The organism is Aeromonas sp. QDB17, assembly GCF_027705305.1.
GTDB lineage: Bacteria > Pseudomonadota > Gammaproteobacteria > Enterobacterales > Aeromonadaceae > Aeromonas > Aeromonas caviae.
In genome coordinates this window covers 112635-168315 of sequence record NZ_JAPDBP010000007.1, presented here as the reverse complement: position 1 = coordinate 168315, position 55681 = coordinate 112635, and the positions used below count along the sequence as shown (strand labels likewise).

At 61.4% G+C, this 55681-nt stretch carries 48 protein-coding genes, 2 tRNA genes and 1 other annotated feature (1 of these 51 running past the window's edge); of the genes, 25 read left to right on the top strand and 25 right to left on the bottom strand.

Going from position 1 to position 55681, the window contains the following annotated elements:
* Positions 1-87: 87 nt before the first annotated feature.
* Positions 88-1551 carry an NAD-dependent succinate-semialdehyde dehydrogenase gene (locus OKC41_RS08440; RefSeq protein ID WP_160837898.1) on the bottom strand — a complete coding sequence of 488 codons (1464 nt, stop codon included), beginning with the start codon at positions 1549-1551 and terminating at the stop codon, positions 88-90.
* A gap of 309 nt (positions 1552-1860) precedes the next feature.
* Here OKC41_RS08440 and puuR point away from each other — a divergent pair, with 309 nt between their 5' ends.
* Together puuR and OKC41_RS08430 are read left to right on the top strand one after the other, a co-directional pair.
* On the top strand, positions 1861-2469 hold the full coding sequence (gene puuR / locus OKC41_RS08435; protein ID WP_270671885.1) for an HTH-type transcriptional regulator PuuR: 609 nt from the start codon (positions 1861-1863) through the stop codon (positions 2467-2469).
* Between the two features lie 49 nt (positions 2470-2518).
* Positions 2519-3796 (top strand): FAD-binding oxidoreductase, encoded by a 1278-nt coding sequence (locus OKC41_RS08430; protein WP_113977858.1) that lies wholly within the window; start codon positions 2519-2521, stop codon positions 3794-3796.
* A 100-nt stretch (positions 3797-3896) separates the two neighbouring features.
* Here OKC41_RS08430 and OKC41_RS08425 read toward each other — a convergent pair whose 3' ends face one another.
* The 5 genes from OKC41_RS08425 to OKC41_RS08405 form a co-directional block, all read right to left on the bottom strand.
* Complete coding sequence (locus OKC41_RS08425; RefSeq protein WP_270671884.1) at positions 3897-5105, bottom strand: transporter; 1209 nt, start codon at positions 5103-5105, stop codon at positions 3897-3899.
* A gap of 63 nt (positions 5106-5168) precedes the next feature.
* Positions 5169-5828: a hypothetical protein gene (locus tag OKC41_RS08420; RefSeq protein ID WP_270671883.1), complete on the bottom strand. Its 660-nt coding sequence runs from the start codon at positions 5826-5828 to the stop codon at positions 5169-5171.
* 7 nt (positions 5829-5835) lie between these two features.
* Positions 5836-6513, bottom strand: coding sequence for a C39 family peptidase (locus OKC41_RS08415; protein WP_270671882.1), 678 nt, complete (start codon positions 6511-6513; stop codon positions 5836-5838).
* Between the two features lie 53 nt (positions 6514-6566).
* Positions 6567-7553 carry a hypothetical protein gene (locus OKC41_RS08410; RefSeq protein ID WP_270671881.1) on the bottom strand — a complete coding sequence of 329 codons (987 nt, stop codon included), beginning with the start codon at positions 7551-7553 and terminating at the stop codon, positions 6567-6569.
* A gap of 192 nt (positions 7554-7745) precedes the next feature.
* Entirely contained in the window at positions 7746-8324 is a 579-nt protein-coding gene (locus OKC41_RS08405; protein WP_270671880.1) for a hypothetical protein, read from the bottom strand.
* 368 nt (positions 8325-8692) lie between these two features.
* Between OKC41_RS08405 and OKC41_RS08400 the strand changes: the two genes are divergently transcribed.
* The gene (locus OKC41_RS08400; protein WP_219595994.1) at positions 8693-9994 is read left to right on the top strand and encodes a sigma-54 dependent transcriptional regulator; all 1302 of its coding nucleotides are present in this window, start codon (positions 8693-8695) and stop codon (positions 9992-9994) included.
* A gap of 98 nt (positions 9995-10092) precedes the next feature.
* Here OKC41_RS08400 and ybaL read toward each other — a convergent pair whose 3' ends face one another.
* Both ybaL and ggt read right to left on the bottom strand, forming a co-directional pair.
* On the bottom strand, positions 10093-11724 hold the full coding sequence (gene ybaL / locus OKC41_RS08395; RefSeq protein WP_139737264.1) for a YbaL family putative K(+) efflux transporter: 1632 nt from the start codon (positions 11722-11724) through the stop codon (positions 10093-10095).
* 373 nt (positions 11725-12097) lie between these two features.
* Positions 12098-13879, bottom strand: a complete 1782-nt coding sequence (ggt, locus tag OKC41_RS08390; RefSeq protein ID WP_219595993.1) for a gamma-glutamyltransferase — start codon at positions 13877-13879, stop codon at positions 12098-12100.
* A gap of 112 nt (positions 13880-13991) precedes the next feature.
* On the opposite strand from ggt, the gene OKC41_RS08385 reads away from it, so the two are divergent.
* Positions 13992-14609: a GDSL-type esterase/lipase family protein gene (locus tag OKC41_RS08385; RefSeq protein ID WP_201893454.1), complete on the top strand. Its 618-nt coding sequence runs from the start codon at positions 13992-13994 to the stop codon at positions 14607-14609.
* 179 nt (positions 14610-14788) lie between these two features.
* Here the strand turns inward: OKC41_RS08385 and rdgC are convergent, their stop codons facing one another.
* Positions 14789-15700, bottom strand: a complete 912-nt coding sequence (gene rdgC, locus OKC41_RS08380; RefSeq protein WP_010673564.1) for a recombination-associated protein RdgC — start codon at positions 15698-15700, stop codon at positions 14789-14791.
* Positions 15701-15879: 179 nt separating this feature from the next.
* On the opposite strand from rdgC, the gene OKC41_RS08375 reads away from it, so the two are divergent.
* The 3 genes from OKC41_RS08375 (at position 15880) to OKC41_RS08365 (ending at position 21397) form a co-directional block, all read left to right on the top strand.
* Positions 15880-16308 carry a GNAT family N-acetyltransferase gene (locus tag OKC41_RS08375; protein ID WP_010673565.1) on the top strand — a complete coding sequence of 143 codons (429 nt, stop codon included), beginning with the start codon at positions 15880-15882 and terminating at the stop codon, positions 16306-16308.
* Positions 16309-16418: 110 nt separating this feature from the next.
* A complete protein-coding gene (locus OKC41_RS08370) occupies positions 16419-17645 on the top strand; it encodes an exonuclease SbcCD subunit D C-terminal domain-containing protein (RefSeq protein ID WP_270671879.1) in 1227 nt (408 codons plus the stop codon).
* Positions 17642-21397 carry an AAA family ATPase gene (locus tag OKC41_RS08365; RefSeq protein ID WP_270671878.1) on the top strand — a complete coding sequence of 1252 codons (3756 nt, stop codon included), beginning with the start codon at positions 17642-17644 and terminating at the stop codon, positions 21395-21397. Before OKC41_RS08370 ends, OKC41_RS08365 begins: the two co-directional genes overlap by 4 nt.
* A gap of 81 nt (positions 21398-21478) precedes the next feature.
* On the opposite strand, the gene OKC41_RS08360 is transcribed toward OKC41_RS08365, so the two are convergent.
* The 5 genes from OKC41_RS08360 to cysK form a co-directional block, all read right to left on the bottom strand.
* The gene (locus tag OKC41_RS08360) at positions 21479-22024 is read right to left on the bottom strand and encodes a cytochrome b (protein WP_042015896.1); all 546 of its coding nucleotides are present in this window, start codon (positions 22022-22024) and stop codon (positions 21479-21481) included.
* Between the two features lie 254 nt (positions 22025-22278).
* A complete protein-coding gene (crr, locus tag OKC41_RS08355) occupies positions 22279-22788 on the bottom strand; it encodes a PTS glucose transporter subunit IIA (protein WP_010673569.1) in 510 nt (169 codons plus the stop codon).
* A gap of 43 nt (positions 22789-22831) precedes the next feature.
* The gene (gene ptsI / locus OKC41_RS08350; RefSeq protein WP_041213301.1) at positions 22832-24559 is read right to left on the bottom strand and encodes a phosphoenolpyruvate-protein phosphotransferase PtsI; all 1728 of its coding nucleotides are present in this window, start codon (positions 24557-24559) and stop codon (positions 22832-22834) included.
* A gap of 44 nt (positions 24560-24603) precedes the next feature.
* Complete coding sequence (locus OKC41_RS08345; RefSeq protein ID WP_005303128.1) at positions 24604-24861, bottom strand: HPr family phosphocarrier protein; 258 nt, start codon at positions 24859-24861, stop codon at positions 24604-24606.
* Positions 24862-25304: 443 nt separating this feature from the next.
* Entirely contained in the window at positions 25305-26273 is a 969-nt protein-coding gene (gene cysK, locus OKC41_RS08340; protein ID WP_041213300.1) for a cysteine synthase A, read from the bottom strand.
* A 163-nt stretch (positions 26274-26436) separates the two neighbouring features.
* Between cysK and OKC41_RS08335 the strand changes: the two genes are divergently transcribed.
* From OKC41_RS08335 to OKC41_RS08325, 3 genes are read left to right on the top strand one after another with little or no spacing between them, the layout of a single operon-like run.
* Positions 26437-27279 carry a MoxR family ATPase gene (locus OKC41_RS08335; RefSeq protein ID WP_270671877.1) on the top strand — a complete coding sequence of 281 codons (843 nt, stop codon included), beginning with the start codon at positions 26437-26439 and terminating at the stop codon, positions 27277-27279.
* Positions 27280-28443, top strand: coding sequence for a VWA domain-containing protein (locus OKC41_RS08330; protein WP_201893459.1), 1164 nt, complete (start codon positions 27280-27282; stop codon positions 28441-28443).
* 55 nt (positions 28444-28498) lie between these two features.
* Positions 28499-29620 (top strand): beta-ketoacyl-ACP synthase III, encoded by a 1122-nt coding sequence (locus tag OKC41_RS08325; protein ID WP_039039348.1) that lies wholly within the window; start codon positions 28499-28501, stop codon positions 29618-29620.
* Positions 29621-29692: 72 nt separating this feature from the next.
* Here OKC41_RS08325 and tsaA read toward each other — a convergent pair whose 3' ends face one another.
* Entirely contained in the window at positions 29693-30397 is a 705-nt protein-coding gene (gene tsaA / locus OKC41_RS08320) for a tRNA (N6-threonylcarbamoyladenosine(37)-N6)-methyltransferase TrmO (RefSeq protein ID WP_270671876.1), read from the bottom strand.
* Positions 30398-30713: 316 nt separating this feature from the next.
* Between tsaA and OKC41_RS08315 the strand changes: the two genes are divergently transcribed.
* Complete coding sequence (locus OKC41_RS08315) at positions 30714-31709, top strand: NAD-dependent epimerase/dehydratase family protein (RefSeq protein WP_270671875.1); 996 nt, start codon at positions 30714-30716, stop codon at positions 31707-31709.
* 71 nt (positions 31710-31780) lie between these two features.
* On the opposite strand, the gene OKC41_RS08310 is transcribed toward OKC41_RS08315, so the two are convergent.
* The 4 genes from OKC41_RS08310 to cydD form a co-directional block, all read right to left on the bottom strand.
* Positions 31781-32167: a DUF488 domain-containing protein gene (locus tag OKC41_RS08310; protein WP_039039351.1), complete on the bottom strand. Its 387-nt coding sequence runs from the start codon at positions 32165-32167 to the stop codon at positions 31781-31783.
* 8 nt (positions 32168-32175) lie between these two features.
* Entirely contained in the window at positions 32176-32547 is a 372-nt protein-coding gene (rcsF, locus tag OKC41_RS08305) for an Rcs stress response system protein RcsF (protein ID WP_010673578.1), read from the bottom strand.
* Positions 32548-32655: 108 nt separating this feature from the next.
* Complete coding sequence (cydC, locus tag OKC41_RS08300; protein ID WP_160837424.1) at positions 32656-34401, bottom strand: cysteine/glutathione ABC transporter ATP-binding protein/permease CydC; 1746 nt, start codon at positions 34399-34401, stop codon at positions 32656-32658.
* Positions 34394-36169: a cysteine/glutathione ABC transporter permease/ATP-binding protein CydD gene (cydD, locus tag OKC41_RS08295; RefSeq protein WP_139700937.1), complete on the bottom strand. Its 1776-nt coding sequence runs from the start codon at positions 36167-36169 to the stop codon at positions 34394-34396. Before cydD ends, cydC begins: the two co-directional genes overlap by 8 nt.
* A 201-nt stretch (positions 36170-36370) precedes the next feature.
* Here cydD and OKC41_RS08290 point away from each other — a divergent pair.
* Positions 36371-36444, top strand: a tRNA-Gly gene (locus OKC41_RS08290).
* Positions 36445-36538: 94 nt separating this feature from the next.
* Positions 36539-36613 (top strand) — tRNA-Gly (locus tag OKC41_RS08285).
* Between the two features lie 136 nt (positions 36614-36749).
* On the opposite strand, the gene arcA is transcribed toward OKC41_RS08285, so the two are convergent.
* Entirely contained in the window at positions 36750-37469 is a 720-nt protein-coding gene (gene arcA / locus OKC41_RS08280) for a two-component system response regulator ArcA (protein WP_010673581.1), read from the bottom strand.
* Positions 37470-37854: 385 nt separating this feature from the next.
* Here arcA and OKC41_RS08275 point away from each other — a divergent pair, with 385 nt between their 5' ends.
* Both OKC41_RS08275 and OKC41_RS08270 read left to right on the top strand, forming a co-directional pair.
* Positions 37855-38253 (top strand): DUF3293 domain-containing protein, encoded by a 399-nt coding sequence (locus OKC41_RS08275; RefSeq protein WP_201893465.1) that lies wholly within the window; start codon positions 37855-37857, stop codon positions 38251-38253.
* 107 nt (positions 38254-38360) lie between these two features.
* Entirely contained in the window at positions 38361-38840 is a 480-nt protein-coding gene (locus tag OKC41_RS08270) for a putative 4-hydroxy-4-methyl-2-oxoglutarate aldolase (RefSeq protein WP_113977884.1), read from the top strand.
* A gap of 3 nt (positions 38841-38843) precedes the next feature.
* Here OKC41_RS08270 and OKC41_RS08265 read toward each other — a convergent pair whose 3' ends face one another.
* Entirely contained in the window at positions 38844-39320 is a 477-nt protein-coding gene (locus OKC41_RS08265) for a hypothetical protein (protein ID WP_134997490.1), read from the bottom strand.
* 166 nt (positions 39321-39486) lie between these two features.
* Between OKC41_RS08265 and OKC41_RS08260 the strand changes: the two genes are divergently transcribed.
* Positions 39487-39876 carry an META domain-containing protein gene (locus OKC41_RS08260; RefSeq protein WP_039039356.1) on the top strand — a complete coding sequence of 130 codons (390 nt, stop codon included), beginning with the start codon at positions 39487-39489 and terminating at the stop codon, positions 39874-39876.
* A 102-nt stretch (positions 39877-39978) separates the two neighbouring features.
* On the opposite strand, the gene aceK is transcribed toward OKC41_RS08260, so the two are convergent.
* Positions 39979-41706, bottom strand: a complete 1728-nt coding sequence (gene aceK / locus OKC41_RS08255; protein WP_139700941.1) for a bifunctional isocitrate dehydrogenase kinase/phosphatase — start codon at positions 41704-41706, stop codon at positions 39979-39981.
* A gap of 195 nt (positions 41707-41901) precedes the next feature.
* Between aceK and OKC41_RS08250 the strand changes: the two genes are divergently transcribed.
* From OKC41_RS08250 to OKC41_RS08225, 6 genes are all read left to right on the top strand, one after another.
* Complete coding sequence (locus OKC41_RS08250) at positions 41902-42609, top strand: tRNA/rRNA methyltransferase (RefSeq protein ID WP_039039357.1); 708 nt, start codon at positions 41902-41904, stop codon at positions 42607-42609.
* A 72-nt stretch (positions 42610-42681) separates the two neighbouring features.
* Positions 42682-42812: a sequence feature (Thr leader region), on the top strand.
* A 57-nt stretch (positions 42813-42869) separates the two neighbouring features.
* Complete coding sequence (gene thrA / locus OKC41_RS08245) at positions 42870-45329, top strand: bifunctional aspartate kinase/homoserine dehydrogenase I (protein WP_201893466.1); 2460 nt, start codon at positions 42870-42872, stop codon at positions 45327-45329.
* 1 nt (position 45330) lies between these two features.
* The gene (gene thrB, locus OKC41_RS08240; protein ID WP_270671874.1) at positions 45331-46323 is read left to right on the top strand and encodes a homoserine kinase; all 993 of its coding nucleotides are present in this window, start codon (positions 45331-45333) and stop codon (positions 46321-46323) included.
* A complete protein-coding gene (gene thrC / locus OKC41_RS08235) occupies positions 46320-47594 on the top strand; it encodes a threonine synthase (protein WP_041214769.1) in 1275 nt (424 codons plus the stop codon). Before thrB ends, thrC begins: the two co-directional genes overlap by 4 nt.
* A 125-nt stretch (positions 47595-47719) precedes the next feature.
* On the top strand, positions 47720-48142 hold the full coding sequence (locus tag OKC41_RS08230) for a DUF4440 domain-containing protein (protein ID WP_270671873.1): 423 nt from the start codon (positions 47720-47722) through the stop codon (positions 48140-48142).
* 493 nt (positions 48143-48635) lie between these two features.
* The gene (locus OKC41_RS08225; protein ID WP_041214771.1) at positions 48636-48902 is read left to right on the top strand and encodes a hypothetical protein; all 267 of its coding nucleotides are present in this window, start codon (positions 48636-48638) and stop codon (positions 48900-48902) included.
* 260 nt (positions 48903-49162) lie between these two features.
* Here OKC41_RS08225 and OKC41_RS08220 read toward each other — a convergent pair whose 3' ends face one another.
* A complete protein-coding gene (locus OKC41_RS08220; protein ID WP_270671872.1) occupies positions 49163-49813 on the bottom strand; it encodes a hypothetical protein in 651 nt (216 codons plus the stop codon).
* A 1-nt stretch (position 49814) separates the two neighbouring features.
* Positions 49815-51194, bottom strand: a complete 1380-nt coding sequence (locus tag OKC41_RS08215; RefSeq protein ID WP_270671871.1) for an AAA family ATPase — start codon at positions 51192-51194, stop codon at positions 49815-49817.
* 512 nt (positions 51195-51706) lie between these two features.
* Here OKC41_RS08215 and OKC41_RS08210 point away from each other — a divergent pair.
* Complete coding sequence (locus tag OKC41_RS08210; RefSeq protein WP_134997486.1) at positions 51707-52087, top strand: hypothetical protein; 381 nt, start codon at positions 51707-51709, stop codon at positions 52085-52087.
* Positions 52088-52248: 161 nt separating this feature from the next.
* On the opposite strand, the gene OKC41_RS08205 is transcribed toward OKC41_RS08210, so the two are convergent.
* On the bottom strand, positions 52249-54273 hold the full coding sequence (locus OKC41_RS08205; RefSeq protein WP_010673594.1) for a BCCT family transporter: 2025 nt from the start codon (positions 54271-54273) through the stop codon (positions 52249-52251).
* Positions 54274-54572: 299 nt separating this feature from the next.
* On the opposite strand from OKC41_RS08205, the gene OKC41_RS08200 reads away from it, so the two are divergent.
* Entirely contained in the window at positions 54573-54836 is a 264-nt protein-coding gene (locus OKC41_RS08200) for a DUF2282 domain-containing protein (RefSeq protein WP_010673595.1), read from the top strand.
* Between the two features lie 59 nt (positions 54837-54895).
* Positions 54896-55681, top strand: the 5' portion of a protein-coding gene (locus OKC41_RS08195; protein ID WP_041214773.1) for a DUF692 domain-containing protein. Its footprint extends 57 nt past the window's final position; 786 of the gene's 843 nt are visible here — the first part of the coding sequence; its start codon is at positions 54896-54898; the stop codon falls past the right edge of the window.

The following is a 55681-nucleotide window of genomic DNA, read 5'->3' as shown; positions in this document are numbered from 1 at the left end:
CCGGCGACCCCCTCTTTCTATCTGTAAAAACGATGGTCTGTGTCATAACGCATCTGTTTTAACGATGCTATTGCCCTTTCATCTCCCTCAGCGAATGCCGCCAAAGCAGAGGTATTTGGTCTCCAGGTACTCCTCCAGCCCTTCGGCCGCCCCTTCCCGGCCCAGCCCCGACTCCTTGATCCCGCCAAAGGGGGCCAGCTCGGTGGAGATGATCCCCTCGTTGATCCCCACCATGCCGTATTCGAGCCCCTCGGCCACTCGCCACACCCGGGCGATGTCGCGGCCATAGAAGTAGGCGGCCAGGCCATAGGGGGTGTCGTTGGCAAGCGCAATGGCCTCGGCTTCCGTCTCGAAGCGCACCAGAGGCGCGACGGGCCCGAAGATCTCCTCGTCCAGAATGGGGTTGCCCCGGGTGACCCCGGTCAGGATGGTGGGGTGATAGAAGAGGGGACCGGCGGGGTGGGCGTCGCCCCCCACCAGCACCCGGGCACCGGCGGCGACCGATTGCTGCACCAGCTCGGCCACCTTGCTGGCGGCGGCCGGGTTGATGAGGGGCCCGATCTGGACGCCCTCGCCCATGCCGTCTCCCACCTTGAAGGCCTTGACCGCGGCGGCGAGCTTCTCGGCGAAGGCGTCATAGACGCTGGCCTGCACCAGGATGCGGTTGGCGCAGACGCAGGTCTGGCCGGCGTTGCGGTATTTGGACGCCAGGGCCCCGGCCACGGCGGCGTCGAGGTCGGCGTCGTCAAAGACGATGAAGGGGGCGTTGCCGCCAAGCTCCAGGGAGAGGCGCTTCATGGTGTCGGCGCACTGGCGCATCAGCAGTTTGCCGATGCGGGTGGAGCCGGTGAAGGAGAGCTTGCGCACCACGGGGTTGCTGCACAGCTCGTTGCCCACTGCGCTCGCCTGATGGGAGGTGACGATGTTGATGACCCCGGCGGGAATGCCCGCCTGCTCAGCCAGTACCGCCAGCGCCAGGGCGCAGAGGGGCGTTTCGGCGGCGGGCTTGATGACGATGGTGCAACCGGCGGCCAGCGCCGGACCCGCCTTGCGGGTGATCATGGCGATGGGGAAGTTCCAGGGAGTGATGGCGGCCACGACCCCCACCGGCTGCTTGATGGTGGCCAGGCGCCGATCGGCGGAGAAGCCGGGGATGGTGCGGCCATAAGCACGCTTGCCCTCTTCCGCGAACCACTGGATGAAGCTGGCGCCGTAGGCCACCTCTCCTTTGGCTTCCGCCAGCGGCTTGCCCTGCTCGCAGGTCATGATGCGGGCGAGCTCCTCCTGGTTGGCCATGATGCGCTCGAACCAGGCGTAGAGTTTGCTGCTGCGCTCCTTGGCGGTGAGGGCCGCCCAGGCGGGTTGCGCCGCGTGGGCGGCCGCGATGGCGAGGCGGGTGTCCTCCCCGTCCATGTCGGGCACCTGGGTGATGACCTGGCCGGTGGCCGGGTTCAGGACCTCGAACCGGCGCCCGCCCAGGGACTCGCACCAGCGGCCGTCGACATAGGCCAGGGATTTGATCAGGGAGAGAGCAGATTGTGATGCTGACATAAGTAAGGGGCCTCGATAGTGGGTCTGGGTGGCGCGTCTATGTGGGCACCGCCGTATAGAATAATAAGCACATAACGACCATAAAATGAGCCGAAATGTTTTTCAAGTGTTAAATATATTTGAGTGAACTGGGCGTCACATGCTAGAAATGGGGCTGTGAGCGCGATTGTAGCGGTTTTCATTGCGCAGGGTGTGCAAAATAATGAACGCTCTGGGTTGTGCAGGATAGTGAGCGGGGCTGACGTGCCTGACTCACTATATTGACCAGTTGGCCCCAGGTATTCGAATGACCATGGAAGGAGGTGGGCGATGGAGCAATCCCGTGGCGAGGTCCGGTGGCGGACCATGACGGACAACCCTCTGGCGGAGCACGAGAGAAACATGGGGGAGCGGCTCGCCCGGATCCGCAGGGAGCTCGGGCTCTCCCAGCGCCGGGTGGCGGAGCTGAGCGGCCTGACCCACGGCGCCATCTGCATGATAGAGCAGAACAAGGTGAGCCCCTCGGTGGCCTCCCTGCAAAAGCTGCTGAGCGTCTACGAGCTGCCGTTGTCGCGCTTCTTCGCCGAAGAGGAGGTGGCGAGCACGCCCAGCGTGGTGATCAAGGCGGAGCAGCTCATCGAGCTCGGCAGCCAGGGGGTCTCCATGAAGCTGGTGCACAACGGCAACAATCGGCGCCAGCTCGGCTTCATGCTGGAGACCTATGCCCCCGGCACCGACACCGGCGGCGTGGTGAAGCATAAGGGGGAGGAGGTGGGCACCGTGCTGGAAGGGTCGGTGCTGCTGACCCTGGCCGGCCAGACCTATGAACTGTGCGCCGGGGACAGCTATGTCATCGACACCGGCGAGCCCCACAGTTTCAGTAATCCCTCGGGGCAGGTCTGCCGCATCGTCAGCGCCCACACCCCGGCCAGCTTTTAATGTGAACAACCCGTTGTGTTGGAAACGAACCGGTAAGGAAACAGGGATCATGACCGAACATGTAAAGAGTTACTACGCAGCCAGTGCCAACAAACACGCGCCCTATCCCACGCTCACCGAGCAGCTGGAGTGCGACGTCTGCGTCATCGGCGCAGGCTACACCGGCCTCTCCAGTGCGCTGCATCTGGTGGAGAAGGGGTACAAGGTGGTGGTGCTGGAGGCCGCGCGAGTCGGCTTTGGCGCCAGCGGCCGCAACGGCGGCCAGATCGTCAACTCCTACAGCCGCGACATTGACACCATCGAAGCGAACTGCCCGCCGGATCAGGCTAGGCTGCTCGGCTCCATGTTGTTTGAGGGGGGCCAGATCATCCGCGAGCGGATCAAACGCTACAACATCCAGTGCGATCTGCAGGAGGGCGGGGTGTTCGCCGCCGAGACCGAGAAGCAGCTTCACGAACTCAAGGCGCAGAAGGCGCGCTGGGAGAAGTGGGGCAACGACCAGCTGGAGCTGCTCGATGCCAAGGGGGTGCGCGAGGTGGTCGCGAGCGATCGTTACGTCGGCGCCCTGCTGGACAAGAGCGGCGGCCATATCCATCCCCTCAACCTGGCGCTGGGGGAGGCGGAAGCCATCCGCATGCAGGGGGGGCTTATCTTCGAGCAGTCCGCCGTCACCAGCATCACGCCGGGTCAACCCGCCCTGGTCAAGACCGCCAAGGGGGCGGTGAAGGCGCGCTTCGTGGTGGTGGCGGGCAACGCCTATCTCGGCAACCTGGTGCCCGAGCTCGCCGGCAAGAGCATGCCCTGCGGCACCCAGGTGATCGCCACCGAGGTGCTGGGGGAGGAGCGGGCCCGTTCACTCTTGCCACAGAACTACTGTCTGGAGGATTGCAACTACCTGCTCGACTACTACCGCACCTCCGGCGATCACCGGCTGATTTATGGCGGCGGCGTGGTCTATGGCGCGCGGGATCCGGCGGACATCGAGCGGCTGATCATCCCCAAGATGCTCAAGACCTTCCCGCAGCTGGCCGACGTCAAGGTGGAGTACACCTGGACCGGCAACTTCCTGCTCACCCTGTCGCGCCTGCCGCAGTTTGGCCGCATCGGTCACAACATCTACTACATGCAGGGCTACAGCGGTCACGGCGTCACCTGTACCCATCTGGCGGGCAAGCTGCTCTCCGAGGTGCTGAGCGGTCAGGCGGAGCGCTTCGATGCGTTCGCCAGGCTGCCGCACTACCCCTTCCCGGGTGGCCGCCTGCTGCGCATCCCCTTCACCGCCGCCGGCGCCGCCTGGTACACCCTGCGCGATCGCCTGGGGGTGTGATGTCACCGATGGCCCGCCAGGCAGGCTGGCGTCAACAAGAAGAGGGAGGCGTTATGCCTCCCTCGTTTTTTGTCGTCAACCTGCCCGGGCCCTGACGGGGCTAGAAGCGGTAGGGGAAGCGGATCCCGATGGTGTAGTCCGGTGCGTCCGTGGTGAGCCCGGCAGACCAGTTGACCGCCATGGAGAGGTTGTCGGTAATGGCCCAGGTCGACCCCATGCCAAAGCTGGCGGCGTTGGCATCGGAGCCGGTGACCTTCTCCATGGCAAAGCCTTCGGACCCCTGCTCGGACTCCATGGTGACGCGCTGGTTGATGTTGAAGGAGAGGCTGAAGCGTTCGTTGAGGGCGAATGCGACCCCCAGGCCATATTCATACCAGTCCCCCAGCTGGATGCTGCCGGGCTGGTTGCCGGGCTGGTAGGAGATATCGTCAAAGTCCTGCTTGAGGCTGTGGCCATAGTTGAGGCTGGCAAACAGGATGGCGGGATCCATGGTCTTGACCAGGGAGAAGCCGGTGGAGAGCTGCCAGAGCCCGTTGCCGGTGGCGAGCTCCTTGGGGGTCACCAGGTTGCCCGATTCCGAGGTGTTGATCTCGATGCCGTAAGGATCCTTGCCGGTCGGCGCCTTGGCCCGGAAGTTCCACACCAGATCCGGCCAATCCTCGCTCTCTGCCATGACCCTGTAGTAGATGGCGAGGCTGAGATCCCCCAGACCGCCATCGCTGACGCTCTGCTCCTCGAAGTCGCGGCTGGAGTTCTCCTTGCCGGTGCTCTGGTAGTTGGTGTTGCGGAACATGTAGGGGAGGGCCAGCTCCAGTTGCCAGCGATCGTTGAGGGTGTAGCGGGTGATGACATCCGCCGTCCACTGATCGGAGCGCACCCGATCCAGGTTGATTTCGCCAAGGAAGATGGCGTCCAGGGCGAGGAAGCCGCGCAGGGCGAGATCCTTGCGGTTGTAGTGCTGATAAGAGAGGCCGAAGTCGAGAGTCAACGCGCGATCGAACACGTTGTGTTGCTCGATCATCAGGTCTTCGGTACTGCGACCGACTTCCGGCGTGCGCCGTGCCGTATCGGGTTGGGAGGAGGCTGCGACGGCGGCCCCGGTTGCTCCCCCTGCTGTGGCGGCGGCTGGCGTGGCACCCGAGGCCTTGACGGCCTCCAGGCGAGCCTGCAACTGATGGAGTGCCTGGTTTTGCTGGATCAATTGCTGACGCAACTGATCCAGCTGTTGTTGTAGGGCCTCTTCTTCTGCAGTTGCGCCCCAGCAGGTGAAGGGGGTCAGTGCAATCAACAGCATGGTCGACTGTTTCATTGAGATACGTCCTTGTTGTTTATTATCCTTTTTTATAGTTCAACCCATGGGATTCACCTGCTGTTAACGAGAGAACCAGATCCGGGTCTGATTCAGGGTCTGCAAGCCGTCTCCCCTGACCTTGTTGAACTGCAGCAGACCGCGGCTGAAGTCGGTGCCTCGCAGGCTCTGTTCCAGCAGGACTCGTCCGTCGGAGGAGTTTAGTTGCAACCCGGCGTAATTGCCCGAGACCCGGTAACTGGCTGTGCCTAGATTCCCCTGGTGCTCATAGTTGCCTGCGGTGACGATTTGCCCTGTCATCGCGGGGGGCGCCAGTGTTATACCGGCCTGGTTTACGGAGCTGTTGCCGCTCCCCTCCAGTTGCACGACTTGCACCAGGCCTGCGCCTTGTACCTGAGTGCTCTGGGGTGTCGTGGTAGAGGGTTTGACCTCATCCTTGATGCGCACATCCAGCCTGGGTTTGTTTTGTACCACGCTCAGCGCCAGGTTCATGGCGGCCGTTTGCTGGGCCTGGGCCGTGGTCAGGGATGAGATGAACTCGATACCGAAGTAGCTTATCCCGTGGCTACTGACATAGCGGCCACGCAGGTGGGCCAGTTCCCCATCGGCCAGTTCGGGGGCAAAGCTGTCTGACAGCAGCGCCAGAGGATCCGAGGCGGCCAGCAGCGGAGAGGCGAAGCCACCCAGACTGCAGATGAGGCATATGGCGGGTCGGGTATTCATGATGACCTCACATTAGCTCTTTGTGCTGAAAACCAAATTCCAGCAGGGATGTTTCATTGAGGGGGGCGAACAGCCCATCTTTTCCTCTGACAGACAGGGGAGGGGCAGGGTTGGCAAGGGGCGCATCAGGCCGATAGCCAGCGCCGATCACGGCAAGCAGTATGCCGTTCCAGCTCTCCTTGAACTCCTTGAAGGTGATCACTCGATTGCCGAGGGCGGGGTCTGCCAGATAGACACGATCATGGCGATCTATGGAGCGCAGCACGGCAAAGTGCTGGTAGCCGCGAATGTTGAGCAGCACTATGGTGGGGACTCTCACCTGGCGCAATTTCTCATCCCCCAGGCGGTACCCTCTGACACGCATGCCGAGCATCTGCAAATATTGCTTCATGTCGAGCATGGAAAAGCCGTAATTCTTGACCTGTTCAGGGTCTGCCATGGCGAGCATGCCGTCCATGACCCAACGTTCATTCGTTTCGTGGCCGTAGGAGTAGCGCAGTATGGTGGCGACGGCGGCGGCCCCACAGCTGAAATCCGTATGCTGGCGCTCGATATTGGCATACCGGCGCTCCAGAATGCTCTGCACCGGTTTGTTGAGATCCCCCAGTGCCGGGAGATGTTCTCCCAATGGCAGAGTGGCCGACCAGGCAGCCGGGCAGAATAGCAACAGCAATAGCCAGCGCATTGATGCCTCCATGTCCTGGAAAAAAGGGGGCGCAGAGGCCCCCATACAGTGGATTACTTGGCAAATCCTGCGGCCAGCGAGAGGTTGTTCGCTTGCAGGTTGTTGGAGCCCGACGACACGTTCACCCCAATGTTGCCCACGGCACCGTTGAAGGCGCCGCCATCGATGGTGGCACGGTTGAAGGTTTCGCGGCTGGTGTAGGTGTTGACCACGGGGATGTAGCCAGTGGCATAACCGCTCAGCTTGATGTCACCCTCTTCTTCGAACTTGAACTTGCCGTCGTTTTTACCTTGATTGTCGTAGTCGATATGACCCCACATTTTGTCACCACCCGGGTGATCCCCGTCTTTCCAGATTTCCGGATAGACGTTGTTGGTCTGCTTGCTCGTCCCCTCGTACTCACCCTCGGCTTTGAGCTTGAGGAAGATGGGGTTGTAGTCCACGGTCTTGGTGGCGCTCAGGCTCTTGTTCTCGGTCATGTTCTTGGACACGCTCTGGCTGTTGGCCACGGTGGCCACGGCCATGTTGCCGGTGGACACGGAGGCCGCCATGTTGTTGGCCTGCACGTTACCCGAACCGGAGGTCACATTGACCCCGATGTTGCCCGCGGCATTCTTGAAGGCACCATCGCCGACCCCGGCCTTGTTCTGATGGCCATGGTTGCTTGTCAAGTTATGGCTGGCGCTTTGGGTGGAGAAGACCTCGGCATCCGACGATCCGCCAGGGGCGCCATGTTGTTGTTGACCACGACCCATGATGAACTCGGCATCGACCTCGTCATAGGCGGCCAGGGAAGCGCTGTTGCCTTGTACGTTGGAGTCACCGGCGGCCACGTTGGCGCCGACGTTACCGGATGCATCCTTGAACGAGCCGTCGATCTTGCTCGTGTTCTCCGTTCTTGTATTGGCGGTGCCTATCATGGAGCTGGATTGCTGGTTGTCCACGACCGCCATGCCGAGTTTGTTGACATTGATGTAGCCGCCGACGCGAACTTCGCCTTCGTACTCCACATCGACTTCTGCCTTGACCTTCTTGGTCAAGGTTGCCCCTGTCTCATCCCTGTCACCGCGGTAATCAGCGGAGGCGGCGCCTGACATGGCCATGACGACCGCGGCGGCTAATGAGCTATAAATAAGTCCACGCATAATGAGTCTCTCCATTGAACTTTCTGTGGAAGATGCGCCCATCGGCTGGTTCAACGCCCCCGGGCTCGGCTTCCGATCCCTGCGACATCATGGGGATGTCGTTACTGCGCCAGCCAGAGGCAGGGAGACCATGTTGACTGCCTGGTTTCCCTGTCCCGTGACTTGGTTCACCTGAATGACCCCTTTGCTGCCCGTCAGGGCGTTGTCATCCAGATAGATGCTGGTAGTGGTGTTGGTAGGCACCTTGCCAGAAGGTGTCTTTGCCACACTGGTGCTGAGACTGATGTCGGTCACCACGCCGATGCCGCTGTCATCCAGCGACAATGCGAAGGCATTCAGCTGCTGGTTGGCTTCACCAGCGCCCTGATTGATCCCGACCAGCCCCTGGCTCTGGCTCAGCGCCGAGTCCAGGATGGCAACGCTCTGGTTGCCATTGAGATTGGTAGTGGATTGATTCTGCTGGCTAAACTGAATGATGGCCGGTCCTGATAGCGAGATGGAGGCGAGGTTGCCCTGCTGGTTGTTATTACCGGCAACCATATTGACGCCCATGGCACCACGAATATTGCTGAGTGCTTGCGAGCCGAGATCAACACGATTCTCTGCTTGTGCTTGATGTGCGAATGCGGAAAGGGGAATAAATGCCAATGCAATATATGTTTTCATGCTCTGTCTCCATGTGCCAGGAGGGCTTATCAGATATAGCAATGAATGTGCCAGATGGTAATTTATTGATATGTATGGGATTTGTGTCTGAGTGTTTTGTTTTTAAGTCTCATTTTTGAGAGTGAACTTTTATATCTAACATCAACACATTGTTTATCAATGACTTTATTTTTTCTCAGCGTTAATTTCGTTGTCTCATTATTGTGGTGCCATCAGTCTAAAGTCGGGATGGTTTATAGTTATCATCGTCTGGCCAGGTTGAGTTGGCGTCATTTGATGATGAAGAGGTGTCGCTTCGGCAAAACATAAATAGCAAGGCACCGTGGTCAGGCTCTCTCGTGCAGTCGCGATAACAAGGAGTTGTCCATATGACAGAAACGGTATTGTTACTCATCAATTCATGTGCCGTGCTGGAAAGCCTGCTGGTAAAAAGCGAGTGGCAAGTGGAGCAGGCGAGTTCCCTGGCGGTGGCAGAACAGAAATTGCAGGAAAAGGCTTATCCCCTGGTGCTGGTGGTGATCGAGCATCAGCAGCACGAAGCCCTCTACAACCTGATTGCGCAGCACTCCGGCGCCTTGTGGATCGGCCTCATCCAGCGGGACTGTCTCGCCAGCGAAGCCCTTCGCAATTTGCTGGCAGCCTGTTTTCATGATTTTCACACCTTTCCCCTGGACAGAGACAGGCTCTCCCACAGCCTGGGACATGCCCTGGGGATGGCGCGCCTCATCCGGCGACACCGCCCCCGACTGCAACCCCAGCTGCGTTTCATCCAGGGGGAGAGCGCCCCCATCCGCCAGTTGCGCGACCAGATCGTGCGGTTGCAGCATTGCCGCCTGCCCGTACTGGTGACGGGACCGAGCGGTACGGGCAAGGAGCTGGTGGCCCGGGAGCTGCACTACAGCACGTTCGGGGAGGAGAGCCCTTTCGTGGCGGTCAATTGCGGGGCCATGCCCCATCAGCTCATCCAGTCCGAGCTGTTCGGCCACGTCAAGGGGGCCTTCACCGGGGCACAGCACCACAAGATAGGCAAGATAGAGGCCGCCGATGGCGGCACCCTGTTTCTCGACGAGATAGGGGAGTTGCCACTGGAGGATCAGGCAACCCTGCTGCGCTTCTTGCAGGAGCAGTGCATAGAGGCGGTGGGCAGCCACCTGACGCGTCGTGTGGATGTGCGGATCATCGCGGCCACCAATATCGATGTGGAGCAGGCGGTGGCCAGCGGCGGATTTCGCATGGATCTCTACTACCGGCTCAACGTGGTGCGCCTGCGCACCCCGGCCTTGTGCGAGCGGGCGGAAGACATCCAGCTCCTTGCCGATGACATTCTGGCGGAAGTGCGGGGCGGGCGGGTGCTCAGCTTCACCCGCAAGGCGCGCCAGGCCATGCAGTCCTATGGCTGGCCGGGGAATGTGAGGGAGCTGCGCAACCGGGTTCAGCGGGCGGTGGTCATGTGCAGCGGCCCCTTCATCGAAGCCGATGACATGGAGCTGACCAACATGGACAGCCAGCTGCTCGACGGCTCGCTCAAGGCGGTGCGCGAAGCGGCGGAGCGTCAGGCCTTGCAACGGACGCTGGCCCGCTTCCCCGATCAGCTCGAGGAGGTGGCCCGCACGCTCGATATCTCCCGGGCCACCCTCTATCGCCTGCTGGACAAGCACGATCTGCTGTGAGGGGACGGCAGTATCGTCCCGTCATGCAAAAAGCCCGGGCAGCAGGCCCGGGCTTCTTGTCTGGCCCCGTCGTGGGGACTCGTTACTTCCGATGAGCTTCAGGCCATCTCCATGGCGAGGTGACAGAGTCGCCGCGCAGCCTCCTCCTCGCTCTTGACCACCTGATGCACGCCGCGCACGCGCAGATGATGCACCTCCTCGTGCTGGTGGGCACAGGCGGCGATGCGCATCAGGGCGCCGTATTCCTGCGCCCTGATGGCTATCTCACCGGCCAGCAGGCTGTCATCCAGGGTGATCAGCAGCCAGCTGGCGTTGGGCAGCGCCGCCGTCAGCAGATCCTGCTGGATGGGATGGCCCGCCAGACAGGTGATCCCCATGGCGCGCCAGGGGGCCAGCAGTCGCTCGTCGGTGTCGATCACCACCATCTCCCTGCCTTGTTCATGCAACTGCCGGATGAGGTGCTGACCTATCTCGTCGGCGCCCACTACCACCACATGGCCCTGCAAGGGGCAGAGGTGAGGTGACCCATCGGTGCGTGGATCGGGATGGCGCCTCAGCCAGCGCTCCGCCTGGTTGAAGACCAGCGGATTGAGCACGATGGAGAAACAGGCGCCGACCAGCACCAGGTCACGGGCGACCCCGGGGACCAGCTCGAGCATGACTCCGAGACCCATCAGGATGAAGGAGAACTCCCCCACCTGTGCCAGGCTGGCGGAGATGGTCAGCGCCGTGCGCTGGCTGTGGCCAAAGAGCCGCACGATGGCGAAGGCGGCCACGGATTTGCCGATCACGATGACGAACAGGGTGGCCAGCACGGCCAGGGGCTCGCGCAGCAGGATGACGGGGTCGAACAGCATGCCCACGGAGACGAAGAAGAGCACGGCGAAGGCGTCCTGCAGGGGCAGGGTGTCGTTGGCCGCCTTGTGGCTCAGATGGGAGCTGTTCATCACGACGCCGGCGAAGAAGGCGCCGAGGGCAAAGGAGACGCCAAACAGCTTGACGGCGCCAAAAGCGATGCCAAGGGAGCAGGAGAGGACGGCCAGGGTGAACAGCTCGCGGGAGCCGGTGGCGGCGGTGCGGGCCAGCAGCCAGGGGATGAGGCGTCGCCCGCCGATGACCATCAGGGCGATGAAAGCAGCCACCTTGGCCAGGGTCAGGCCGATATCCGCCATCACTTGGGCCGGGGTCAGTGCCTCGCCCCCCTGCTGCAGGTTGGCGAGGATGGGGAGCAGTACCAGGGCCAGCACCATCACCAGATCCTCCACGATGAGCCAGCCGATGGCGATGCGTCCCTCGTTGGTGTCGAGCTGGCCGCGGCTCTCCAGGGCGCGCAGCAGCACCACGGTACTGGCGGTGGAGAGGGCCAGGCCAAACACCAGGCCGGCGGTCACGGTCCAGTCGAGCAGTTGGGAGAGGCCAAGGCCGAGCAGGGTCGCAAGGGTTATCTGGACGATGGCTCCCGGGATGGCGATGTGTTTCACCGACAGCAGGTCTTTCACGGAAAAGTGCAGGCCGACACCAAACATCAGCAGGATGACGCCGATTTCGGCCAGCTCGGGGGCGAGCCGCAGATCGGCGACATAGCCCGGCGTAAAGGGGCCGCATACCACGCCAGCCGCGAGGTAGCCCACCATGGGGGAGATGCGCAGGCGGCTTGCCAGCATGCCGAAGAGGTAGGCCAGCACGAGGCCGCCTACCAGGGTAGTGATAAGGGGGAGTGAGTGGTCCATGTCGTCACCTCGCTAATGGCAGTCAGGGGCTACCAGATCACCCGAAGGCAAAGAGGGCAGCTGTCAATGAGCAGGGGGCGAAAGAGACAGAAGTTGGCCGTATCAAGGGGAATCTTGAGGGCAACAGATGCCGTTTCTATTGAAAAGTAATGCATTTATATGCCATGAGCAACACTGTTCCAGTTTCTGCGTTGGTTTTAATGAAAAGCGTCTTTAATGCATTGCGATTGGGTGAAAAGAGTGTGCAGTTAAAGAAAAATTGGCAGGAATAATCAATCGATGATGATATCGGGAGGCAAGGGAGAACACCTATGAGCACACGGCATGGAGGAGGCTGGCCTCCTCCATGGTGAACGAGGGTGCTGAAGGGGCATCACTCTCCCCTGGCGACCCCCTCACGTCTGGGGTCTGCGGCCCCCAGCCAGCCGCCGGCATGGCGCTGGACGCCCTGCAGCCCGGAGGTCTGCTCGTTAAGCAGGACCTCGTGCCCTCTGGCCTTGAGCCCCTGGACCACGGTATCGGGCGTGCGCCCCTGCTCCAGCTCGGTGGGGCCGTTGCGACTGCCGAAATTGGGCAGGTTGATGGCCTGCTGCAGGTCGAGCCCCCAATCCTGGGTGCCGAGCAGCGCCTTGCCCACGTAGTTGATGATGGCCGAGCCTCCCGGGGATCCCAGGCTCATCTCCAGCTCGCCGCTTGCCTTGTCAAACACCAGCAGGGGAGACATGGAGGAGCGGGGGCGCTTGCCGGGCTCCACCCGGTTGGCCACCGGCAGGCCGGCGGCGTCCACCGAGGTGAAGGAGAAGTCGGTGAGCTGGTTGTTCAGCAGGTAGCCGTTGACCATCAGCCGCGAGCCGAAGCCATCCTCGATGGAGCTGGTCATGGCCACCGCCATGCCGCTCTTGTCCACGATGGAGATGTGGCTGGTGGAGGGCAGCTCCGGGGTGGCGTCCCGGCCCCTGGCCAGCGCCCGGGGCGGGTTGCCGGGCTGGGCGACGCCCATGGAGCGGTTGCCGATAAGGTGCCCCCGCTGCGCCAGATAGCCCTTGTCCAGCAGGCCTGTCACCGGCACGTCGACGACGTCGCCGTCGGCCACGTACTGGTTGCGATCGGCGAAGGCGAGGCGTGCCGCCTCGCTGTAGAGGTGAATGGCCTCGCTGGAGGCGGCCAGTTGACCCTGCTCCCCCTGTACCGGTTTGAGGGCGGCCATGTCCCGGCTTTCCAGCATGCCGAAGATCTGGCCGAGGGCCAGGGTGCCGGAGGAGGGGGTCGGGAAGCCGCAGATCTCGCTCTGGCGATAGTCAAAGCAGAGCCCGTCCCGCAGCTTGGCCCGGTAGCTGGCGAGATCGGCGGCGCTCAGTACCCCGGGGTTGGTCGGGTGGGCGTGCACCTTGGCCACCATGGCCTCGGCCAGCGGGCCGCGATAGAAGGCATCGGGGCCGTCGCTTGCCAGGGTACGCAGCACCCTGGCCAGGGCCGGGTTGGTGAGCCGGGTACCTGCCGTCTTGGGAGTGCCATCCGCCTGATAGAAGTAGGCACGGGCGTCCGGATCCCCGGCCAGATAGGGATCTTTTGCCAGCAGGGTGGCGAGGCGGGGGCTTATCATGAACCCTTGTTCCGCGAGGGTGATGGCGGGTTCGAACAGCGTGGCCCAGGGCAGCTTGCCATAGCGCTCGTGCGCCAGGGCCAGGGCACGCACCGTGCCGGGGGCGCCGACGGAGCGCCCGCCCACCACCCCCTCATAGAAGGCCATGGGTTTGCCCTCCTTCATGAAGAGCTGATCGGTGGCAGCGGCGGGGGCTGTCTCCCGGCCATCCACCGCCGCCACCTGCTTGCCGTCCCACACCAGCATGAGGGAGCCGCCGCCGATGCCCGAGGATTGGGGCTCCACCAGGGTCAGCACCAGCTGGACGGCGATGGCTGCATCGACGGCGCTGCCCCCCGCCTTGATGATCTGGTAGCCCGCATCCACCGCCAGCGGGTTGGCCGCCGCCACCATGAAGTCACGGCCCTGCCAGCCCGGTTTGTCAATCCAGCCGCTGGCCGCCTCCGGGGCGATCAGGGTCTGGGGAGGAGGGACATAGTGAAAGCCATCCTGGGAGGCGCAGCCGCCAAGCAGGCCGAGGGCGACCAGCAGGCCGAGGGGTTTGAGGGACATGACAGGCTCCTTGTCGGTTTCTTGTTCACCTGCCGAAATGTGTCACACTTGGAGCTTGATTAAAAGTTTGTCTTAATACTCATATGGTTACAAAACTATCAAGGAGGCGCTCATGACACACCGGGGGACGCTGGCGAAATCTTGCATGGCGGGGCTGCTCTGCCTGTTGCTGACGGCCTGCGGGGAGCCGACCTTCAGACCGCTGGACCAGGGGGAGACCCTGCTCGCCTTCGGGGACAGTCTGACCGAGGGGCGCGGGGTAAGCCCGTCCCAAAGCTACCCCAGCGTGCTGGCGACCCTGAGCGGCCATCCCGTGGTCAATGGCGGGGTGTCCGGAGAGCTGAGCCAGGCCGGCAGGGCACGCCTGCCCGGGTTGCTGGCCCGGCACAGACCCGCTCTGGTCATCCTGCTGGAAGGGGGCAACGACATCCTGCGTGGCAGCGGGGAGGCGGCCCTCAAGGCCAATCTCGCCGCCATGATAGAGGCGGTGCAGGGGAGCGGGGCCCAGATCCTGCTGGTCGGGGTGCCCCGAAAATCCCTGTTTGCCGATGGCGCTCCCCTCTACGAGGAGCTGGCAGATCAGTTCGGGCTGGTGCTAGACAACGACAGCATCGGCGAGTTGCTGCGAGACCCGGCCCTGAAGTCCGATGCGGTGCATTTCAATGCCGAGGGTTACCGCACCCTGGCGCAGCGACTTCATCGACTGTTGCAGGAAAGGGGGGCACTCTAGCGAGGTGTCATGCTGCCGGGGCAGTGCGCCATGCTGCCGCAATCAATGGGCTCAGGGGATTGCGCGGCGGGAGGGCGGCGGCGCTACCCCGGAGGGGGCCAGCCCGTGGCGATGATGCCGATGGAGATGAAAAAACCGCCGTGAAGGCGGTTTTTTGCAATCAGGCTGAGCCAATTTGCTTAGATGGACTGCTCTTCACCGCCCAGGGCAGCAAACAGGGCCGGGATGAACTGGGAGAGCTCGGCGGTGACCAGGGCGAAGTCGGCGTCCAGGCGGGCGGCGGGATCTTCACTGGTGACGTCGTCGTTCTGCTCGCGCAGCTCTTCGCTGAACTTGAGGCGCTTGATGGAGAGATCATCCCCCAGCACGAAGCTCAGGGTTTCGCCCCAGTTGAGGGCCAGCTTGGTCACCAGCTTGTCGTTGGCCAGGTGATTCTTGATCTCCTCGCTCATCAGATCCTGCTGCTTGCAGCGGATGATGCCGCCGTGCTCCATGGCGCTGCGCAGCTCGGCTTCGTCCTCCAGGGTGAAGGCGGCGGGCAGGTTGCCCTCGTTGAGCCACTCGGTCATGGTGATCTCGGGCGGGTTCTTGAGGGCCACCGGCACCACCGGCAGGGAGCCGATGGATTTGCGCAAGAGCGCCAGCAGATCGTCCGCCTTCTTGGCGGAGCCTGCATCCACCACCATCAGGTTGTCGGCAGGGTTTATCCAGGCGAAGGTCTGGCTGGTGCGGCTGAAGGCGCGGGGCAGCAGAGTGTGCATGATCTCCTCTTTCAGCGCCTCCTTCTCTTTCTTCTTGAGGGCGCGGCCCTGCTCGAATTCAATGGCCTCTACCTTCTCCGCCAGCATCTCCTTGACCACGGTGCCGGGCAGCATCTTCTCTTCCTTGCGAGCGCACAGCAGGATATGGCCAGAGGCGGCGTGGGTCAGGGTGGAGCCGAATTTGCCAAGGGGCTTGACCCACCCGAACCGGGAGATGTCCTGGCTGCCGCATGGGGTGAAGGCGCAGGCTTCCAGCTGGGTTTCCAGCTGCTCAACGGTCAGGTCGAAGGGGCGGGTAAAGCGGTAAATCTGCAGGTTTTTAAACCACATGGCGTCCTCGGTCTCTAGATTGTCCGGCGGGCATTGTACTAGAGAGGCGCTTTGTGATCAGCCAATCATTCTCGCTAAATAAAGGGCGATCGACCTCACAGGGCCCCACCTTGATCCCCCGGGAGCGGGCCCAACTCCCCTAGACTGCGAGTGTTCACATTGCTGACAAGGAGGCGACCATGTTGAGACAGAGTCGGCCGGAAGACATGGAAGAGATCGTCGAAATCTGGCTCCTGGCCTCCCTGCAGGCCCACGATTTCGTCGATGCCTCCTGCTGGTGGCAGGCTCAGGAGGAGCTGCGTACCCGCTACCTCGATCACGCCCGCATCTGGGTGTTCGAGGAGCGAGGGGACCTGCTCGGCTTCATGGCGCTGGTGGATGATTACCTGGCTGCACTTTTCGTGCGCCCCGATAGGCAGGGGCGGGGGGTGGGGCACGCCCTGTTGCAGGAAGCCAGATCCAGATGTGCCGAGCTGCATACCCGGGTCTTCGTGGAGAACGAGCCGGCGGTGCGTTTCTACCGCCGCCACGGCTTTGAAATCGGTGGGGAGGTGCCCGATCCCCTCACCGGCCATCTTCAGTACCAGATGCATTACCAAGCCGTCTGAATCTGACGTCTGGGGCTGCCCCGGTTGAAAACGGGGGGCACCATCCTCATCTTGTCTCCATCCCGGGGCGCCCTCGCCCCCGCTCTCTTCTCCTTATCGAGCCGTTTTCCATGAAGATCCTGCACACCGCCGACTGGCACCTCGGTCATCAGCTTCACGGCCACGACCGCCGCTTCGAACACGACGCCTTCCTCGACTGGCTGGCCGACACCATCAAGACCCGCGACATTGACGCCCTGCTGGTGGCGGGCGATCTGTTCGACACCGCCAACCCTCCCGCCAGTGCCTGGCAGCAGCTCTACCGCTTCCTGGCACGTCTGCGGGCCGAGCACCCGGCACTGGAGATGGTGCTCATCGGCGGCAACCACGACTCCCCCTCCAAGCTGGATGCCCCCCACGAGCTGCTGCGCGCCTTCGACCTGCATCTGGTGGGCAGCATCAGTCGGGACGACGAGGGGCGCCTCGAGACCGAGCGCCTGCTGGTGCCGCTGCGAGGCAAGAACGGCGAGGTGGCCGCCTGGTGCGCCGCCGTGCCGTTTCTGCGCAGCAGCGATCTGCGCCCCGACGGGCTCAGCGAGGGGCAGGACAGACTCATCGAAGGGGTGCGCCAGGTCTATGAAGCGGTGCTGAGCGAGGGGCGGGCGCGCTGCAATCCGGATCAGGCCCTCATCGCCATGGGCCACGCCTATCTGGCGGCGGGCCAGCTCTCTGAGCTCTCCGAGCGGCGAGTGCTCGGCGGCAACCAGCATGCCCTGCCTGCCGAACTGTTTGCCGCTGCCGACTACACGGCGCTGGGTCATCTGCACCTGGCCCAGAGCCCGGCCGAGGGGGTGCACTACAGCGGCTCGCCGCTGCCGCTCTCGCTGGCCGAGGCGAATTACAACCATCAGGTGCTGGAGGTGACGTTTGAGAGGGGCAAACTGGCCCGCCTTGAGCGGATCCCGGTGCCCCGCGCGGTGGAGATGATCCGCCTGCCCCAGAGCGGCCTTGACGAGGCGCTCCAGGCCATCGAGGCGCTGGCGCTGCCCGCTTGCCCGCAGCAGGCGCAGCCCTTCCTCGAGGTGCGGCTGCTGCTGCCCAAACCCGAGGCCCGCATCCGCGAGCGCGTACTGGCCGCCATCGGCGACAAGCCGGTGCGTCTTGCCCGCATCACGACCAGTTATCAGGGCTCGGGCCAGGGGCTGGCGGACGGTGCCGGCCAGCGCCGGCTCGATGAACTCTCCCCCACCGAGGTGTTTCGCCTCTGCTATCAGCGTCAGTTCGACGGGGAGCCGGAGGCCGAGCTGGTGGCGTCGTTTGAAGAGATCCTGGAGCAGGTGAAGGAGTCCAGCCAATGAAAATCTTGTCGCTGTCAGGGGAGAATCTGGCCAGCCTGACCGGTCAATTCACCATCGATTTTGCCGGTGGCGCCCTGGGGGCCGCCGGCCTGTTTGCCATCACCGGCAATACCGGCGCGGGCAAGAGTACCCTGCTCGATGCCATCTGTCTGGCACTCTACGACGAGATGCCGCGCTTTATCGCCAATCGCAAGAATGTCGCCGAAGTGGGCCGCATGGATGACGAGGAGAAGCTCAAGGCCAACGACGTGCGCGGCATCCTCAGCCGCGGTCACGCCAGCGGTTTTGCCGAGGTGCAGTTTCGCGGCTGCGACGGCCGCATCTGGCTGGCCCGCTGGGCGGTGCGCCGGGCCCGCAACCGTGCCGAGGGGCGCTTTCAGGCCCAGGAGCGCAGCCTGACCGACGTGGCGTCGGGCCAGGTGTTCAGTGGCAGCAAGCGGGAGCTGCAGGATCGCATCGACGAGCTGGTAGGACTCTCCTGGGAGCAGTTTCGCCGCGCCGTCATCCTGCCCCAGGGGGAGTTTGCCGCCTTCCTCAAATCGAGCGCCGACGAGCGTTCGGCCCTGCTCGAACGGATGACCGGCACCGAGCTCTACTCCGCCATTTCGGTCCAGACCCATGAGCGGGCGCGGGAGGAGCAGCAGAAACTGGCCGCCATCAGCCAGCGGCTCGGCGACGTGGCACTGATGGACGAGGCGACCCGCGAGCAGTGGGTGAGCCAGCAGATAAGCCTTGCCACCAGCCTCAAGCACGAGCAGCAACAACAGCAGCTGATGCAGGACTTGCGCGATCTCAACGGCCGTATCGCCGCCCAGTTGCAGGCCTGTCAGGAGGGAGAGGCGGCCCTTGCCGCGGCCGAGGCGGCCCACGGTGCGGCCGCTCCCGAGCGGGAGGAGTTCGCCCGGGCCGAGCAGGCCCAGGTGGCCCGCGCCGATCACGACGAGCTGGCCCGCCTCACCCTGGAGGTGCAGCAGCAGGAGAAGGCGCTGGCCGAGCTTGGTCCCGAACTTGGCAAGCTGGAGGAGCAGACTCAGCAGAGCGCCCTCACCGAACAGCAACTGCTGGCGGAGAAGATCGCCGCCGAGCGCGAGTGGGGAGCCCTGCAGCCTGAACTCAAACGGGCGCAGGAGCTCGACACCCGCATTCGGGAAAAGCAGCAGCAACTGCAGAAGATCCAGCAGGAGGGGGCGCAGGAGCGGGAGGTGCAGCTCACCCTGGAGCAGGGCTGGCGCCAGCAGCGCCAGCAGGTGGAGCAGCTCAAGGCCCAGCACCAGCAGTGGGGCGCCTGGCTTGAGGAGCACAAGGAGCTGGCGCCGGTCGCCCGCCAATGGCAGCCCCTGCTCACCGCCATGCAGGATTGGGCCGAGGATGCCGACAGGCTGCAGCAGCTTCTTACCCTGCGCGAACACAAGCTGCGCGCCCTCAGGCAGTTGCAGCGCCAGCTGGAGCAGGGGCAGCAGGAGCGCGACTACTGGCAGCGCGAGCAGGCGCGGCTGCAGCAACAGCAGCACGAGCTGCAGGAGCAGCAGTGGGAGGGGCGCCTGGCCAAGGCGCAGGAGCAGTGGCAAGGGCAGACCGAGCAGCTCGGCCAGCTGCGTCAGCTGCTGGAGCTGGCGGACTATGGCCGCAATCACGGTGAGCAGCATGGTCGCCTGCAGCAGGAGATCGCCCAGCTGGAGCAGGCGCTCGGCAAGCTGGCCATCCTCGGCGACGAGCTGACGCCGGCCCGCGAGCGGCTCGCCCTGCAACGGGACGAGGCACGCCACGCGCTGGAGCAGTCCCGTGCCATCGCCAGTTTCGAGCAGCATCGCCACATCCTGCGCGACGGTGAACCTTGCCCGCTCTGCGGCGCCGAGGAGCACCCCTATCACCAGAGCCAGCCGCATGTGGCCGGTATTCTCGGCCAGCTGGCGGAGCGCGTCCGCAGCCTGGAGCTCGAGTGGGAGCGGCTCAATCACCAATACATTCAGTGCGAGAGCGAACGCCAGGAGCTGGCCCGCCAGCTGGCGGTGCGTCAGCAGCATCTACCTGAGCTGGAGACGCGCGCCGAGCAGCTGACCCAGCGTTGGCAGCAGCTGGGCGGTGCCGAGCTGCTGGGCCATCCGCTGCCGCTGCGTCAGAGCCCGATCGAGTGGAACGAGTTGATGAGTACCCTGCTCGGCCGCGGCCAGAGTCTGGAGCAGGGGCTGGCCCGCAGCCAGCAGCAACTGCGCGAGGCCCAGCAGGGGCAGCAGCAGTTGCAGGCCGTGCGCCAGCAGCTGAGCCAGCTGGCCAGCCAGCACCAGCAGTTCGAGCAGCAGTGGCAGGAGGCCGATCGCCAGCGCATCGCTCTGGAAGGGGAGGTGAATGCCATGGGCGAGCAGGAAACGACCCTGCGCCAGCGCCTTGAACAGGGGGGCAGCCGGCTCGACGAGCAGATGGGAGGCCAGCCCTGGCGTCAGTGGCTGGGCAGCCAGCAGTGGCGCGAGTGGCAGCGGGCCTGCGAGGCCTGGCTGCACGGCCAGAGCGAGTGGGAGCGGCTGACCGGCGAGATTGCCAGCCTCACCCCGGCCCTGAGTGCTCAGGAGGCGCGCTTGCAGACCCAGCGTGAGCTGCTGCACAAGCTCGAGCGCGACTACAAGGAACATGAACAGCAACGGCAGGGGCTGGTTACCAGTCGTGCCACCTGTCTGGGGGGCGAGGAGATTGCCCTGGTCGAGAGCCGCTGGCAGCAGCGGCTGCAGCAACTGGCCAGCGAGCTGGAGACGATGCAGGGGGCGGCCCGCACCCTGCGCGAGCGCCAGACCGAGCTCAAGACCCGTCTCAGCCATCTGGAGCAGGAGAAGCAGGTGAGCAGCCGGCGGCGACGGGAGGTGCTGGGGCGCTGGGCTGCCCACGCCAGCAGCCTCGGCATCGCCGAATACGATCTGCGCCGCCTGCTGGCCATGAGCCCGGATGAGCTCAAGGGGCGCCGCGCCGCCTTGCAGGCGCTGGAGGATGCCCGCGCCGAGGCGCGTACCCGTTTGACCGAGCGGCAGCGGGCGCTGGCACTGGAGGAGAGCAAGCGGGATCGTTACCGCGAGCATCACCCCGAGCTGGCCGCGTTGGCGCCGCCGGAGCTCGACAGCCGGCTGACGGCGCTGGAGGCGCACTGCCGCGCTCTCGACGAGCAGCTGTTCCAGTGCAAGAGCACGCTGGCCCAGGCCGAGGCGGCGGCCCTCAAAGCGGGCACCTTGCAGGAGGAACTGGCCGCCCAGCAGGCGGTGGCGGATCACTGGCAGCGCCTCTCCGACCTTATCGGCTCGGCCAGCGGCGCCAAGCTGCGCACCTTCGCCCAGAGCCTCACCCTGGAGCGGCTGCTGCTGGAGGCCAACGCCCAGCTCGCCGAGCTCTCCCCCCGCTATCGGCTGGAGCGAGTGCCCGGCACCGATCTGGCGCTGCAGGTGGTGGATCTCGACATGGGGGATGAGGTGCGCTCGGTGGATTCCCTCTCCGGCGGTGAAAGCTTCCTGGTGTCGCTGGCGCTGGCGCTGGCCCTATCCAGCCTGTCGTCGCGCCAGACCCAGGTCGAATCCTTGTTCATCGACGAAGGCTTCGGCACGCTCGATCCCGACAGCCTGGATCTGGCGCTTGCCAGCCTCGACTCCCTGCAGGCGGCCGGTCGCCAGATCGGGGTCATCTCCCACGTGCAGACCCTGGTGGAGCGGATCGGTGTGCAGGTGCGGGTGGAGGCCCTCGGCGGCGGCGAAAGCCGGGTGGTGTTGCCCGGCTGACGACGTGTCGCCCATGACCCTCCATGAACAAAAAGGCCCCTGTCACAGGGGCCTTTTTGTTGGTGTGCAACCCGTTGCTGGTTATTTGCGCTCGGGCAGCATATTGGTCAGGGTATTGTCCTTGAGCACATGGTGGTGGTAGATGGCTGCCGCCGCGTGCAGGGCAATCAGCGCATAGCCAATGTTGGCCAGCGTCTCGTGCAGCTCCTTGATGGTACCCTTCAGGCCGTCGTCGGGGGCGATGAGGGCGGGGAGCGCCAGGCCGAAGAAGGGAATGGGCTTGCCCCCTGCGCTCAACAGCAGCCAGCCCAGCAGCGGGGTGAGGATCAGGAAGCCATAGAGCGCCAGGTGGGCGAGCTTGGCCAGCGTGAGCATCAGGGGGGAGAGCTCGGGCACGATACGCGGTGAAGGGCTACCCACGCGCACCAGCAGGCGCACGACCACCAGCGCCAGGATCAGCAGACCCACCATGAAGTGAAACTCCTTCATCAGGTCGCGGCCGGCCGACCCTTTGGGGAAGATGTCCCTGAACTCCATCAGCGCATAGACGGCGATCATCAGCAGCAGGGTCAACCAGTGCAGCCCTATGCTCAGGCTGCCATAACGTTGTTCGGTATTTCTCAGCATCGTTGTCTCCTCGCCACTTAAGCGGCTTATCTCTTTTCATCCCGTCTCGTATCGAGCCAAAGGACCCGCAGGTATCCCTCTTGAGGGTACTCGGCTTGCTTATGCCCGTGTTGATCTCGATAACATTTCTGCCTTTTTGCCATCATGCTGACCTGTGCGGGAGCCCATGGAGTATCAGGAGATGGAAGGGGCAAAAAAAAACCGAAGCACCAGGCTTCGGTTTTTGGCGGTCGCTGGCGTCAGGCCAGGGCGCATTATTTCTTGATGCGGATCACCGGGGTTTCGCCCACGGTCACGGCGCCAGTCATCTTCACCAGCTCTTTGATCTCGTCCATGTTGGAGATGACCACAGGTGTCAGGGTAGACTTGGCTTTGGCTTCCAGAACGGCCAGATCGAACTCGATGATGGTGTCACCGCGCTTGACCTGTTGACCTTCCTGAGCGATACGGGTGAAACCTTCACCCTTCAGCTCGACGGTGTCGATACCGAAGTGAACGAACAGCTCGATACCAGAGTCGGACTCCAGAGAGAACGCGTGGTTGGTCTCGAAGATTTTGCCGATGGTGCCGTCGCACGGAGCAACCATCTTGTTGCCGGCCGGCTTGATGGCGATGCCGTCGCCGACGATCTTCTCGGCGAAGACGACGTCAGGCACATCTTCGATGGGGACGATTTCGCCGGACAGCGGAGCAAAGATTTCGATGCCGCCAGTGTCAGAACTGTCGTCGGAAACCAGTTTCTTCAGTTTGTCGAACAGACCCATAGTAAAAGCTCCTAGAGATGATTGTCGCTGTTTGCAGCCGATCTTAGCAGACTGCCTTCTGCTTAATAAAGTTATCTACGCACGCTTCGATTTCGGCGGCGGTGGCAAAGCTCAGCGCCTGGTCGGCCATGGCCTTCACATCTTCGAAGTTGGTGTTGCGGATAAGCTTCTTGATACGCGGTACAGAGATGGCGCTCATGGAGAACTCATCCAGACCCATACCCAGCAGCAGCAGGGTGGCGCGTTCGTCACCAGCCAGTTCACCGCACATACCGGTCCACTTGCCATTGTCATGGGAAGCGTCGATCACCATCTTGATCAGGGTCAGGACGGAGGGTGACAGCGGGTTGTACATGGCGGAAATCATCTCGTTACCACGGTCGACAGCCAGGGTGTACTGGGTCAGGTCGTTGGTACCGATACTGAAGAAATCCACTTCCTTGGCCAGATGATGAGCCATCACGGCCGCGGCCGGGGTCTCGATCATGATACCCACTTCAATGGATTCATCAAAGGCTTTGCCTTCGGCACGCAGTTCGGCTTTCAGCGTCTCCACGGTAGCCTTCAGGCTGCGGAACTCTTCGACGGAGATGATCATCGGGAACATGATGCGCAGTTTGCCGAAGGCAGACGCACGCAGGATGGCCCGCAGCTGGGCGTGCATGATGTCGGTGCGATCGAAGAAGATACGCACGGCACGCCAGCCCAGGAAGGGATTCATCTCTTTCGGGAAATTCATGTAGGGCAGTTCTTTGTCGCCGCCGATGTCCATGGTACGGACGATGATCGGTTGATCCGGCATGGCTTCGGCCACTTCTTTGTAAGCCTTGAACTGCTCGTCTTCGGTCGGCAGCGCGTCACGGTCCATGAACAGGAACTCGGTACGGTACAGACCCACGCCTTCGGCGCCGTTGCGGATGGCACCTTCGGTGTCCTTGACGGTCCCGATGTTGGCGCACACTTCGACCTGGTGGCCATCCAGGGTGATGGCAGGCAGGTCTTTGAGCTTGGCCAGCTCGTCCTTCTCGGCCTGGAACTGGGCCTGGAACTTCTTGGCTTCGTTCAACTGATCGGCGGTCGGGTTGATGATGACCTGGTTGTTGATCGCATCCAGCACCAGCATGTCACCGTTCTTGACGCGCTCGGTGATGTCGTTGGTGCCCACGACGGCCGGCAGCTCCAGGGAGCGGGCCATGATGGAGGTGTGGGAGGTACGGCCACCGATGTCGGTGACGAAGCCCAGCACGTATTTCAGGTTGATCTGAGCGGTTTCAGACGGGGTCAGGTCTTTGGCGACCAGGATGACCTCTTCGTCGATGGTGCTCAGGTTGACAACGGCGATGCCCAGTACGTTCTTGACCAGACGGGTGCCGATGTCACGGAAGTCGGTGGCGCGCTCACGCAGATAGGGGTCATCCAGATCGGCCATCATCTTGGCGTACTGTTCGATCACCTCGTGAACGGCTCTGTCGGCAGAGGCCTTGTGTTCTTTGATGAAGGATCTGATATCCCCTTCCAGCTCTTCATCTTCGAGCAGCATGATGTGGCCTTCGAAGATGGCCTCTTTTTCTTCACCGAAGGTGCGACCGGCCATCTCTTTGATGGCTTCCAGCTGTGCGGCTGACTTGGTGCGGGCTTCGAGGAAGCGGTTGATCTCGGCATCAATCTGTTCGGCGGGAATCTTGCCCTGATTGATAACGATTTCATCTTCTTTCAGAAGAAGCGCCTTGCCGAATGCGATACCGGGGGACGCAAGAATGCCAGATATCATAATCCTTCCTATTAAAACGACTGTGGGGGAGGAATAAAGCTGGATTACTCCAGCTCGTCCATCAGGGCAACCAGCTTCTCAACGGCTTTCTGAGCGTCCGGGCCGTCAGCCTGGATGGTCACGTTGGTGCCTTTGGTCAGACCCAGGGTCTGGAGCTTGAACAGGCTCTTGGCGCTGGCGGATTTGCCACCGGAGACCACAGTGATCTCGCTTTGGAATTCTTTGGCTTCTTTCACGAACTGAGCTGCAGGACGGGTGTGCAGGCCGTTTTCAGCAGTAATAACAACAGACTTCTCGTACATGGTTTCACCCCATATTATTGATATTGTTTGGAGAGATGGTCGCCAATGAGGCTTCCTGTCTCACCGTGTCAGTATGGATATGTTGTAAAGTAACGAAATCAGACCTGCAATGGTTTAATCCAGGTCAATTTTCTGTGCAGTATTCGGCGTCGTGGCCAGGTATTTTTTCGCTATCAGGCTGCAAGCCGCGTCAGGACTGGCTTGAAATTATTTTATAACGAAAAATAACACTTTGTTACCTTGTGATACCTTGCCAGCAAACACCTCGTGACGCCGCACAGGATATGAGATTTATCACAGAATGTCTGCTTTTTTTGTCATATCCAAGTTTGTTATTTTACCCCAAAAAATAAGGGGCCGAGTGGCACTGGTGGCTAGAGAGTTTAGCGCATAATGAAAACGGCGCTCCGAGGAGCGCCGTCGTTTTGGTGTTGGCTGATCAACTACTGCTGCAATTCCTGCTCGCTGAACACACCGGCGAAGAGGGCGCTGGAGAGGTAACGCTCGGCGGCGCTTGGCAGGATGACGACAATCGTTTTCCCTTCGAACTCCGGCAGCTCGGCCAGACGGTTGGCAGCGACCACGGCAGCGCCGGAGCTGATACCGGCCAGGATCCCTTCCTCTTCCATCAGGCGGCGGGCCATCTCGATGGCTTCGTCACTGCTCACCTGCTCGACGCGGTCCAGCAGGCTCAAATCCAGGTTGCCCGGGATGAAGCCGGCGCCGATGCCCTGGATCTTGTGGGGACCGGGCTTTATCTCTTCACCCGCCAGTTTCTGGCTGATGACGGGGGATTCGCTGGGCTCGACCGCCACGGAGACGATGGCCTTGCCCTTGGTCTTCTTGATGTAGCGGGAGACCCCGGTGATGGTGCCGCCGGTGCCGACGCCCGCCACGAACACATCCACTTCGCCATCGGTGGCGTCCCAGATCTCGGGGCCAGTGGTCTGCTCGTGGATTTCCGGGTTGGCCGGGTTTTCAAACTGTTGCAGCAGCACGTACTTGCCCGGCTCGGATTCGAGGATCTCGTTGGCCTTGGCAATGGCGCCCTTCATGCCGAGGGGGCCTTCGGTCAGCACCAGGTTGGCACCCAGGGCCTTGAGCAGTTTGCGGCGCTCCAGGCTCATGGTAGCCGGCATGGTCAGGGTGATGGGATAGCCGCGGGCCGCAGCCACGAATGCCAAGGCAATGCCCGTGTTGCCGCTGGTGGGCTCAATGATCTCCTTGCCCTTGGTCAGCACGCCGCGTTTCTCGGCATCCCAGATGAGGTTGGCACCGATCCGGCACTTGACGCTGAAGCTCGGGTTGCGGCTCTCGATCTTGGCCAGCACGCGGCCCTTGGTAACACGGTTGAGACGAACAAGCGGGGTGTTGCCTATGGTCTGGCTGTTGTCCTCAAAAATTTTGCTCATGGTGCTATCCCTGTGTTTGTTAAGGCGATGAAACAAGATTACCCTGTGGTTTCTGAATGAGAAGTGACGAATCGTTATAACAATATGTTATTACAACATATAGAACTTATTCTCTCTTGCCGAGGGGGCTCCCGCTGCCTGGGCATCCAATGGAAGGGATCTCATGGGATTTGCAGGAAGCGACCGCTATCTCGCATCACAGGCACTGAAGATGGCCGTCGATGCCGCCATCGTGCTGGAGAGGCCGCTGCTCATCAAGGGTGAGCCCGGTACGGGCAAGACAGTGTTGGCGGAGGCGGTGGCCGAATCCCTGGGCGCCGAGCTCATCAGCTGGCACATCAAGTCCACCACCAAGGCCCAGCAGGGGCTCTACGAATACGATGCCGTCGCCCGGCTGCGAGACTCCCAGCTCGGTGACCCCAGGGTAGGGGAGATAGGCCACTACATCCGCCGGGGCAAGCTGTGGCAGGCCTTCAGCGCAGAGCAGCGGCCAGTGCTGCTTATCGATGAAATCGACAAGGCGGACATCGAGTTTCCCAACGATCTGCTGCTGGAGCTGGATCGGATGGAGTTCGATGTCTACGAGACCGGCGAGCGCGTGAAGGTGCGCCAGCGACCCGTGGTCATCATCACCTCCAACAACGAAAAAGAGCTGCCGGACGCCTTCCTGCGCCGCTGTTTCTTCCACTACATCCGCTTCCCCGACAAGGCCGAGATGCAGGCCATCGTCAAGCTCCACTACCCAAACCTCAAGGAGCGGCTGCTCGACGAGGCGATGACGCTCTTCTTTGAGTTGCGTGCGGTAGAGGGGCTGCGCAAAAAACCGTCCACCTCCGAGCTGCTGGACTGGATCCGGCTGTTGTTGGCGGACGATATCGCCCCCGAGGCCCTGCGCACCCGTGAGCCCGGCAAGCTGGTGCCCGCTCTCTATGGTGCCCTGCTCAAGACGGAGCAGGACTTGCACCTCTTCGAGAAGCTCGCCTTCCTGGCGCGCCGCGGCGGCTGAATGCTCATCGACTTCTTCCTTCACCTGCGCCGCCACAAGCTTCCTTGCAGCCTGCGGGAGTTGCTCGACCTGCACGCGGCGCTGGCAGCCAGACTGGCCAGCCTCGACATGGACGAGTTCTACCAGCTATCCCGCTGCCTGCTGGTGAAGGATGAGGCGCACTACGATCGCTTCGATCGCGCCTTCGCCGAGTATTACGAGGGGTTGGCCGCCATCCCCCTGTTGCCGGAGAGCCTGCCTGACGACTGGCTGCGCAAGGAGTTCGAGCGGCTATTGAGCGCCGAGGAGAAGGCGTTGCTCCAATCCCTCGGCGGGCTCGACCAGCTGCTTGCGACCCTCAACCAGCGGCTAAGCGAGCAGAAAGCGCGCCACGCGGGCGGCAACAAGTGGGTCGGCACCGGCGGCAGCAGCCCGTTCGGCCACGGCGGTTTTCACCCGGAAGGGATCCGCATGGGGGGAGAGGGCCAGCATGGCAAGGCGGTCAAGGTGTGGGAGGCGCGCCACTTTCGCAACTTCAGTGACGACTCGCCCCTGGGGCAGCGCGCCATCCAGCTCGCCCTGCGCAAGCTCAGACGCTGGGTGCGCCGGGGCAATCCCGACGAGCTGGATCTCGACGACACCATCCAAAGCTCGGCCAGGCAAGGCTGGCTCGATGTGAAGCTGCGGCCCGAGCGCCACAACGGGGTCAAACTGCTGGTCTTCTTCGACGTGGGGGGCTCCATGGATGCCCACGTGGCCGAGGTGCAGCGCCTCTTCTCGGCCCTGCGCCACGAGTTCAAGCACCTGGTGTTCTTCTATTTTCACAACTGCCTCTACGACTTCGTCTGGCAGGACAATGCCAGGCGCCTTGATGATCGGCTCGATACCCTGCGGCTGCTGCGCACCTACGGCAGCGACTACAGGGTGATGGTGGTGGGGGATGCGAAGATGGGCCCCTATGAAATCACCTGGCCAGGTGGCAGCGTAGAGTACTGGAACGAGGAGCCCGGCCAGGTGTGGCTCGGGCGCCTGCAACAACATTTCCCCAAGATGGTGTGGGTCAATCCGCTGCCAAGGCAGGAGTGGCTGTGGCACCCCTCCATCAAGTTGATGAACGAATTGATCGGCGGGCGGATGCACCCGCTGACCCTGGCGGGTCTGGCTGCGGCCATCGACCAGCTGTGACCCTCTGAACCCTAAAAAACAGACAAGCCGGGATTGCACCCGGCCAGGAGCAAAGATGACCTCTATCGTAATCAGTGGCTCAGGCCTCTATACCCCTCCCTTTGCCGTCAGCAATGAAGCGCTGGTGGCGGCCTTCAACCAGTACGTGGATCTCTACAACGAGGAGAACGCCTCCGCCATCGATGCAGGGCAGCTGCCTGCCAAACAGCACTCGAGCTGCGAGTTCATCGAGAAGGCCTCTGGCATCAAGAGCCGCTATCTGGTGAGCAGCGAGGGGGTGCTTGATCCCGACATCATGCAGCCGCTCATGGCGGAGCGTCCGGACGATCAGCCCTCCATCATGGTGGAAATGGCGGTGGCGGCCGCCGAGCAGGCGCTGATCGCCGCCGGTCGTGAACCGGGGGAGATCGATCTTGTCATCGTCGCCGCCTCCAACATGCCGCGCCCCTACCCGGCGCTGGCCATCGAATTGCAGCACTATCTCGGCGCCAGCGGCCTGGCGTTCGACATGAACGTGGCCTGCTCTTCCGCCACCTTCGGGATCAAGACCGCCGCAGATATGCTGGCGGCAGGCACCGCCCGGCTGGCGCTGGTGGTCAATCCGGAGATCTGCTCGGGTCACCTCAACTTCCGTGATCGGGACAGTCACTTCATCTTCGGGGATGCCTGTACCGCCGTGCTGCTGGAGCGGGAAGCCGATTGCCAGGTGGCCAACCCCTGGCAACTGGTGGCCAGCAAGCTGGTGACCCAGTACTCCAACAACATCCGCAACAACTTCGGCTTCCTGAACCGGCTCAGCCCGCGCACCCGCTACGGCGACGACAAGCTGTTCCGCCAGCAGGGGCGCAAGGTGTTCAAGGAGGTGCTGCCCCTGGTGTGCGATCAGATAGCCTCCCAGCTGGCGGAGCAGGGATGGGCGGCCGATGGCTTGAGCCGGCTCTGGCTTCATCAGGCCAACCTCACCATGAACCAGTTCATCGGTCGCAAGTTGCTGGGCCATGACGCCAGCCAGCAGGAGGCGCCTGTCATCCTCGACCGTTACGGCAACACCAGCTCGGCGGGTTCCATCATCGCCTTCCACCTCTTCAACCAGGATCTGCCGAGCGGGGCTCGCGGGGTGCTCTGTTCCTTTGGCGCCGGTTACTCCATCGGCAGCCTGCTGCTGCAGCGGCGCTGAGCACCCTGTTTTGCCCATAAAAAAGCCACCCGGGAGGGTGGCTTTTTTTTCATGCTGCCCGAGAGGCTTTTTTCAAGCGGGTTCGATGGCCAGTACCTGACATTGCGGTTCTTTTATCTGAAATCGCACGTTCACATCGAACAATCTGACACCGTACACCTTGTCATCCGGCTTGCCCTTCTTGTAAGCAGGGCGGGGATCCTGAGCCAGCACCTCCCTCACCAGTTCACGCAGCTCCGGGTGGGCCTTGAGCCAGGGGGCGAGCTGCTGCTCGGCCTGGGCGCTCAAGCTCACCGCCAGCGGCGGGGTGGGGGCATCGGGGGCGAAACCGCCACGGGCGTGGGGCAGGCTGTCGGCATAGGGGACATAGGGCTTGATGTCGACGACAGGGGTGCCGTCGAGCAAGTCCACGGCGCCCAGCTCGAGCCAGAGCTTGCCGCGCTCACGTCCCACCCCGTGCAGTTCGACCACGGAGAGGCCGAGGGGGTTGGGGCGGAAGGTGGAGCGGGTGGCAAAGACCCCGACCCGCTCGTTGCCGCCGAGGCGCGGCGGGCGCACCGTCGGGTGCCAGCCCTGATCCATGGTCTGGTGAAACACGAAGCTGATCCAGAGATGGGAGAATTGCTCGATGCCGCGCAGCACATCGGGCTGATCATAGGGAGGAAGCAGTTCGAGGCGGGCGCGAGCCGCGCTGACCAGACCGGGCTGGCGGGGTATGGCGAACTTCTCCTTGTAGGGAGAGCGGATGATCCCTAGGGTATCGATATCGAACTTCATGGCGGATCCTGGCTGAAAACCCGGGCAATGTAGCACAGGCACGCCGAAAACGCAGGGGGAGTACCAGGACGCAGCCCCTGTGATCCCGATCCCAGACCCGGTGCCCGGGGGCTGTGTCCTGGTGCCAACTTGCGTAGGGTGGGGCGGCAAAAGGGGTGGCGGGGGAGCGGGCAAGGAGCCTGCTGCCCGCACCATGACGATATGCCTGGCGGCATCAGGGCGTGCCTGGGACGTGTGCTCACCATGCCAGGCCATGGCCGTTTCGGCTGCCCGTGGAGGGGCTGCAAGGAGAGGGCGCCATAGAGGAGAGACAGGGATGAAATTGTTGATTATCGGCGGCACCGGCTTTCTGGGTCGCCACCTGACCACGCTGGCCCTGGATTGGGGGCACGAGGTGACGCTGTTCAACCGCGGCCACCGCCAGCACCCGGATTGGCGGGAGCTGACCCAGCTTCACGGGGACAGAGACGGGGACCTGGCCCCCTTGCGGGGCGAGGGGCGGCACTGGGATCTGGTCATCGACACCTGCTGCTATCGCCCCGAACAGGCCGAAGGACTCTCTGACGCTCTGCTGGGGCGCTGTGATCGGCTCATCTTCATCTCCACCATCAGTGTCTATCGCGATTTTTCTCAACCCGGCATGGATGAGTCGGCCCCCTTGCACGAGATGGCAGGAGCGCCCACCGACTACGGCCCCCTCAAGGTGCTGTGCGAGTCGGTGTATCGCGCCCGCTGGGGAGATCGCCTGTGCACCCTGCGCCCCGGCGTGCTCTGCGGCCCCTTTGACCCGACCGCTCGTCTTGCCTGGTGGGTGAGGCGGGTGCAGCGGGGCGGGCCCTGGCTCTTGCCGGGGCTGGGGGAGGACAGGCTGCAATACCTGGATGTGCGCGACTGCGCCGAGTTCGTGCTGCGGGCTGCCGAGCAGCGACTCGCTGGGTGCTTCAACCTGATCAAGCCCGGCATCGCACTGAACGACTGGGTGGAGCGTCTTGCTGCCCGGCTGACGCCAGCGACCCCCTTGCAGCTCGAGTGGGCTCCCTGGCGTGACCTGATGGCGGCAGGGGTGGCGCCCTGGCAAAGCTATCCCACGCTGCTGCCAAACGAGCTGCCCGAGTATGCAGGGTATGGCACCATCAGCGCCGAGGTCGCCATCGTCCATGGGCTGAACTTTCGCCCCCTGGAGGAGACGGTTGACGATCTGGTGGTATGGCTTGCCAGCAACCCCCGGGGGCCGCTGCCGGGCATGACCCATGACGAGGAACAGGCCTTGCGACGACGAGTGGAGGTTTCCTTGTCATCGAATGCGTACTAGCCGACATCATAAAGAAGAGGGCACCCCGAGGTGCCCTCTTCTCATGTGGGGTGTTCATCCATGACGGGCGCTCAGCGCAGCAATGCACCCGCGTCGGCCAGCAGGGTCCTCAGCACACTGCGATGACAGCGGGACTCCTGTTCGCAGTAGCATCCCACCGAGAAATGGGTGGTGTGGGAGAGGGCGGCCAGCAGGGCCAGATCGTGCTTCGCGGCCGGGGCGGCCATCTCGGCCTTGTACTGCTTGCAGAAGGCGGTCCACCGGGCTGGGGTGTCGGCAGTCTGACCGAGTTTCATGGTCTCGGCGCTGGGGGCCAGATTGGGGAACCAGACGTCGTACCAATCCTGGCTGGCGAACGCCGCTTTGGGCACGCCGCGAGGGGGGCGACGCACGGTGCCGATGCGAAGCCCCTCATCCTCGAGGCGGGGGCTGCCGAGTCGCACGATGGCGATCGCCATGGCAGGACTTACTTCTCTTCGGCCACTTTCAGCGCCTGACCGTAGCAGATCACCTGTTTCAGGCAGCCGGGCACGTCGCTGAACTCGGCGCACTTGTCGAAGCTGACGCCGTTGCCCCCCATGTCCGCCACGCGGCGGCGGGCCAGGGTGCGGGCTTCACCGGCATTGGGCACCGCCTGGTTGGCATCGCTCTGGCAGGATTCCCCCTCGACGGTGCCGAGGTAGAGGTAGTTGAGGTCGGCGAGCTCGCTCTGCTCGTAGATCCGCACGCTCCCCGGCTTGAAGTACTCGTCGAAGTTTTCCTTGTCCAGATTGCTGTTGAAGGCGAAGTCGGCGCAACCGGAGGCAATCAGGGGCATCATCAGGATCAGGCGTTTCATATCGGCATCTTGTTGGGTGGCGAGTGGGCCATTATAGGGGGCAGTCGCCGATGGCGACCAGCCCCATTTTTAGCCATATCAATGGATTGTAGCGAGACGACTCCCGGATCAGGCGGGGGCCAGTCGCCGGTGCAGGCTGCGGTAGTGATCATCTTCCAGCAGCTCCTGGTGGGGGGCACACAGACGGATGCGACCCTCTTCCATCAGGGCTACCCTGTCCATCCGTTCCAGCCCCAGCAGGCGGTGGGAGATGAGCAGCAGGGTGCGATCCGCCCCCAGGGTCAGCAGCAGATCCATGATCTCCCGTTCGGTCTGGGTATCGAGCCCTTCGGTGGGCTCGTCCAGTAGCCAGAGCGGTGCATCGTGGAGCAGGGCGCGGGCGATGCCAATGCGTCGGCGCTCCCCGCCGGAGAGCGGACGCCCGCCATCCCCGAGCCAGGCATCCAGCCCCTGTTCTGCCTGCTCACCCTCATCGCGCAGCAGAGTCCCGAGCCCCACCTGGGTGAGCACCTCGATGAGCCGTTCGTCGCTGGCTCCGGGGGCGGCCAGGGTGAGGTTGCCACGCAGGGTATCGGCAAACAGGTGGACCCGCTGGCTCACCACGGAGCAGGAGGCGCGCAGCGCCTCTTCGCTGTAACCGGTGAGGGGCTTGCCATCGAGCAGGATCCCCCCCGATAGGGCCGTCCATTCCCGGGTCAGCAACCCCATCAGGGTGGACTTGCCACAGCCGGTCTGCCCCAGCAGCGCCAGCTTCTCCCCGGCATGCAGTTGCAGGGTGCACCCTTGCAGCACGGGGGCATCCTGGCCTGGATAGGTGAAATGCAGGTCGCTTATCTGCACGGCACCCCGGGCAGCGGGGGCTTGCTGTGCTCCCCACTCCGGCGCTTTGGCCTCTTGCAGGATCTCGTTGAGACGGCGGGCGGAGGTGAGGCTGGTGGAGAGGTGCTGGAAGGCACCGGCCAGTGGCAGCAGCGCCTCGAAGCTCGCCAGGGTAGCGAACACCATGAGTGCCGTGATGGGGTCAGGGGCACTGCCACCGACGCCGTGACCGGCCAGCCAGAGCATCAGGGTCAGAGTCCAGCCGCTCAGCAACTGCACCGAGAAGGCGGCCAGACCGCTGACGCGGGCCATGCGGGCCTGGGCCCTGATCAGGGCCTGCTCCGCCTGCTGCAATCCGGTGAGCGCCTCGGGAGCGGCGGCGAACATCTGCAGTTCGGCCTGGCCGTCCAGATAGTCCACCATGCGGGTACGCAGGTTGGACTTCTCGGCGATGAGCTGGCGGCCCGGCGCGCGCCCGGCAAAATAGAAGACCAGGGGCAAGGCCAGCATGCCAAAGAGCAGAATGGCTCCCAGCGTCAGCGCCAGGCGACCATCGAAGAAGGAGAGGAAGAAGACCAGCCCGGCGCAGCTCAGCAGCGCCGCCCCAATGGGGGTGATGAGGCGCAGATAGACGTGATCCATGGCGTCGATGTCGGCCACCAGACGGTTGAGCAGGTCAGCCTGGCGAAAACCGGCAAGGGAGCCGGGGGAGAGAGGGGAGAGCTTTTGCCAGAACCAGACCCGCAGCCGGGTCAGCACCCGGAAGGTGGCGTCGTGGCTCACGACCCGCTCGCCCCAGCGACTGGCGGTACGCACGATGGAGAAGAAACGCACGCCCCCCGCAGGGGTCATGTAGTTGAAGGTGTCTCGGGTGGCGACCGCCAGCCCGGCGACGGCGGCGGCGGAGAGGAACCAGCCGGAGAGGGAGAGCAGGCCCATGCCGGCCACCAGGGTGACCAGGGCCAGCAGCAGGCCGATGGAGAGGCTGAGCCAGTGCTGGCGATAAAGGCGCAGGAACGGCAATAGATCAGTCATCGAGAGAGTCTCCGAAACCTTGGGATTGCGACAGGAGGCGGGCGAAGGGGCCCTGGGCCTCGCCGAGTGCGGCAAAACGTCCCTGCTCCACCAGCTTGCCGTGCGCCAGCACCAGGATGTTGTCCATCTGGCTGAGCTGATCGAGGCGGTGGGTGATCATCAGCAGGGTCTGACCTTGTGCGGCCTGTTCGAGGGCGCTCATGACGGCCCGCTCAGAATGGCGATCCAGGCTGGCAGTGGGTTCATCCAGCACCATCATCTGGGTCGTCTTGAGCAGGGTGCGGGCAAGGGCGATGCGCTGGGCCTGGCCGACGGAGAGACCGCCCGCCTGATCCCCGACCCGATAGTCCAGCCCTTTCTCATTGACGAACTCCCAGGCCTGGGCGCGCTTGAGCGCGGCTTCCAGCTCGGCGTCGCTGGCGGATGGTCTGGCCAGCAGCAGGTTGTCCCGCAGGGAGCTGTGGAAGAGTTGGGGATTCTGGGAGAGCCAGCCTAGCTGCTGGCGCCACTGGCTGATGTCCAGGGTACGAAGCTCCACTCCGTTGACGCACAGGGAACCGCGATAGGGGGCAAAACCGAGCAGGGCATTGACCAGGGAGCTCTTGCCCGCGCCGCTGATGCCGACCAGGGCGGTGCGCGTGCCGGCTTCCAGCGTGAAATCGAGGGGACCGACCAGCACCTTGCCCTCGGCGCTCAGCACTTCCAGGCTGCGGGCTTCTACCTTGACGGGGCCATCCGCATGGAAGGGGAGTGTCCCGGAGGCGGGTTCGCTCACGTCGGCCTCGAGAAATTCCAGCAGTTGTTCGGCGGCGCCAATGGCCTGTGCCTTGGCGTGATAGTGGGCACCGAGTTCCCGCAGCGGCGCGTAGAACTCGGGGGCGAGGAAGAGCACGAACAGGCCGGTAAAGAGGGTGACCTTGACGCCATAGTTGCCAAAGTTGAGGTGATCGATGTAGGAGAAACCGAAGTAGACGGCCACCAGGGCCACCGCGATGGCGGCGAAGAACTCCAGCACGGCCGTGCTCAGGAAGGCGAGGCGCAGCACCTCCATGGTGCGCTCGCGAAAATCTTCCGATGCATCGCGGATGGCCTCACCTTCCGCCCGGGTGCGCATGAAAAGCTGCAGGGTGCGCAGCCCCTTCAGGCGATCGAGGAAGTGACCTGAGAGGCGTGCCAGCGACTGGAAGTTGCGGCGGTTGGCATCGGCGGCGCCCACTCCCACCAGGATCATGAAGAGGGGAATGAGGGGGGCGGTGCCGAGCAGAATGAGGCCCGCCGCCCAGTTGACCGGGAACACGGAGACCAGGATCACCAGGGGAATAAAGACGGCGATGGCCATCTGGGGCAGATAGCGGGAGAAGAAGTCCTGCATCTCTTCGATCTGCTCGAGCAGCAGGCTGGCCCAGCTACCGGCGGGGCGACGCTGGATATAGGCAGGGCCGAGCCTGGCGAGGCGGGTGAGCACCAGCTCGCGGATGGCCTGGCGCACCGCACTTCCCGCCTTGAAACTCGCCACCTCGCGGCCATAGGCCAGGGCCGCCTTGGTCAGGGTCACCAGCAACAGACTGATGAAGAGGGGGGCGGAGTGCTCCGGCGTGGAGCCTTCGATGATGAAACCGTGCAGCAGGGTCGCCAGCAACCAGGCCTGCATCACCATCAGGACGCCCTGACCCAGCCCGAAGGCGATGGAGATGCCGATCCAGCGCCGACCATGGCCCGATTGTTTGCGCAACCAGCCATAGAGATGTTTCTGTCTGTTCTTGTCCATTACCACCCTCCTCAAACGAGTGGCGCAAGACTATCGTCGCCCCCACGGCTTGGCAACCTTGCAGAACCGGGCGGATGAACATCATTGTGTGAAAAATCGGCTTCATGCTCATTAGTTGGCCGAACAGCTTGATTTATGGCAAAAAATGCGAGGTCGGTGATTGCGCTCGGCGGCAAAATGCATATAGTAGAGGCCACTGACGCGGGTGTAGTTCAATGGTAGAACGGTAGCTTCCCAAGCTGCATACGTGGGTTCGATTCCCATCACCCGCTCCACATTCCAGATAGCGGCACGCGCCGTTGTCCATATCAGCCAGATGGCTGTCTGTCGTGGGGATTCCCCATCACACCGAGTACGTTTTGATGCCTAGCGGGCATCGTATAATGGCTATTACCTCAGCCTTCCAAGCTGATGATGCGGGTTCGATTCCCGCTGCCCGCTCCAGTCTTCACACAAAAAGCCCACTCCTGCGAGTGGGCTTTTTGTTGTGCATTTTTTGAAGGGGCAAGTTGCCTGGGGCGAGCCTTGCAGACATGGAAAAGGCGCCACAGGGCGCCTTTTCAACTCGGGAGTGGGAGAATTACTCCTGCTCCAGCTCGCCGCAGAAGCGATAGCCTTCGCCATGGATGGTGGCGATGATCTCCGGGGTGTCGCCCACGCTCTCGAAGTGCTTGCGAATACGGCGGATGGTCACGTCGACGGTGCGGTCGTGGGGTTTGAGTTCGCGGCCCGTCATCTTCTTGAGCAGCTCGGCACGGGTCTGGATCTGGCCGGGGTTCTCGCAGAAATGCAGCATGGCGCGGAACTCGGAGCGGGGCAGCTTGAACATGTCGCCAGCCGGGCTGACCAGGGCGCGGCTGTTGATGTCCAAAGCCCAGCCATTGAACAGATAACGTTCTACCAGCTTCTTCTCTTCGCCACCGGCGGCCACGTTCATGGTGCGACTCAGCAGGTTGCGGGCACGGATGGTCAGTTCACGGGGATTGAACGGTTTGGTGATGTAGTCATCTGCGCCGATCTCCAGCCCCAGGATCTTGTCCACTTCGTTGTCGCGACCGGTCAGGAACATCAGGGCGATGTTGTCATCTTCACGCAGCTCGCGCGCCAGCAGCAGGCCGTTCTTGCCCGGCAGGTTGATGTCCATGATCACCAGGTTGATGGTGTGGCTGGTCAGGGCCTGGTGCATCTCGTCACCGTTGTTGGCTTCCAGCACGATGTAGCCTTCGGCTTCGAAGATGCTCTTGAGGGTGTTGCGGGTGACCAGCTCGTCTTCGACGATCAGAATATGTGGTGTTTGCATGAGTATTCCCAGATTCTTATCAGTTAATTATCGAAATTTTAACACTCTTTGGCGTTATCCGACCGGTCCTGAAAATTTATTACGTCATCCTGGGTATGAATATCAGGTCGAATCATCGCGAATTTGGTAACTATGTCGGCAAGCATCCCTGTGCCGTACATGGGCTCTCAACAAGTCTGAACAAGAGAAGCCCGGAGAGGTAGTCCATTACAAAAGTTGCTGCATTTTATCAGTTAACAGGCGCATAACAACACTCTTTGCCGTCAGATAGCAACTTTTTAACTCAGCTTTGATATAAGTCAATCCCCGAGTTCGCAGCATCATACTTGGGCTGACCCGCTTTTTCGCCCTTAATAAATGTAATGGGATGTAACATGTGGTTGACATGACTTTGTGGGAAAACTACAGAAAAGTGTGCTTCATTGCCCCCTTTGAGCCCCCCAACTGCCCAGCCTATGCCATTGTCACGGCCTGGAACCCGGCCAGCCGGTGGGTGGGGCTGCGCCGCAATGCCCGTCGCCAGCGAGCCCTTGTCCGGCAAGTGGGCGAGTGTCCCGTCATGGGAGAGGTCTGGGGGAGCGATGAGGATGAGCGCTGGCAGGAGGCGTCGCTGTTGTTGCCGCTTTCGCAGCCAGAGGCGATCCGGCTGGCCGCCCGATTTGGCCAGAATGCCCTCTATTGGGTACGTGAAGGAGAGCTCTGGCTGGTGCCCGTGTTGCTGGAAGAGCCGCCCTGTCATCTGGGGGCGCTTGCGCCCCGCTGGCGGTTCAGGCCTTCGGGCTGACATGACCCCCCGCCATCCGGACAGGGCACCCGGCCGGTGGATTGTCAGCGCCCCGACATGATGAAAGAATGAGCGGACACATTTCACTCCATGGAAGGATGATGATCATGCTGGACCTGCTGCCCGACCTTTGCGATGAACATGGCGACGCCCTTAGGATCGCTGACCCCCTGTTTCACGACTATGGCGGCAAGGCGCTGTTTTACGGCGAGGCCGTGACCCTCTCCTGCTTTGAAGACAACAGCCTGGTGCGTGATCTGGTCAATCGTCCCGGCCATGGCAAGGTGATGGTGATCGACGGGGGCGGCTCCCTGCGTCGGGCGCTGCTCGGGGATCAGCTGGCCATCAAGGCGGTGGAGCAGGGGTGGGAGGGGATCCTCATCAATGGTGCCGTGCGGGATGTGGGGACGCTGGCGACCCTGGCGCTGGGGGTCAAGGCCCTGGCCCCCTGCCCGGTCAAGACCGAAAAACGGGGCCTGGGCACGCTGGACACCGTGGTCTCTTTTGCCGGTGTGACCATAGCGCCCGGCGACTATGTCTACGCCGACCTCAACGGTGTGCTGGTGAGCGGCGCCAGGCTCCTCTGAACCTCAGAAGTTGAAGCCCACGCCCAGGGTGAGAAAGTGTTCCGTGCTGAAGGCACTGAGTCCGTAGTTGGCGGTCAGCGCGAGCTGGGGCGTCAGCAGCAGGCTGCTGTTGAGCTCCACCAGGGTGCTGGCCTTGCTCACCTCCAGCTGCTTGAGCTGGCTGCCGATGTTGAGTGACGGGGAGAGGCGATAGCGCACCCCTGAGCTGATGTTGAACCCGGCCTGCCCGCTTTGGGGGCCGATGGCGGGGCCGGCCTCCATGTAGAGGCTGATGTCATCCTGAAGCGGGTATTGATAGCCGGTATTGATGAGCCAAAGGTCGAAGTTGTCGCCAAGGTGGCTCTGGTTGCCGAGCAATACGCCGGAATAGCTTTTGACGTAGAGCGGGTTGTCCGATTCGGTCTGGAGAAAACTCCAGTCGGCGGCCTGAGCCGAAAAGACGAGGCTGGATGCCATTGCGATGACGAGAGACTTGACCATTCGTTTCCCCTCCCTGGGTCCGAACAGGACTACAAGCATGGCACATGCCAGCGGGGAGTAAAGGGAACCCCGATCACAATAAAAGAGTTTTGATTGACGCCGCAGTCATGGTACACAGGCCCCTCACTCCGTGTCGTTACGACACGCTCCATCACGAGGTGAACTGATGAACAACAAACTGATCCTGCTGGCCGCTCTGGCCCTGGGAGGCTGCGCCATGACTACGGGTTCCACGCTGGCACAATTGCAGGCATCGACCTGGCAACTGCAAGGGGCGAGCGGTGATACCTTCACCCTGCAGGTCGCCGGTGACAAGGTGGCGGGCAAGGGCGGCTGCAACCGCTACTTTGGCGGCATCACAGAGCAGGGTGACGGCGTGTTGACGCTGGGCGCCATGGGTTCGACGCGCATGATGTGTGCGGGGGATCTGGCCGGCAAGGAGATGAACTACCTGCAGACCCTGGAGAAGGTGGCGAGCTTCCAGATCAGCGGCAAACAGCTGGTACTCAAGGATGCCGACAAGGCCACCTTGCTGACCTTTGACGCCGTGAAATAAGCCGGAATCTCGTCAAAGGCTGTCGCAGGCGACCCCTGCGCCAGCGTGCAGAAGAATGTGAAAAGGGACGCCATGGCGTCCCTTTTTGTGCTTGATGCCGGGTCATCCCCCTCGCTGGAAGCGAAACCGCTTCTTGCGCCGGTAGGGATAGACATCCTCGAACATCCCATCCTTGATGTTGCTCTGCAGCATCTTCCAGTAGTTGGCGTCGAAGAGCTCCTTGTGCAACTGCATCATGATCTCCCGCACCTGGGGTTTTTGCAGCAGGAAGGTGGCGAACTCCTCCGGGAAGATGTCGTTGGGTGCCACCGAATACCAGGGTTCGGCGCTCCACTCGTCCTCCGGGTAGCGCGGCGGCGGGATCTGGCGGAAGTTGCACTCCGTCATGTAGCAGATCTCGTCGTAGTCATAGAAGACCACCCGGCCGTGGCGAGTCACCCCGAAGTTCTTGAACAGCATGTCGCCTGGGAAGATGTTGGCCGCCGCGAGCTGGCGGATGGCGTTGCCGTACTCCTCCAGGGCGAGGCGGGTCTGCTGTTCGTCCGCCTGATCCAGATAGAGGTTCAGGGGGATCATCTTGCGCTCGGTGTAGAGGTGTTTGATCACCAGCTTGTCGGCGGTGAGGGTAAGCGCAGAAGGCGCCACCGCCTTGAGCTCGGTCAACAGCTCCGGCGAGATGCGATCGAGGGGAAATTCGAAGTTGGTGAACTCCTGGGTATCTGCCATGCGGCCCACTCTATCGTGCTGTTTTACCAGCCGGTATTTCTCCTTCACCTGCTCGTGGCTCACCTCCTTGGGCGGGGTGAACTCGTCTTTTATCACCTTGAACACCACATCGTAGGAGGGGAGGGTGAACACGCTCATCACCATCCCCTTGATGCCGGGCGCAATGACGAACTGCTCCCGGCTCTGGGCCAGGTGCTGCTGATAGTGGCGATAGAGCTCGGTCTTGCCGTGCTTCTGGCAGCCGATGGCGTTGTAGATTTCATAGTCCGGTTTGCGGGGCATGATCTGGCGAAGGAAGGCCACAAAGAGCGCCGGCACCGGGGCATAGACCATGAAGTAGGCGCGGGCGAAGCCGAACACGATGGAGGCCAGCTCCGGCTCGAAGATGACGGTGTCCACATAGATGCTCTGACCGGTGCTGAGCAAGGGCAGGATGAAGGGATAGACTTCGCCCTTCACCCGGATGAGCCCCACCAGATAGGCTCCCTTGTTGCGATAGAACACTTCCCTGAGCAGCTCGATGGCGAAGGGCTCCTCGTGCAGGATGGCCGGGCCGCTCTCTGCCAGATGGCGGTGGATGTCCATGATGTCCCGCTGCTTGTCTTCGAAAGGGAGGGTGAAGCTGTAATCCCCGAGCAGCTGGCTCAGGGTCTGGGGCAGGTGGGAGAGATCGGTGCGATAGATACGCAGCAAGGATCCCAGGTCAGGCTTGTCGCCCCGGCTCACGAAGGGGTGGATATAAAGGTTCTCGTCGCGGATGTTGCGATGGCGGAAGATGCGGCGATAGACGGAATTGAAGAAGGACTCCGCCACCTCGAAGTTCTCGCAGCGGGGCAGGAGATCGCTGAAGGCGCCTTTCACCTGCTTGAGCAGGGCCTGGGTCGGCAGCTGCTCCCCCATCATCTGTTTGATCTGCGCCGTGGTGGCGCCGACATGGTGATCATAGAGGCGGATGCGCTCTCGACCGGCGAGCTGCACCCCCAGCCAGTCGCTGTTCTCGAAACGGCTCTTGCTGCCCTGGGTTATCTCGAGAAAGCGGCTGTAAAACGACTCAAAACGTTGCAGGATCGTCTCGGCGACCGCCTGCTCCAATGGCTGCTGCATCTCTCTCTTCCTTGTGATCTGTCGGGCCCATGGCGTCAGTGCCCTGAGGCGGCGGACTCGCGTCCAAGGCCACTATGGCAACATCCAAACATCTGTTCAAGTGGCAATATTTCGGGATAAACGGTAGATTGCGCCCCTGTTTTGCCGACGGTTCGCCGCAGTTCGCGGCGTCGGCCCCATCCTGGAGAGAACCCGATGAAACTCTATTTTGTGCTGGTGTCGCCCGCCCGTGCAGCCAACGTGGGGGCTGCTGCCCGCGCCATGAAGACCATGGGCTTCGATGCCATGCGACTGGTGGGGAGCCGGGTGCACGAAGAGGAGGAGGCGAGCTGGGTTGCCCACGGGGCGCAGGAGATCCTGACGGATGCGCAAGCCTTCGACACCCTGGAAGAGGCCCTGGCGGACATGGATCTGGTGGTCGCCACCACCGCCCGGCAGCGCGGCCGCTACCAGCACTACCTCACCCCGGCGGACATTCGCGACCAGATCCGGGCCAAGCCCTCCCTCGAGAAGGTGGCCATCGTGTTTGGCTGCGAGGAGTCCGGACTCTCCAACGAACAGCTCGCCCAGGTGGATCTCATCAGCTACCTGCCTCTCAAGGTCTCATACCCGTCCCTGAACCTGGGTCAGGCGATCATGCTGTATGCCTATGAGCTGAGTCCGCTGCTCGATGACCAGAAAGTGAGCGACGAGCAGGACGTAGCAGAAAATTTCGAGAGTGCCGGGCAGGTTCGCGTGCTGAAATCAAAAACAGCAGAATTGCTTGGTGAACTCGGAGTTTCGCAGGATGAAAAACTACATCAATGGGTGATGGACCGAGTGCCCATGCTGCCGCAGCGGGATCTCAATATGCTCCATCTGCTCTGCAAAGACCTTGCCCGCAAGTTTGGCAAGGAGGTTTAGGTTGACAGCCCCTCGCCGGGCGCGGTATTGCTAACAACCAGATTCGTTCAAGAGTGTTCGTCATGCAGCTATTCACCAACATCATCACCACCACCATTATTACCGGTACCACCACAGGTGGCACTGGGGCCGGTTGATGCGCTGACGAACAAGCACAGAAATCAGAAAAAGGCCCGTACCCACCCAGTACGGGCCTTTTTTGTTGGATTGTTTTTAGACCTATTAGCAGATCAATTTGCAGGGAATACAGGGAGATAGCGATGAGAGTGTTGAAATTTGGCGGGTCGTCACTGGCCGACGCAGAGCGTTTCTTGCGGGTTGCCGATATCGCGGTGAATACCCACGGCCAATCCCAGGTGGCCCTGGTGCTGTCGGCACCGGCCAAGGTGACCAATCACCTGGTCGCCCTGGTGGAACAGACCAGTCGCGGCATGGATGCAAGCAGTACCCTGTTCGAGATCAACGGTATCTTCTCCCGCCTGCTGGCCGGCTTGAAGGCCGCCTATCCCGCGCTGGATGACAAGGCGCTGCAGGCTCGTCTCACCGCCGAGCTGGATCAGGTCGAGCGGCTGATGCAGGGTATCCGTCTGCTGGGGCTGTGCCCGGACAACGTCCAGGCCCGCATCCTGAGCCGTGGCGAGAACCTCTCCATCGCCTTCATGCACGAGCTCTTGCGGGTGCGCGGCCTCGAGCTGGATCTCATCGTGCCCGAGCAGTTGCTGGTCACCGATGGCGGCTACCTCGAAGCCCACGTGGACATCGAAGCCTCCCGGGTGCGCTTCGCCGCCAAGGGCCTGCGCTCTGATTGTCTCTACCTGATGCCGGGCTTCACCGGTGGCAGCGACAAGGGCGAGACCGTGCTGCTGGGCCGCAACGGCTCCGACTATTCCGCCGCCGTCTTGGCCGCCTGCGTCGATGCCGAGTGCTGCGAGATCTGGACCGACGTGGAGGGCTGCTACAACTGCGACCCGCGCCTGGTACCGGATGCCTATCTGCTCAAAACCCTCTCCTATAAAGAGGCGATGGAACTCTCCTACTTCGGTGCCAAGGTGCTGCACCCGAAGACCATCGCCCCCGTGGCCCAGTTCCACATACCCTGCCTCATCAAGAACAGCTTCAACCCTCAGGGTCCGGGTACCCTCATCGGGGTCGATCAGGGGGATGACGATCTGAAGGTGAAGGCCATCTCGGATCTCTCCGGCATGTGCATGTTCAACGTCTCCGGTCCCGGCATGAAGGGCATGGTGGGCATGGCCGGTCGCATCTTCTCCGCCGTCTCCCGCGCCGGGGTCAGCATTGTGCTGATCACCCAGTCGTCCTCCGAGTACAGCGTCAGCTTCTGTATCCACAGCTACGACAGCGACAAGACCCGCAAGGTGCTGGAGCGCGAGTTCGAGCTGGAGTTCAAGAACCAGTTGCTGGACCCGCTCGAGATCATGACCGATCTGGCCATCATTTCCCTCATCGGTGACGGCATGCGCACCTCCAAGGGGATGGCGGCGCGCTTCTTTACCTCCCTGGCCCAGGCCTCCATCAACATCGTCGCCATCGCACAAGGGTCGAGCGAGCGCTCCATCTCCGCGGTCGTGCGCTCCGGCAAGGTGGCGGAAGCCATCAAGGCGTGCCACCAGAACTTCTTTGGCAGCCAGCAGTTCATCGATCTCTTCGTGGTCGGGGTGGGCGGCGTCGGTGCAGCCCTGGTGGATCAGATTGCCCGCCAGCAGTCGGTACTGGCCGAGCAGGGCACCGGTCTGCGGGTGGTCGGCATCGCCAACAGCCGCCAGATGGCGGTCAACAAGGATGGTCTGGCCCTCGCCAACTGGCGTGAACAGCTGGTGGAAGCACAAGGCAGTTTCAGCCTGGAGGCGGTGAAGAAGCTGGTGGAAGAGAGCCACCTCATCAACCCGGTGATCGTCGACTGCACCTCGAGCGAAGCCGTGGCCGTCCAGTACGCCGATTTCCTCGGGGCCGGCTTCCACGTGGTCACCCCGAACAAGAAGGCCAACACCGGGTCGCTCGATTACTACAAGGCGCTGCGCCGCACCGCCCGCCAGACCCGTCGCAAGTTCCTGTACGAGACCAACGTGGGCGCAGGCCTGCCGGTCATCGAGAACCTGCAAAACCTCATCAAGGCCGGTGACAAGCTGCGCGCCTTCGACGGCATCCTGTCCGGGTCACTCTCCTTCATCTTCGGCAAGCTGGACGAGGGGATGGCCTTCTCCGACGCCACCAAGATTGCCCGCGGCAACGGCTTCACCGAGCCGGATCCCCGCGATGACCTGAACGGCATGGACGTGGCTCGCAAGCTCCTGATCCTGGCCCGCGAGGCCGGCATGGCGCTGGAGCTCTCCGATGTGGAGGTGGAGCAGGCACTGCCGCCGGGCTTTGACGTGAGCGGCGACGTGGAAGCCTTCATGGCCCGCCTGCCCGAGGCCGACGGCTGGTTCCGCGACCAGTTCGCGGCGGCCCAGCGTGAAGGCAAGGTGCTGCGTTACGTCGGCTCCATCGAGGGTGGCAAGTGCAAGGTGGCCATCAAGGCGGTGGGTGGCGACGAGCCCCTGTTCAAGGTAAAAGACGGGGAGAACGCGCTCGCCTTCTTCTCCACCTATTACCAGCCCATCCCCCTGGTACTGCGCGGCTATGGCGCAGGGACCGAAGTGACCGCCGCCGGTGTCTTCGCCGACGTGCTGCGCACCCAGAACTGGAAGCAGGAGCTGTAACATGAGTTCAGAGATGAACCCGAATGTAGAAATCGGCGGCAGCGTGGTGGCCTATGCCCCGGCCTCCAGCGCCAACCTGAGCGTGGGCTTTGACGTCCTGGGGGCGGCGCTCGCCCCCGTGGATGGCTCCCTGCTGGGGGACCGCGTCCAGGTCAAATCGGCAGAGGTGCCTTTCGCTCTCTCTTCCGTGGGCCGTTACGCCCACAAGTTGCCGGACGACCCGAAAAAGAACATCCTCCACGACTGCTGGGTCGCCTATGGCGAGGCGCTTGAGAAGCGCGGCCTGGGTCTCAAGCCACTGGAAATGGTGCTGGAGAAGAACCTGCCGGTGGGCTCGGGTCTGGGATCGAGCGCCTGCAGCGTCGTGGCGGCGCTGGAAGGGCTCAACGCCTTCCACGGCGCGCCCCTGAATGAACACGACCTGCTGCTGTTGATGGGGGAGATGGAAGGCAAGATCTCCGGCTCCGTCCATTACGACAACGTGGCGCCCTGTTATCTGGGCGGCATGCAACTGGTGCTGGAGGAGGGGGGCGTCATCAGCCAGGGCATCCCGGTGTTTGACGAGTGGTACTGGGTGGTCTGCTACCCGGGCACCGTGGTCTCCACCGCCGCCGCCCGTGCCATCCTGCCGGCCCAGTATCGCCGCCAGGACTGCCTCACCTATGGCCGCCGGCTGGCCGCCTTCGTGCATGCCAGCTACAGCCGCCAGGAAGGGCTGGCCGCCAGCGTCCTGAAAGACGTGATCGCCGAACCTTATCGCGCGACCCTGATTGAAGGCTTCAACGAGGTGCGGGCCCAGGGGGCCCAGAACGGGGCGCTGGCCACCGGCATCTCGGGGTCCGGTCCCACCGTGTTCGTGGTGATGAAGGATCTGGCCCAGGCCGAACGCATGAAAGAGTGGATGGAAGCGCACTTCGTGCGCAATGAAGATGGATTTGCCCGGGTCTGCAAACTGGACATGGCCGGGGCACGGGTAACAGGAAGCGAGCTATGAATCTTTACAACATCAAGGACAAGAGTGAACAGGTGAGCTTCGCGCAGGCGGTGCGTCAGGGTCTGGGCCGCGAGCAGGGGCTGTTCTTCCCAGAGACCCTGGAGCCGCTGGCCGACGTGGATGCCCTGCTGGATCTGCCGCTGGCCGAGCGCTCGGCCCGCATCCTGAGCCACCTGCTGGGTGACGAAGTACCGGCTGCCAAGGTGAGCGAGCTTATCGACGCCGCTTTCACCTTCCCGGCGCCTCTGGTGAAGCTCAAAGACGGCACCTATGCCCTCGAGCTGTTCCACGGCCCGACCCTGGCGTTCAAGGATTTCGGCGGCCGCTTCATGGCCCAGTGTCTGGCTGCGTTCAGAACCAATGACAAGATCACCATCCTCACCGCCACCTCCGGCGACACCGGCGCCGCCGTGGCCCACGCCTTCTACGGCCTGGAGGGTATTGAAGTGGTGATCCTCTACCCCAAGGGCAAGATAAGCCCCTTGCAGGAGGCGCTTTTCTGCACCTTAGGGGGCAACATCCGCACCCTCGCCATCGACGGTGACTTCGATGCCTGTCAGGCGCTGGTCAAGGATGCCTTCGACGATGAAGGGCTCAAGACCGCCATCGGCCTCAACTCCGCCAACTCCATCAACATCAGCCGCCTGCTGGCCCAAGTTTGCTACTACTTCGAAGCCGTGGCCCAGTTGCCGAAAGCCCAACGCGCCAAGGCGGTCATCAGCGTGCCGTCCGGCAACTTCGGCAACCTCACCGCGGGTCTCATCGCCAAGGCGCTGGGGCTGCCGGTGAAGCGCTTTATCGCCGCCACTAACGCCAACGACACCGTGCCGCGCTACCTGAAAACCGGCCAGTGGGAGCCGCACCAGACGGTCGCGACCCTGTCGAACGCCATGGACGTGAGCCGCCCCAACAACTGGCCGCGGGTGGAAGAGCTGTGCCGTCGCAAGGGCTGGGCGCTGGAAACCTTGGGCTCAGGCATGCGTGACGATGCCCAGACCCGCGATGCGCTCAAACGCCTGCATCAGCTGGATTACCTGTGCGAGCCCCACGGGGCGATTGCCTGGGATCTGCTGAACGAGCAGCTTGGGCAAGACGAGGTCGGTGTATTCCTCTGCACCGCCCATCCGGCCAAGTTCAAGGAGTCGGTGGACGAGATCCTGAATCTGGATGTGCCGCTGCCGGGCCCGCTCGCCAAGCACGCCGCGCTGCCGCTCCTGTCTCACGATCTGCCCGCAGACTTTGGCCGCCTCAAGGCCTTCCTGCTCGGTTAAGCCGTCATGAGACGCTGACGATCCCCCGCTTTTTCACGAAAGCGGGGGATTTTTTTATGTCCGGTATTGATGTCCGGTATAGGGCGGGTAGCCCGCCCAGATCCCCCTGAAACAAGGAGCACGGCATGAGCCCGCATCCCCTGCGCACCCTGATCGAGACCTGTGACGCCGCCATCTCCCGGGGCGACTTCGACGCCCTGATGGCCTTCTACGCCGAAGACGCCGCCCTGGTGGTCAAACCCGGCATGGTGGTGCGCGGCATTCCCGCCATCCGCCGCGCCTTCAGTGCCATCTCCGATTACTTTGACGGTCAGCTTGAGGTGACCCAGGGCGCCATGGAGGTGATCGAGGGGGCCGACAACGCCCTGGTGATCATGGAGACCCGGCTGCGCTACCCGGTCGGGGAGGGCTGGTTCGACGAGACCCGGCGCGCCACCTATGTGTTTCGCAAAGAGCCCGGCGGGCAGTGGCGCTGCACGGTGGACAACTCCTACGGCACCACGCTGCTGGGGGCGCAGCAACCCGGCGATCGGCCTGCAACCGACTAGCGCAGTCACACTGGCTCGACGTAGCCAGAGTGCGTGTATAGCGTGCGTAATCAAGGCGCACCATCAAGGCCGTGCAGCCAGACCGGTTAGTCAGATTGAGTAGCCAGATTGAGTAGCAAGAGCCAAGCCATCCAGGCCGGGGAACCCGAGCCGCACGCAGGGCACCGCTCTGCCTGGGAGGGGGCATCACAGCGCAGCCCACGGCGCAACTCCCCGTTTTGGTTGTGCCTCACAATCTTCTGGCAGAAAGTGCACCGACAGTGATTGCTGCGACATTTTTACGAATCTGGTTTGCACTCTCGTTGTTATGCTCGTCCCTGGCAGCACAACCCTGTCTGTGGGTCATTTCCGGCCCCCTGTGGCCCGTTGACCCGGCCTGCCGTGGCTGCTAATCAGGGGACTGCTTGACACCCTTCATGGACGAGCAGGGCCGCAGATGCCTCGACGGCGCGGCTTATCGACAACAACACCACAGTGCAGGGAGCAAACCATCATGTGGCCGTACCGAAAAATAGTGACCCAGTCCCTCAAAACCCCCTTGATGATCGCCAGGATCATGTTTTACCTGGCCCTGTTATTGGTCTTCCCCCTGCCAATGATCATGCTATCGGACTCTCCGGCGGCAGAGATCGGGCGTTTCTCTTACATCCTGGTGACGTTTCCCATCGCCATTGGGCTGATGCTGATATCGAGCCTGATGGCCATCCTCATTGCCATGGTGGAGTCGCGCAACCAGCAGCCACCCCAGGGGCGGTGGTAAGAGGGCCCTCGCTTTGCGAGCCATCCAATAAAAAACCATCCCGGGCGGGATGGTTTTTTGTTTCCGAGCATCCAGAACGGTGGCTCGATATCTTCTAAATTGGGAAATCGCCTTTTTGACAACGTCAGAACAAGCGGCTTCCAGGTAAACATTGCTTGTGTGAACGATTTTTATCGGGTTCTTGGAGGTGCCGCGTGTGATGATAGATATAGCCGGCTTAATAATGGCTAGCTCAGAAAGGTAGGGGGCTAGATTTTTATTTAGGAGGTGGACCGAAATTTGTTGCTGATACTTTTTAATAATGCATGGTCATCATCACTTATTGGTTCTTGATTTAAAATTATAAACGCACCTCTGGAGACAAGGTTACGCTCACTGTTAAGTTTGAATTCTCTGATGGTTTCTACTCCTTTGGCTGAGTTGTTTACAACAACGGCCTCAAATGTATTGTCTAAAAAAACATGTTCCTCTATATTGTCTAAGTGTGGATGTACAATCGATGTGTTTATTAATTCATAATTATCATTGTAGTTTGTTGCATAGTCATTGTCTTTTTTTGTATCCAATCCATTACATATATCACAAGAGAGGACAATGTTTTTGCTTTCAAAGGTGAACTTTCTGTAACGATCTGTATTTTTTGGTAAAACATGGTCTCTGTGAATTTTAGAATTTGTGGTAAGGTGGAAATTTACCCCGCAATAAGCACAGTGATTATTTTGCAATATCAACAGTTGCTCTTTGAGCTTATCTTTTAGTTGTTTTCGTTTAGTTGAGGTTCCACGAGGAAACTCATTAGTTGGACATGGGCATGTCCACGTATCATAATTCTTGCTGTTGAGTAACTGTGCCAAGTCATGTTCTTCAACTGTATATTCAACAGAGTGTGGGATGTTTTTTAGTTTGTACATATTACATCCTTTTTATAAACTCATCTGCCCTATTGATTAGTAACTTTAAAGGGTCATCATCTGTTATGTTAAATCTTTTTATTCTTTCTAATGGCTCATGAATTTCCTCTTTATTTTTATTGACCCGGGAAAGAATGTTTACTATTAGCCTCAAGTCTCGCTCAAAATAGTGGTTTCTCGTTGTCGATAACCCAAATACATTATATAGAACCTGTTCTGGTGACCAACCGAAGGTGTTCTGATTGCATTCAGTAATTTCTACGTCACCATCTTTTGTTCTTTTTGTGTGCATTATGCTGCATACGTCTTCATTAATGCTTGAAAGTAGGAAGTGAGAGTGAGTACATATGATAGTGTGACACTTGCTAAAAGAGCTTGTTATTATTTCTAATAGTTCAATATATCTAATTTGCCAATTAGGATGTAGGCTTATTTCAGGCTCATCAATGAGAAGTAACGAATTATCAACAATTGATGAGGCAATATTAAGCATTTCTGTAAAAAGATGATGTTGCCCCGAACTAGCAACTGAAAATGAATAATCATTGACTGTTGTAAAAGAAAAATCATTTATTTGAATCACACCAGATTCAATTAAATTTATTAAAATCGCAGAATCCTGCATGAACTTATCGTTGTATATAGGGTTTGATAGGTCTACTCGATATTCTAGTGAACTGAATCTTTTACTTTTACTTTTAATAAAACTGTATATTTCAGTTTTGAAATGACTTGATTTTAATCTTTCATATAATTTTTCGTAGTCTAATCTAGACTTCTTTAGTTTATTTGATATGAAATTGTCAACTTTTGAATCAAAATCATGATAAGTGTTTGCTTCATCACTTGAGTCCAATATTGTTTTCAAACCTCTTCCATATTTAAAAGAAAATTTAAATTGAAGTGGGATATTAAGCTCTGCAAGAACTTGTGTAAAAGCATCTAGTCTTCGTTCTTCTGATAAAACATTTACTAGTCTTTTTAAAAACTCCTTCTTATATTTTCCAACAAAAGCATTATTGGATGTAGATCTAAGGCCAAGATATTCATAGTCTTCATGGTATAACTTGTTTCTTCTAGTTAGAATTGGGAATTTATCATTAAGGCTAAATGATGATGCAAGAACTTTTTGCGGAATTTCTCCATTTTTAAACGTAATATCTCCTGCTGTATCTACTTTAATACTCCCAATGTTACTATTGTAAATGATGTGGCTGTTTACTGAGTCAGCGATAACTCTCAGTAATTCACTTTTCCCACATCCATTTTGACCGATAATTACAGTGAAGATATTTTTGTCATGATCGAAGTTTTTAAATTCAATTTTCTTTTTACGAAAAACAGGGTGATTTTTAATCTCTATTAGTTCAATTTGTGACATGTGATACTCATCGAAATTAGGTAAGGTTGGATAAGTATGGATGCTGACTATTAATTTCAGCTTTGAGGTACCAGTTCCTAGAGTTAGGTTTTGAAATCTTGTTTAGTAAAATTAAGTATATTCAATACCAATGTATAAAAATAATGTGGTTTGCTAATTAATACCCACGCTACCGCCCCTGGATTACAGCTTCCAATGCGCTCCATCGACCAGCGGGCGGGGCCCGGATGGTGCAGTAGGCGCCGAATGACCAGCATATCGTCAAGCCTCATACGCAAACCAGTCAAAAGTTGACGCAACCGCAAGGAAGCGCTGGATTTTTGCGCCAGCTCAACAATTGAGTGAAGGCGCCGGGGAGCCGGAGGGAGGGACTGTGGTGAGGTTGTCGAGAAGGAAAGGGCATTTTGTTGTCACGGGGAGGGGGGACTATAGTGCAGCGAGGCGAGGGTGCCTCGTTTGGCCCGCGTGAGTGGGGGCCAACCACAATGGATAGAACGATGGGAGTTGGTCATATGAAGCGGATCCTGATGGTGTTGAGTCTGTGTGTGACGGTCATGGGCATGGGAATGGGGGTGGCCCAGGGCGCAACCTCTGGCGCGCAGCAAGAGTGCGAGGCCCAGGCGGCGGTGAAGAAGCTGGCGGGCGCCGCCAAGACCAGCTTTGTGGGCAAGTGCGTCAAGGATGCCTCCGCCAGTGCCAAGGCAAGCCAGTGCGAGAAAGCGGCCGCCGACAAGAAGCTGGCGGGGGCAGCCAAGAACAGCTTCGTGCAAAAGTGCCTGAAGACGGACGCAGCCGCCGACAAGGCGACCCAGTGCGAGAAGGCGGCGGCGGATAAAAAGCTCGCCGGGGCGGCCAAGAACAGCTTTATCCAGAAGTGCGTGAAAACCGCCTGAGCCGGTTGAGGCTCTGACACCAACGCTGGTTGAGGCAGTTGACGAGAAAGGGGCCCTGGGGCCCCTTTCTCTGTTGTGATGGGGGGTGGGGGTAGCCCTCGCCGCCAGTGTGCCCAGCCATAAGCTCTGGGCGGGGAGCTGACTTGATCCCTGCCTGGTCATCACTCTCCCTGGGTTGGCTGGGTATGTTCGGGGGCGCTGCTCAGCAGATCCTGCCCCTCGTCCTGGCTCAGCACCAGATAGCGCTCGTACTGGCGCAAGACGTCGGCACTCAGTTCGTCCCGGGTCAGGTACTGGATGTCGTAACCGGCACGGCCATCGGCAAAATAGGTGATGGGCTCGAAGATGCGGGCCTCGGGATCGTGGTTGTGGGCCGCCTCCAGGGGGTTGAAGGCGGGGGCGGGGCGGGCCTCGATGCGCACCCCGTAGCAGAAGTCCCGGCGACCCTGCTGGGGCACCAGCAGATGGCACTGATCCGGCCCATCCTCTTCGACCCGGCTGGTGATGCCCCGGGCAGCGAACTCCTGACTCAGGGCCGTCAGGGCGGGCAGGGCGACCTTGTCCACAAAGGCGCGGGCTTCCTGCTCGGTGGAGGGGCGCAGCAGGTGATCCATCCGGGTGCGCCACTGCTTGCCGTTCCAGAAGTCAGTGGCGGGGGAGAGGCGCCTGGCCGAGTGCTCCTTGTCCGCGACAAGGCCGCGGCAGAGTCCGAGGCAGAGCAGCACCATGATGAAGGCAAACGGCAGGGCGGCGATGAGGGTCATGGACTGGAGTGCCGCCAGCCCCCCTGTGCTCATCAGGGTACCCGCGGTGACCCCGAGCAGCAGAGCCCAGAACAGGCGCTGCCAGACCGGTGAGCCCTCTTTGCCCTGGGTGGCGATGTTGTCGATGACGAAGGCGCCCGAGTCGGCGGAGGTGACAAAGAAGACGCTGATGAGGATCACCGCGAGCGCCGAGGTGATGTCCGCTCCCGGCAAGAGGTCAAAGAAGTTGAACAGCAGGGTGTCGATGTTGCCGACCGAGTCGATGAGGCTTGTGCCCCCCTCATGCTGGCTGGCCCAGATGGCGGCGTTGCCGAACACCGTCATCCAGAGCAGGTTGAAGGCGGTGGGCACGAACAGGACGCCGAGGATGAATTCGCGCAGGGTGCGTCCGCGGGAGATGCGGGCGATGAAGAGGCCGACGAAGGGGGACCAGGAGATCCACCAGGCCCAGTAGAGCAGGGTCCAGTTGCCGAACCAGCCCGCCTGGCGGGTCTCGCTGTAGGTGAAGGTGCGGAAGGTGAGCTGGCTCAAAGAGGAGACATAGTTGCCAATGTTCTCCGAGAGGGCTCCCAGCAGGTACTGGGTGGGGCCGGCCACCAGCACGAACAGCAGAAGCACGATGGCGAGAAAGAGGTTGAGCTCGGAGAGGCGCTTCACCCCCTTGTCGAGACCGGTGACCGCCGAGATGCCGGCGAGGGCGATGACGACCCCGATGAGGCCGAAGCGAAACAGCTCCCCCGAGGTGTCCATGCCGGTGAGGCGGGTGATCCCCGCCGAGAGTTGCATCACGCCATAGCCCAGGGTGGTGGCGATGCCGAAGATGGTGCCCACCAGGGCGAAGACGTCCACCGCGTGGCCGAGCGGCCCGTGGATCTTCTCCTTGAAGATGGGATAGAGGCCGGAGCGGATGGTCAGGGGCAGGTTGTAGCGAAAGCCGAAGTAGGCCAGCACCAGGCCGACGATGGCGTAGATGGCCCAGGCGTGAAAGCCCCAGTGGAAGAAGGTGGTGACCATGGCCTCGCGGGCGGCCACCTGGGTCAGGGGCGTCGCCTGGGGCGGGGAGACGAAGTGACTCATGGGCTCGCCCACCCCGAAATACATGAGCCCTATCCCCATGCCGGCGGCGAACAGCATGGCGAGCCAGGAGGTGAAGCTGAACTCCGGGCGGGCATCGTCCGGCCCGAGGCGAATGTTGCCAAAGTGGCTGAAGGCGATCACCAGCAGCAGGATCAGGAACATGCCGACCACCAGCACATAGAACCAGCTGAAGTGCTGGGCTATCCAGCTCTGGCCGCTGCCGAAGAAGCGGGCGGCGGCCTCCGGGGCCAGGGAGCAGATGGCCAGCAGCGCCAGGATGAAGAGCAGACCCGGGATGAAGATGGGCAGCGACAGGGTGCATCTGGGGGGACGGGGAGCATTCATGGGACACCTTTGGGTGGAAGGACTCAAGACACTATAGGCCCCTCGGGTGCAAAGCAGACAAGGGGTGGACGGCGAGTGACGGGGTCAACGGCCATGAGCACCGTGGGGGAGGCACTCGTCGCCCTGTTTTTTTTCATCGTATTTTATGCCTTTAAATCAGATGGTTACCGCTTTCTTGTTTGTTAATAGCGAGTTGATGCCGTTTTTTGGGAAATCTTTTCCCCCCTCGTCCGGTTCTATTGAACGTAGCCGGATGAGATGCGCCGGAGACATCACTCTCGACAACAAGGAATAGAGACATGAACGTGAAAAAAAGTACTGCCATCGCCTCTGCCATGACGGGTCTGCTGGCCCTGGGTGCCCAGTTCATCGCCGCGCCGGCCATGGCTGCGGATGACAAGGAGAAGTGCTACGGCGTGGTCAAGGCGGGCAAGAACGACTGCGCCACCAAGGGTGGATCCTGCGCCGGCACCGCCAAGATGGATGCCCAGGGGGATGCCTTCGTGGTAGTGCCCAAGGGGCTGTGCGAGAAGCTCGCTGGCGGGTCCCTGCAACCCAAGTAAGCCACATGCCATGGTGTGGCGCCCGCCACATCATGGCCCTATCTATTGAGAGCCCAGCCATGAACCCCTTGATCGGTATCGGTTTACGCCCCCCGCACTACGACGAGATCCGCCACACCCTGCCCGGAGTGGGCTGGCTTGAGGTACACAGCGAAAACTACTTCGAGCGCCACAGCCAGGGCTTCGAGGTGCTGGCGGAGCTTGCGAGGCACTACCCCGTGAGCCTTCACGGAGTCGGCATGTCGCTGGGCTCCGCCGATCCTCTCGATGCCGGGCACCTGCGCCAGCTGGCGGCCCTGGTGGCGGCCATCTCGCCGGTGCGGGTGTCGGAGCACCTGAGCTGGGGCAGCATCGGCGGGCGCTATTTCAACGATCTGCTGCCCATGCCCTACACCCGGGCCGCTCTTTTGCACATGAGCGACAAGATAGATCGGGTGCAGCAGACACTGGGCAGACAACTGCTCATCGAGAATCCCTCCTCCTACCTGCAACTGGCGGGGGAGATGGGGGAGGCCGAGTTTCTGGCCGAGCTGGCTGGGCGCAGCGGTTGCGGCGTCCTGCTCGATCTCAACAACCTCCATGTGAGCGCGGTCAATCACGGCCTGGAGGTGGACGACTATCTGGCGACTATCGACCTCGACACGGTCGGCGAAATTCACCTGGCCGGTTTTACCGAGAAGCACCTGCCTCAGGGGCCCCTCTATATCGACACCCACAGCACCCCCGTGGCCGAGCCCGTCTGGGCGCTCTACGAGCAGGTCTGCCAGCAGCGCGCCATCCCCACCCTGATTGAATGGGATCTGGCGATCCCCCCGCTGCCGGTGCTGCTGGGAGAGGCGCAGCGT

What these genes read in the sequence shown, in the direction of transcription:
- OKC41_RS08425 (WP_270671884.1), bottom strand. Translation starts at nt 5,105, where the DNA reads ATGAAACAGTCGACCATGCTGTTGATTGCACTGACCCCCTTCACCTGC.
- cydD (WP_139700937.1), bottom strand. Translation starts at nt 36,169, where the DNA reads ATGGACAAGAACAGACAGAAACATCTCTATGGCTGGTTGCGCAAACAA.
- thrA (WP_201893466.1), top strand. Translation starts at nt 42,870, where the DNA reads ATGAGAGTGTTGAAATTTGGCGGGTCGTCACTGGCCGACGCAGAGCGT.
- thrB (WP_270671874.1), top strand. Translation starts at nt 45,331, where the DNA reads ATGAGTTCAGAGATGAACCCGAATGTAGAAATCGGCGGCAGCGTGGTG.
- OKC41_RS08270 (WP_113977884.1), top strand. Translation starts at nt 38,361, where the DNA reads ATGCTGGACCTGCTGCCCGACCTTTGCGATGAACATGGCGACGCCCTT.
- crr (WP_010673569.1), bottom strand. Translation starts at nt 22,788, where the DNA reads ATGGGTCTGTTCGACAAACTGAAGAAACTGGTTTCCGACGACAGTTCT.
- OKC41_RS08360 (WP_042015896.1), bottom strand. Translation starts at nt 22,024, where the DNA reads ATGCTGAGAAATACCGAACAACGTTATGGCAGCCTGAGCATAGGGCTG.
- ybaL (WP_139737264.1), bottom strand. Translation starts at nt 11,724, where the DNA reads ATGGACCACTCACTCCCCCTTATCACTACCCTGGTAGGCGGCCTCGTG.
- OKC41_RS08220 (WP_270671872.1), bottom strand. Translation starts at nt 49,813, where the DNA reads ATGTACAAACTAAAAAACATCCCACACTCTGTTGAATATACAGTTGAA.
- OKC41_RS08250 (WP_039039357.1), top strand. Translation starts at nt 41,902, where the DNA reads ATGAAACTCTATTTTGTGCTGGTGTCGCCCGCCCGTGCAGCCAACGTG.
- cysK (WP_041213300.1), bottom strand. Translation starts at nt 26,273, where the DNA reads ATGAGCAAAATTTTTGAGGACAACAGCCAGACCATAGGCAACACCCCG.
- OKC41_RS08205 (WP_010673594.1), bottom strand. Translation starts at nt 54,273, where the DNA reads ATGAATGCTCCCCGTCCCCCCAGATGCACCCTGTCGCTGCCCATCTTC.
- OKC41_RS08230 (WP_270671873.1), top strand. Translation starts at nt 47,720, where the DNA reads ATGAGCCCGCATCCCCTGCGCACCCTGATCGAGACCTGTGACGCCGCC.
- OKC41_RS08325 (WP_039039348.1), top strand. Translation starts at nt 28,499, where the DNA reads ATGACCTCTATCGTAATCAGTGGCTCAGGCCTCTATACCCCTCCCTTT.
- aceK (WP_139700941.1), bottom strand. Translation starts at nt 41,706, where the DNA reads ATGCAGCAGCCATTGGAGCAGGCGGTCGCCGAGACGATCCTGCAACGT.
- OKC41_RS08430 (WP_113977858.1), top strand. Translation starts at nt 2,519, where the DNA reads ATGACCGAACATGTAAAGAGTTACTACGCAGCCAGTGCCAACAAACAC.
- OKC41_RS08265 (WP_134997490.1), bottom strand. Translation starts at nt 39,320, where the DNA reads ATGGTCAAGTCTCTCGTCATCGCAATGGCATCCAGCCTCGTCTTTTCG.
- OKC41_RS08345 (WP_005303128.1), bottom strand. Translation starts at nt 24,861, where the DNA reads ATGTACGAGAAGTCTGTTGTTATTACTGCTGAAAACGGCCTGCACACC.
- OKC41_RS08225 (WP_041214771.1), top strand. Translation starts at nt 48,636, where the DNA reads ATGTGGCCGTACCGAAAAATAGTGACCCAGTCCCTCAAAACCCCCTTG.
- OKC41_RS08400 (WP_219595994.1), top strand. Translation starts at nt 8,693, where the DNA reads ATGACAGAAACGGTATTGTTACTCATCAATTCATGTGCCGTGCTGGAA.
- OKC41_RS08415 (WP_270671882.1), bottom strand. Translation starts at nt 6,513, where the DNA reads ATGCGCTGGCTATTGCTGTTGCTATTCTGCCCGGCTGCCTGGTCGGCC.
- OKC41_RS08330 (WP_201893459.1), top strand. Translation starts at nt 27,280, where the DNA reads ATGCTCATCGACTTCTTCCTTCACCTGCGCCGCCACAAGCTTCCTTGC.
- cydC (WP_160837424.1), bottom strand. Translation starts at nt 34,401, where the DNA reads ATGACTGATCTATTGCCGTTCCTGCGCCTTTATCGCCAGCACTGGCTC.
- OKC41_RS08210 (WP_134997486.1), top strand. Translation starts at nt 51,707, where the DNA reads ATGAAGCGGATCCTGATGGTGTTGAGTCTGTGTGTGACGGTCATGGGC.
- OKC41_RS08310 (WP_039039351.1), bottom strand. Translation starts at nt 32,167, where the DNA reads ATGGCGATCGCCATCGTGCGACTCGGCAGCCCCCGCCTCGAGGATGAG.
- OKC41_RS08370 (WP_270671879.1), top strand. Translation starts at nt 16,419, where the DNA reads ATGAAGATCCTGCACACCGCCGACTGGCACCTCGGTCATCAGCTTCAC.
- ggt (WP_219595993.1), bottom strand. Translation starts at nt 13,879, where the DNA reads ATGTCCCTCAAACCCCTCGGCCTGCTGGTCGCCCTCGGCCTGCTTGGC.
- OKC41_RS08420 (WP_270671883.1), bottom strand. Translation starts at nt 5,828, where the DNA reads ATGAATACCCGACCCGCCATATGCCTCATCTGCAGTCTGGGTGGCTTC.
- tsaA (WP_270671876.1), bottom strand. Translation starts at nt 30,397, where the DNA reads ATGAAGTTCGATATCGATACCCTAGGGATCATCCGCTCTCCCTACAAG.
- OKC41_RS08440 (WP_160837898.1), bottom strand. Translation starts at nt 1,551, where the DNA reads ATGTCAGCATCACAATCTGCTCTCTCCCTGATCAAATCCCTGGCCTAT.
- rcsF (WP_010673578.1), bottom strand. Translation starts at nt 32,547, where the DNA reads ATGAAACGCCTGATCCTGATGATGCCCCTGATTGCCTCCGGTTGCGCC.
- puuR (WP_270671885.1), top strand. Translation starts at nt 1,861, where the DNA reads ATGGAGCAATCCCGTGGCGAGGTCCGGTGGCGGACCATGACGGACAAC.
- OKC41_RS08275 (WP_201893465.1), top strand. Translation starts at nt 37,855, where the DNA reads ATGACTTTGTGGGAAAACTACAGAAAAGTGTGCTTCATTGCCCCCTTT.
- OKC41_RS08260 (WP_039039356.1), top strand. Translation starts at nt 39,487, where the DNA reads ATGAACAACAAACTGATCCTGCTGGCCGCTCTGGCCCTGGGAGGCTGC.
- OKC41_RS08375 (WP_010673565.1), top strand. Translation starts at nt 15,880, where the DNA reads ATGTTGAGACAGAGTCGGCCGGAAGACATGGAAGAGATCGTCGAAATC.
- OKC41_RS08215 (WP_270671871.1), bottom strand. Translation starts at nt 51,194, where the DNA reads ATGTCACAAATTGAACTAATAGAGATTAAAAATCACCCTGTTTTTCGT.
- rdgC (WP_010673564.1), bottom strand. Translation starts at nt 15,700, where the DNA reads ATGTGGTTTAAAAACCTGCAGATTTACCGCTTTACCCGCCCCTTCGAC.
- OKC41_RS08315 (WP_270671875.1), top strand. Translation starts at nt 30,714, where the DNA reads ATGAAATTGTTGATTATCGGCGGCACCGGCTTTCTGGGTCGCCACCTG.
- OKC41_RS08365 (WP_270671878.1), top strand. Translation starts at nt 17,642, where the DNA reads ATGAAAATCTTGTCGCTGTCAGGGGAGAATCTGGCCAGCCTGACCGGT.
- OKC41_RS08385 (WP_201893454.1), top strand. Translation starts at nt 13,992, where the DNA reads ATGACACACCGGGGGACGCTGGCGAAATCTTGCATGGCGGGGCTGCTC.
- OKC41_RS08200 (WP_010673595.1), top strand. Translation starts at nt 54,573, where the DNA reads ATGAACGTGAAAAAAAGTACTGCCATCGCCTCTGCCATGACGGGTCTG.
- OKC41_RS08405 (WP_270671880.1), bottom strand. Translation starts at nt 8,324, where the DNA reads ATGAAAACATATATTGCATTGGCATTTATTCCCCTTTCCGCATTCGCA.
- ptsI (WP_041213301.1), bottom strand. Translation starts at nt 24,559, where the DNA reads ATGATATCTGGCATTCTTGCGTCCCCCGGTATCGCATTCGGCAAGGCG.
- thrC (WP_041214769.1), top strand. Translation starts at nt 46,320, where the DNA reads ATGAATCTTTACAACATCAAGGACAAGAGTGAACAGGTGAGCTTCGCG.
- arcA (WP_010673581.1), bottom strand. Translation starts at nt 37,469, where the DNA reads ATGCAAACACCACATATTCTGATCGTCGAAGACGAGCTGGTCACCCGC.
- OKC41_RS08335 (WP_270671877.1), top strand. Translation starts at nt 26,437, where the DNA reads ATGGGATTTGCAGGAAGCGACCGCTATCTCGCATCACAGGCACTGAAG.